The sequence below is a fragment of the Pedobacter sp. BS3 genome (genome assembly GCF_008274585.1).
Classification (GTDB): domain Bacteria; phylum Bacteroidota; class Bacteroidia; order Sphingobacteriales; family Sphingobacteriaceae; genus Hufsiella_A.
The window spans coordinates 115,344-173,014 of record NZ_VTRT01000005.1 but is presented as its reverse complement, the minus strand read 5'-3'; the positions used below and the strand labels follow the sequence as shown (position 1 = coordinate 173,014).

Below are 57,671 nucleotides of genomic sequence, written 5' to 3'. Positions count from 1 at the left end.
GGCCACGGGCGGTGTCTTCACCGTCTATTCACAATGACCACATCTATGAGATCTAAACAGGATCATCCTTCATTTTTTCTTCCCTGATCTTCCTGCCGGGAACAGCGCATCCTGCCGGGCCGCAGCATCCGGTGTTGAAATGTGCCGTAAACAGAAAAAATGCAGCGGCAAAGCCGAAAAGCTTATCATGAGTTTTCAATGCCTCCACCGCGAAAAAAATGCCGGCTCCCAGGCGAAGCCAGCGCATAAAATTCCAGCCGGTAAATAAAATTTGTCTGATAGTAGCCATACTTCACTCCTTTTAACCTGAAACTAAAACTGCTATAACTTATTTTGCAGCCTTGTCCAGCTTCCGCCATTATAAACGGCCTTATATCCTTTTGATTCCAGTATCCTTTTAGCTGTGCCGCTTCTCATTCCCGACGCACAGCAACAGATAATACATTTATCCTTATCGTTAAGCTTTGATAAATTAGCGCTCAATTCATCTACCGGGATGTTCATTGCATTTTTAATATGCCCGGCCGAAAATTCCGCCCTGCTGCGAACATCCAGTAAAATTGCTCCCTGTTCTATCAACTGACCGTAGTCTGTTTCAGGGCCTATTCCTAATATTCTCTTTAGTATCTGTATCATTACTCTAAAGTTTCTTTATTTTCTTTTTTAAAAGCGTTGAAAAATAAGGCGCCCAATAAGGCGCCGTATAAAGCGCTGTTTACGGGTCTGGAAGTAATGGCGCAGGTTGCAGAACTGCACCCGATAAAATAATAGTACAGGTAGCCGCCAATGGCCCCGGTAATTACGCCGGCAACCAGCAGCTTATGGGCAGCTATCATTTCCAACAGCCTCCTGACAGGTTTTCTTTTCACGAATTTAATGCTGCAACTTCTGCTTTCCTGTTATTGAAAATCTGCATCCCGTTATAGTTAACCTCCCAGGTAACAGGCAGGGCTTTTTTCAGCATGCTGCTTACGCCGCAATATTTTTCCTGCGAATCGGTGACCGCTTTTAACGCGTACTCTTTATTTTCATCTGCACCAGTAAACTCATAAACCACGTGCACGGCGATGTATTCAATGGGGACCCTGCTGCTGATTTCGCCGGCCACTTTTATATTCAGGTCATTTACTTTTTTACCGGCTTTTCTCAGTATCGCGGCAACATCCATTCCGGTGCAGCCGGCAAGAGCCGTTAATACAAGAGGTTTGGGAATTGGCCCCAGGTCTTCCCCTCCTGCCCTTTCCGGCCCGTCCATTACTACCACATGCCCGTTTACCAACGCGTTAAACTGCATGTTACCCATCCATTGAACATCAACTTCATGTACCATATTTTATCGTATTGAATTTTAAAAATTACAGCTGTTAAACATTAGCAATCACATTCTCAAGCTTTTTCCTGACCTCGTTGGCCACTTCGCCTAACTTTTCATTCTGCACGGCCATCATAGAGGCTACGGGGTCTATGGCAGAAACTTCTACCTGGCCATTTTCATGCTGCTGAACAATGACATTGCAGGGAAGCATGGTGCCGATGAACGGTTCTTCTGATAGCGCCTGATGCGCAAAATGCGGGTTGCAGGCGCCAAGTATTTTATACTTCCTGAACTCAACATCCAATTTCTTCTTTAGGGTTTCCTGAACATCAATCGTTGTCAGTATCCCGAAGCCTTCTTTCTTCAGCTCCTCTGTTACTTTCGCGATGGCGGCATCGAAATCACCGGTAACCATCTTTGAAAAATAATAGCTCATGTCTTTCTGTTTTAAGTGGATAATATCATTACTGCCCAAAGCTCCCTTTATAAAAGCATAGTTTTGGATACAAATGTTACATAAGGAAAAATAACCTGCCGACTATTTTAAAATAGCTCTTTTGCAAGTTCACGCCCCAGGCTGATTTTTGGGATAACCGGGGTCAGGCTTTTAGCTAATACCCGTCAGGATAACGAACCTGCCGGCGAACAGCCCCCGGCAAAAAATTTCAAGTAACATCCGGATGCTATCTGACCTGGATAACCTTTACGGGACACGCTTCTGCCACTTTTATACTATTTTGAAACTGCTCATCGCGGACAGGCAATACAAATAGATCTTTTCTCGCAACAGACTGCAGCAGGGTTGCCTTGCCGTCTTTCTTTGACATGCGCCACAATTCCGGCTGTAATTCTACACAAATACCACAGCCAATACACTTTTTCCGGTAATGGATGATTTTAGGCATCGTTGGTTTGTATGATCTTATACAGCTTATCGCCGGGAGAAATCTTTATCCCTACAGGAAAGGTAATTCTATCGCCCTTTGCCGCTACTTCGCTTTTCAAACCGTTCACTATCAACGCTTCTATCTTTTCTTTAGCCACACCGATCTTAGGACCTGTTATCATTAATGTATCGCCGGGTTTAATGCTTCCCGATTCCAGCAGGAATTCCCCTACCTTAATTTTAGGATAATACCTGCTTCCCCTACCTATATACACTTTTTTTTCCGAAGCAATGGAGCCGGGCGTCCGTGTCCATTCGCCCAGCTTATGACCCAGGTAATATCCTTCCCAGAACCCACGGTTATAAACGGTAGAAAGCCTTTTCATCCAGTCTTCCACTTTTTCGGGGGTATAGGTATTTTCGGCAATGGCATCTATTGCCTCGCGATAGCATTGCGTTACGGTAAACACATAATCAGGCCCTTTACTTCTGCCTTCTATCTTGAAAACATCAGCCCCGCTCTCAACCAACTGATCCAGCACACCAATGGTACACAGGTCTTTTGGCGACATAATGTATTCATTATCAACAATTAACTCCTGGTTGGTCTCCAGGCTGGTAACTTTATAGGGATGACGGCATTCCTGCGCACAGGCGCCCCGGTTGGCCGAAGAATTTTGCGAATGCAGGCTCAGGTAACATTTACCCGAAACAGCCATACACAAAGCGCCATGCACAAACACCTCAATTTTCATCAGCTCGCCAGATACCCCTTTTATTTTCCTTCTTTTAATTTCTTTGCAGATACCGGCTATCTGCCTTAGCGTGAGCTCCCGGGCCAGGACAATCAAATCGGAAGAACCGGAAAAGAACTGAACCGATTCTATATTGCTGACATTGGCCTGCGTAGAAATGTGTAAGGGAATGTTCAGCCGGTTGCAATAGTTGATTACCGCAAAGTCTGCCGCAATAACCGCATCGATCTGCTGTTTCTTCACCTCCTTCAGGATAAGCTGCATAAGCTGCATATCGTGGTCGTACATCACGGTATTTAACGTGATATATGATTTAATTCCGCTGGCTTTGCAGCTGGAGCTGATCTCTTTTATATCCTGTACGGAAAAGGAATTGACCGATTTTGCACGCATATTCAACTGTTCCACACCAAAATAAATGGCATCGGCGCCGGCGTTTATTGCCGCCTGCAAACATTCAAAGGAACCAGCGGGAGATAGCAGCTCTACCTTTCTATTCTTCATGAGTATGGAATCGATATCTTTGCTCAAATAAAAGACAAAAATATCTTTTATTTAAATACCTCGTTGCTCCTATCCGAAAAATCATGAGGTTTACTGCCGGACGGTTTTAACTGCATCTCTAAAAACGCCTAATAGCATTTTCCTTCGCCGGATTCAACCCCGAACTTTTTAAGCCCCCACTCCAAAGGGCAAAACCTGGTTATTGACGATTGCAACAGGTTAAATCCTACAAATGCCGTAAGCCACAGCCAGTTGCTGCTATGAAGCTGCGACATGAGCACACTCAGCAGCACCATGGAACCGGCAACGGTTCGTACAATTCTTTCTCTCATGATAAATTATTTTTTAATGATTAAAATTATGGATTGCGTTTTTTTAATAACCAGATCGTTCTACGGGCAGGATGAACCCTCTCACCGGGAAACCGGTATCCGCACTTTGATTATATGCTATAATTAATTCCAGCGCTTTTTCAGCTTTTTCTTTCTCGGTGAAGCTGAAAAGCATAATGGAATCATACGAATCGCCGCTGCTTCCGAACCAGTTGTGGGTAAGGCTGACAGGCGAGCCTTCCTTAAAGCCGGCTATCTCTGAAACGCTGAACACCTGTATATCTGTTTCTTTGAAAATATCTGCCACCTTATCCCGGCATTCTTTGATGCTGGTAACGATTAATAATTTCATGTCCATAATTTTTACGTGTTAATTAGTTGATTGTATTACGTTTCATCCTGAAATACAGCAGCGGCACCACCAACAGGGTGAGGAAAGTGGAAGTCACCGTTCCTCCTATCAGCGAAATGGCCAGTCCCTGGAAAATCGGGTCGAACAATATGATCACAGCCCCCAAAGCTACTGCACCGGCCGTAAGTAAGATCGGCGTGGTACGCACCGCCCCTGCTTCGATGATAGCCTGTTTCAGCGGGATTTTTTCGTTTAGCCGGATATTTATAAAATCAACCAGCAGTACAGAATTTCGTACCATAACCCCTGCTAAAGCAATAAAACCAATCATCGAAGTAGCACTGAAATAAGCTCCCATTATCCAATGGCCCAGGATAATTCCAATAAGGGATAAGGGAATGGCCGCCAGCATAATAACGGGCGCTTTAAAATCCTGGAACCAGCCTACGATCAGCATATAAATAACCAGGATAACCACCAGGAACGCAATCCCTAAATCCCGGAATACCTCGTAAGTGATCTGCCATTCACCATCCCATTTTAATGAGAAATTATCTTCCAGCTCCGGCTGCCGCACATACTCTTCGTGGAGTGTATAGCCTGCCGGAAGCTGAAGACTGCTTAACCTTTCGGAAATATCGCTCATGGCATACGAAGGGCTTTCCAGCTTTCCTGCCATATCCGCAAGGATATATACCACTCTCTTTTGGTTTTTGCGGTAAATGCTTTTCTCTTTTACCTTTTTAGAGATAGTAACCATATCGCTAACCGGAATTGTTTTTCCCTGCTGGTTCACGATCTTTAAATTTCCCAGGTCAGCTACGCCCGATCTATCTGCATCGCTTAGCTGCAGGTTGATATTTACCGGGCTAAAGCTTGCGGGCTGATATAAGGTTCCGGCATTCATCCCCGAGAGCGCTGCATACAGCGTAGCTGTAATTTGTGCAGGTGCAACGCCGTTACGCATGGCTTTTTCCTTATCAATCTCAAAATGATATTCCGGCTGGTCGTCTTCCACCATCCAGTCTACATCCACCACGTCGGGAGTAGCGGTTATCAGGCTTTTCACCTGCCGTGCCACCGCTATCTGCCGGTCATAATCCGGGCCATATATTTCTGCAACCAGGGTGGAGAGTACCGGAGGCCCGGGCGGAATTTCTACCAGCTTCACATTGGCCTGGTATTTTTTACCAATCTGGTGTATGGCGGCACGCATCTGCTTAACGATATCGTGACTTTGCAGCTTTCTGTCTTTCTTATCCAAAAGATTGACCTGGATATCTGCCGAATTCTCACCACGCCTTAAATCGTAATGCCTCACCAGGCCGTTAAAGCTGATGGGTCCGGCGGTTCCTGCGTATCCCTGGTAGTTTCGCACTACTTCCTGGCGGGAGAGATATTGCCCGATTTCGCTGGTTAATGCCGCCGTACGTTCCAACGTAGTTCCTTCGGGCATATCAATCACTACCTGGAATTCATTCTTATTATCAAACGGAAGCATTTTTACGGCTACCGTTTTGGTGTAGAACAGGGCGACAGAGCCCAGCAGCACTACGGCTAATGAAAGCATGAATGCCCAGCGCTTTTTCCTGGAATTAAGCAAAGGATTAATGAACCGATAGTACAGCTTATAAACACGCATTTGTTCTAACTGCAGCGGTTCCTGCTGTGCCTCATTTCGTTTAGCTTTCTCCCGCAGGAAAATATATCCCAGATAAGGTGTAAGCGTTAAAGCCACAACCAACGAAAGCATCATGGCAATAGAAGCGCCGATGGGCATGGGACTCATATAAGGGCCCATTAAACCGGATACAAACGCCATCGGTAAAACGGCGGCGATAACGGTAAACGTGGCCAGAATGGTGGGATTACCCACTTCGTTAATGGCATAAATAGCAGCCTGCTTAAAGGGCAGCCGCCGCATTTTAAAATGCCGGTGCATGTTTTCTGCGATAATAATGGAATCGTCTACCACAATGCCCGTTATAAATACCAGCGCAAACAACGTAATCCGGTTGAGCGTGTAATCCATTAAATAATAGCTGAGCAGTGTCAGCGCAAAAGTGACCGGCACAGAAAGGAACACGACCAAACCACCACGCCAGCCCATGGCCATCATTACAAACAGCGTAACCACTACTATGGCTACAAATAAATGGAACAGCAATTCCGAAACTTTCTCTGAAGCGGTTTCGCCATAATTCCGTGTGGTGGTAATATGAACATCGGCAGGAATAATTTTATTTTTAAGATGCTCTACCTTATGCACTATCTGCATGGAAAGTTTCATCGCATCAGCGCCCGGCTTTTTAGCAACAGATAAGGTAACTGCCGGGTATTGTGACCGGAATTTTCTGGCATTTTCTGGCTCGCCCAGGGCATAGCCAAAGGTTACGTATTGCTTTGCATCTGCTGGCCCGTCGGTTATCCGGGCAACCTGGCGAAGGTAAACCGGCTGCTGTCCGTTGGTACCGATAACTAAACCGGCTATTTCTTCGGCAGAGGATAAAAAGCTTCCCGTTTCTACGGAAAACGTGGTATCATTTTTAAAAAAATTACCCGAGGTCATCTGCGTGCTGCTTCCGCGGATACTGTTCTGAATGGTTAAAAAGTCAACCTGATTGGCCGCCATTTTTTCTTTATTCAAAACCACTTTTACCTCACGGCTTCTCCCGCCCAATACATTTACTTCAGCAACATCCGGAATTTTTTTAATCTCATCCTTTAACTCCTCGCCTAATTGTTTTAAAGTGTAATCATCGTAATGTTCACTCCAAAGGGTTAATCCCAGCACAGGCACATCATCAATAGACCGGGATTTAATGAGCGGCATGGTAACGCCCTGGGGCATTTTATCCATGTTTTTCATTATCTCATTATACAATTTCACCAGGCTCCGTTCTACATCTTCGCCCACATAAAACTGTACAATAAGCATGGCCTGCCCCTTCATAGTGGTAGAATACACATATTCTACACCTTTAATATTAGAAACAATTTTTTCTAAAGGAGCGGTAACTTTTGATTCTACCTCTTTAGGGCCGGCGCCTGGAAAACCTAAAAAGATATCGGCCATGGGCACTTCTATCTGCGGCTCCTCTTCCCGCGGGATAAGCATGGTGGCATATCCGCCGATGAGCAGTAATACCACCATCAATAAAATGGTCAGTTTGGATTGGATAAAACCCTTTGCGATTTTTCCGGCTATTCCTTCTTTCATGTGTTGATTTTTTATTTTAACCTGCCGGGCAGGAGCAATGAAACTCTTTTAGGTCTGCGGCAGCTTTTCAGATGTTATCAAAGTGATGCAGCCTTTACCGGCACGCCATTGTATAATTTTCCTCCGGCTTTTATTATAAAACCCTCATTACTGTTCAGTCCCGAAAGCACTTCAACTTTATCTCCATAGATTTTTCCGAGCCGTACATAACGGAGCAGGGCGGTTCCCTGACTGCTGACGGTGTACAGGGCATCGAGCTGACCGATACGATTGATAGCGCTTAATGGAACCAGAACGGTTTCCTGATCCATAGAAGAAGGTGCGCCATTCGTATTAATCCTGACACGGGCATACATCCCGGCATATAACGAGGCCTGTGCTTCCTGCGGCAGACTGATTTTTACTAAGAACTGCCCGCCCGAGCCGATAGAAGAAGGATTGATCTCAACGACCTCACCGGTAAAGCTTTTATTTAACGATTCAACCCAAGCGGCAGCAGGGGATTTGAGCTTGATTCTGCTGATCTCCGTTTCTGGTACCGACGCATTTACCTGCAGATTTCCCTCTTGCTCTATAATTAAAATCGGCATTCCCGGATTAGCCATGCTTCCGGCATCAGCCAGTTTTTTTGCCACTATACCCGCAAAAGGTGCAGTAATATTTGTATAGGCAAGCATGGCCCTGGCTTCAGCTTTCATTTGCTCTGCAGCCCTGACACCGGCTTTTGCTGCCTGATACTGGAGCGTAACATTATCTAATTCCTTTGCTGATGCACTTTTCTGGTTGTACAGGTTGGTAAACCGCTGATAATCTTTTTCTGCACTTTGATAGGCAGCACTGGCGCTGGAAAGCATGGCATCTGCCTGGGCAAGCTTTGCCAGAATATCTTCATTGCTAATGGTAACCAGCACCTGGCCCTTACTTACGTGGTCGCCTGCATTCACTTTTATGGCGGTAATAAATCCCATTACACGGGTGCTGATGTGGGCGGTATGTACGGGTTCCACCTGACCGGTAACGGTAATGGAATTGTCGCTGCTTAAAGACGGTGTTTCTACCCGAACCTGTACAGGTTGGGCTTTAGGCTGTGGCGCATCCTGGTTAGGAGATGAGGAACAGGAGCTTGCTGAAATGATAACGGCTGCAAGCCATAGTAAGCTGTTGTTGTTTATGATTTTCATTTCTTCGTTTTTATTGTTGATGGTATGCTGTTGTTAAGAACCGGATGTATGCCTGCGTAACCTGATTGCTGAAAATTGCCTGGAGCAGCATCAGCTTTTGCTGTGACAGCTGCGTTTGCGCATGCAGCACATCGGTGGTATTGACCAAGCCTTCTTTATACCGGTTTTGTAAAATGCGTAAGGCTTCCTCTGCCTGAGCAACGGCCGCATGCTGCTGCCTGATCTTAAACCGGGAGCTGGCCAGGTCACGATGATATTTATCCAGTTGCATCTGGTTTTCCTGCTGCATGGAGCGAAGCTGCACCTGAAGTTTCTGCTGCTCCAGCTTCAGGCCGGCTGCCTGCCGTTTATTGTTGTTTCCGTCAAAAATATTCCAGCTAAGCTGTATGCCGGCGAAATAAGATTCAGCACCAAATCCTGAAAATCTTTTATCATTCAGCTGGTAAGAGCCAAAAGCATTGAGCCGGGGTAAAAACTTCATTTTAAACGATTTTTCCATCATGCCTGCCGCGGTTATCGCTTCTTCCATGGCAAGAAAATCACTCCTGTTTTCAGGCAGCACGGGTGAAATATCTTCCTGCGGGTATGCCTGACACATCTCTTCTGTTTGGTACAATACACCTGCCGGTTGGTTCATTAGCACGCTGAGATAATCAGAAGCATTGAGCAGGTTCGCTTTTGCTTCATTCAGGCTGCTTTCAACCCCCAGCACCTGTACTTCTGCATTTAACAGGTCTGATCTCTGGATCAGCCCCTGGAATACACGGTTATTTGTAAATTCATATACTGATTTAGCGGTTGATAATGCTTCTTCTAATACCCAAACTGCCTGATGTGCCATCTGCAATTGATAATAAGCTTTCTGCGTTTCGAGCGTTACATATTCCCGCGTTCTTTGGGTTTTAAGCTGGTAGCTTTCTACCTGGGCCCTGGCGCTTTTTTTCATGTAAATGGCATCCAGATTAAGCAGCGGCTGCTGAGCTTCTAATTTTGTGGTAAAATCAGCAGTTTGGGAAGGATGATTTAACAAGGCCGGATTAAAGTCGGCCGCTGTAACCTCTCTTTGCTGCAGCTTAAAACCAAATGCGTTTAAAGGATTATTGGTAGTCCATGCAGCGTACGAGAAATTAAGCTGCGGCAGAAAACCTGCATCGGCCTGTTTGAATTTTTCCCGGGCTGCAGCCTCATCAAGCTTCCCCGATTGTACGGCGAAATTACCGGATACCGCTGCTTCAATGGCTTCTTTTAAGGAAAGGAAGCGGACTTTTTCCTGCGCCATGGAAGATATAGAAACCAGCCCCAGAAAAAAGGCAGCAATTGCTGTTTTTCCCCGTGCAGTTTTCCCTGTTTTAAAAAAACCGGATCTTATACATGAGTTCTTTTCCCGGGTTGCCTGATCACCGGTCTGTGTCAGTAGCCCTAAGCTTTTTTTCTTTAATTCCCTGGTTACTTTTGGAATGGCCGTACCAGGATCATCCGTAATTGTTTTTGAAAAATAATAGCGCATGTACTTCTGTTCTGAATTGATAACATAATTACTACTCAAAGCTCCCTTTATAAAAGCATAGTTTTGGGTACAAATGTTACATAAGGAAAAATCAGGCCTCGGCTATTCAGAAATAATTCTTTTCTATGACGATATCTGGCGAAAAGATGCCGGCCGTAAAGTGCAGGTTAATAAGAATATCCCACCTCATCGTCCCTGGCTATTAACAGCTGTTTTTGAATATGGAGGCGACAGGAAAGCTGCTATGGCAACAGAGCGTTTTATTAAGAAGCAAAAGAGCCACCGCTTAATATAGGAAGCTGATAAAAGAGGATGAATTGCAGTGGATACCGGCCTGTGGCTAATGCCGTGCGAAAGGGATAAGCAAACCGGGTGTGCAGTATGAACAGAAAGCAGGGTTACCGGTTCCAAAGCACTACCAGCCCTGCTTTTCTGATAACAATGTCGCTACTAATGTTTAACCTTATAAAACCGCGAAGCGAAGAGAAAGATAACGAGGTAGCAAACGATGGGAAGGTAATAGGATTTTGCTACGTCGTGATTGGCTATCTGGCCCATAATGAGCGGAAAAAATGCGCCACCGACGACACCCATGGATATAAACGACGACGCCTGCTGCGTTTGTTTTCCAAGATTTTTTAGTCCCAGGCTGAAAATAGTGGGGAACATGATGCTGAAAAAGAAATTAATGAATAGCAGGGCGATATACGACACCCATCCAAAACTTTGCGCTACAATGAGGCACATGATGATGTTGGCAAAGGCGAATGTCGCAAGCAGGTTGTGAGGAGCAATAAATCGCATAAGGTAGGTTCCGATGAAGCGGCCCAACAGCATCATGATCATAAAAATGGTCATATAACCGGCAGCCACGGCATCGCTAAAGCCCATTTTATCATGTCCGTAATTTATGAAGAAGGCCCAGGTTCCGCTTTGAGCGGCAACGTTGAATAGCTGTGCGATTACAGCCCAAACAAAGTGCCGGTGCTGAAACAGCTTCTTTGAAGGCTCAAGATCGATATTAACGGCTTCGGCGTTTTCCGCGGTTAGTGGCACGTGCGGATCGGTGGTTTGAGGCACTTTGACCATTGCGAAGGAAACGGCGACCAGCAAAACGACTGCCCCGATAATAATATACAGTGTTTTTATTTTATCAAGTCCCATTTCTGTCTCCGCACCGCCAAAGATGAACAGCGAGCCGATGGCCGGCCCAACAATAGTTCCCAGGGCATTGAACGATTGGGCAAAATTAATACGCTGGTCGCTGGTGCGCTGATCGCCCAAAGAGGCTACAAAGGGATGCGATACGGTTTCGAGTGTGGACAAACCACAGCCTAATATGAACAACGCGATACGGAAAAAGTTAAAGGACTCGGCGTTGGCTGCCGGAACAAACAGAAAGGCACCCAGGGCGAAAAGTGATAAGCCCAGGAGCACACCGTTTTTATAGCCGAACCGTTTCATAAACAAACCGGCCGGTATACCCATGATAAAATAGGCTCCGAAAATAGAGAACTGAACCAGTCCGGACTGGGCTTTTGAAACGTGAAGCACTTGCTGAAAATGCCGGTTAAGCACATCGCCAAGTGATATGGCAACGCCCCAGAACATAAACAGCGAGGTTACGAATATGAGTGTTACCAGGTATTTTTTGTCGGTAAAAGCAACATTAGATTTCATTGCGGTGTTTATAAGGTTTAGTTAACTTTATTAATTATTGATGGCATTACTTTATGACTTCGGCCTCAGCAAGTCTCGCATAGACTTCTATCATAGCAGCCTGGTCAATCAGGCGCTTTGCTTTTTTAGTTCCAACCAGGTTATCAGCGGTACGTTCTTTTTCCCATACCTGTTCGGCATCTTCACGGAAAAAGTCTAACCAGGCTTTGTTTTTATCTACTTTATACAACTCTATGTATCCACGTAACATTACAGCATTAAACCAGTATTCGTGCGGCAAACGACCGTTTTTGAAAAAATGTTCTTTTCCTGCACCGGCTACCCGCTGCGCTTCTTTCAGATAATCTTTGTTTTTGGTGATGTTATAAAGCAGCACAGCCGATTGCAGCATGGTACCGGTGTTATAGGTAAACTTAGCTTTATCTACCTGCATGGATGGTATTTTGATATTGTCCCAGTATAAGCCTTCCGGCGATTGCAGATATTTCCTGGTCCAATTGTAAACGGATAACGCAGTTTGCAAATATTCTTTTTTACCGGTTACCTGATATAACTGCAAGGCGACCAGCGCACCGGGACCGTTTGAGCAGGTATTTTTAGTGGTCATATCTTTCTCCCGCCAATAAATACCTCCGCCGGCAGCACTATCAAGACCATTCATCATAAACCTGTAAATCATTTCGGATACTTCGAGGTATTTCTTTTTGTGATTGCGTTTATAAGCATCCAGGTAAGCGATAGCTACCCACTGATTATCGTCATAATATTTGGTTGTGGTTTTCTCCCGTTTTACATAATCCTGGTAGGCCGGCAAAGGCGGGGTATTGCTGTAATACTGGTCAATAGCCTGCTCAACCGGAAGCATATATTGTTTGGCTGGCTCCAATACTTCCATTTCGTTGGCGGCTTGTATGTAGGCACAAAGCGGCCATAGCCAGGAATGCGGATTTTCGTTTTTGGCACTATCGGTAGTTTCGATATACAGACCCGTAGCTGATTCTTTAAAATGTCTATTTAAGGCATAGTTTAACAATTGTACACGTTTTTTATAAACTTCGGCCTTATTGGAGGATGATACCAGCTGCCTGTTCTGCGCACATGCCGGGATTACAAGCAGGAAGCACACACAGGTAACAAAATCTTTCTTTAAATGCATATTGTGACGATTTACGATAACAGTTGTGGTTTTGATTTATAGGTTTTCCATAAAAATTCTCCGAATATAGTATTTGCCCAGGCAAACCAGCTCCGGGTAAATTTCTTTGGGTTATCTTTATGGAAAGATTCGTGCATGAAACCTGTGCCGGCATGTGTTTTCTGCAAGGTTTGAATACAATGCCTAATCTCCCGGTCATCTGTGCTGGTCAGTCCTCTTGCAATAAGACTTAGCGGCCACACCATATCTTTGCCAATATGAGGGCCGCCAATTCCCTCTGCCGCTGTACCTTTATAATAGAATGGATTATATCCTGATAAAACAAATCTGCGTGTATTCTGATACACCGGATCGGTTACCGGAACTGATTCAAGATAAGGCATTGCCAATAAACTGGGGATATTGGCATCGTCCATCAGGTTATAGCTTCCGAAGCCATTGATTTCATAAGCGTATATTTTCCCGAACTGCGGATGGGTAACGATGGCATGTTTCTTTAAAGCCTGCTCCACCTCACCGGCAAGCGCATGCAGCTCTTTCGCGGTGGATGCATCGTTCATAACAGCCTGCATCATCTCCGCGGCCTGCCTCAAACTTACCACAGCAAAGAAATTCGACGGAATTAAAAATGAAAATATCGTGGCATCATCGCTTGGCCGGAAGGTTGAGCAAATAAGTCCGACCGGATTAACCGGGTAACCGTAACCGGCCATTGGCACACCATCGGTTGCCCATGCGGTTTTCCGCTGAAAGTGATACGGGCCATCTCCCGTTTTCCGCTGCTGCTCTTTAAATGTTTTGAGGATGGTTTTCACGGCATCATGCCAATTTGCATCAAAAACCTGTGTATTGCCGGTTTCCTTCCAGTAATGATACGCTAACCGTATGGGATAACATAATGAATCTATCTCCCATTTGCGCTCATGTAAGCCGGGTTTCATGTCTGTCAAATCGTTTTTCCATTCGCCGGTTTTGGTATCATCATCATAAAAAGCATTGGCGTAGGGGTCTTTCAGGATACATTTTACCTGCCTGTTGACTACGCCCTCAATTAATTGCCTCAGTTGCTGATCATGCTTCATGAACGGTAAATAAGGCCATACCTGCGCTGTGCTGTCGCGAAGCCACATGGCATCAATATCTCCGGTTATAACGTACGTATCAGGCTTTCCGTTGTGTACGGAATAGGCAACTGTGGTATCTAATGTATTCGGAAAACAATTGTTGAACAACCAGGCAAGCTCCTTATTCTTTACATTGGCTGTAAACTCGGCAATGGCATTCTCTACGGCTTTACTGGCAAATTTTCGCTTTTCTACTGCTGTCCTGACTACAGGATAATCTAATGCAGCAGCAAAGGCAAGCTGATGACCCAGCAACATCCCTCCTCCCGAAAGTGCTGCGCTTTTTATAAAGGTACGTCGTTTCAATGCAATAAATTTTAGGGTTATACGTATGGGTTAGCTGTGCTATACAACGCCAGAGTAATTTTTCTACTTAACCTGGTTGTCTCAAACATAGATAAACTAAATTGATTTAGCAAATGGGTAAAATTTTTATATTTATATTCAGCATACTTTACTGCCGGAATTAGCTGTTTTGGCTAATTCCTCTGCTTCGTGATAACTGCATGCGGCTCCGATTAAAGCTGCGTTTTCCCATAAAATACTTTGTCTCACCTGAACATCCGGACTGCTAATGTGCCCTAACATTTCTTCTTTGAAATAATCCAGGCACCGGGCAATGTTACCGCCTATAATAATTATATCTGCATTTTCATCAGATACAAAGCTATCAAGAAATAAGCCGAGGTTTTTTCCAAATTCGGCAAAGAGCTGACTTTTAATCAGCTCATCTTCAGACAACAAGGCTTCCACATCAATCAGAAAACGTCCGGTTAATTCTTTAAATCTTTTCTGGAACCAACGGGTTGAAATGTATTCTTCTGCAATGCTCTCATACATCGGCGTGATTGCCCGGAATACATCCCGGGTTATGCTGTTCATACTGACAGCGGAACCTAAACCGGTTCCCAGGGTCACGCCGATTACTTTTACGTTTGACGGTATTTTGCCAAATATAACTTCGCCGTGAAGGAATGCTTCTGCATCATTTCTGAACAGGATGTTTGAAGGCTCTAAACCTGTTGCCGAAGATAAAGCCTCACGAATATCGAGGCTATATAGGGCATCGTATTTATTCAGTCCTTTTATCAGTGAAATACCCTTCTGATAATCAAAAGGGCCGGGCATAGCGATTCCTACTTTCAGCAGATGCTTATTATCATCGGCCCGGATAAAGCTATTCAACACCTCTGCCCATGTCTTTAATATAGATACAGCATCTCCTTTGGCATCAACACGCCGGCGCACTTTACTGCCCGCATCAATGGTACACTGCTCTGGCGAAATAAGGGCCGCGGTGATATGTGAGCCACCAATGTCTACACCGATGAATTTATAATTAAACAGATTTTCGCTCATTTAAGTGTAATAGATATTTATAATTGAATTGGGCAAATATATAAAACGATTTAGCAAAGACAAGAAATAAATTATTTATTTGATTGCTACCGCTAAATCTATCTTATTGAAGAATTTCGAACAATAAATGAGGTAGATAATACGATACGTTCGACTTTTTTAGGAGCGGTATTCTTTTTTAAACGGGTTAGCAGCAGGTTGATCGCATGCTCCGCGATTTGTTCGGCGGGCTGGGCAACGGTGGTAATGGCGGGTGAATACATTTCAAACAGCTCATAATCATCAAAAGACACCACTCCTATTTCCTGGGGAATTTTGGCGCCCATGCCGCTTATAGCTTTCAACCCACTGACGCACAAATAGTTTGTAGCAAAGAAAACAGCATCAATGTTCTTTTTCCGATGCAAAAATGCGGTAATTTGCGGCACCGACTGAGCGCTGTTATACGCAATCTCTTTTACATATTGCGGTAATCTGGCTTCGTTCATGGCTTTTTCATAACCGGATAGACGCTCCTGCATTTGAAGTTGCAGCGAGTCAATGGTTACAAATGCAATGTTTTTATAACCATTATCAATTAAATGCCTGGTAGCATGGTAAGCGCTTTCCAGGTTATCGATTACAATAGTATCTGTTTCAATACCCGGCAAATACCTGTCAAGTAAAACAACCGGCTTTCCGCTTGCTGTAAGTGTTTTTATATCCTCTTCTATCCCCTCCGGCGGTACAATGATATAGCCGTCAACATGCCGTTCACTGTACATTTTAATCAGCTCACGGGTTTTTGCCGTATCGTTTTCGGTGCTGCAATAAATTATTTTATATCCATTCTGATAAGATTTCTCTTCAATTAAACGGGCAATGGTCGAAAAGAACGGGTCGGATATATCTTCAACCATTAAACCTATAATATTGGTTTTCCCGGTACGGAGACTGCGGGCGAGCGAATTAGGCTTGTAATCTACCTCATTGATAAAATCCTGAACCTTTTTAACCAGGTTCTCACTTATCCGTTTTTCCTGGGCTCTCCCGTTAAGGATGAAGGAAACCGTAGTGATGGAAATCCCTAACTCCCTGGCAATATCGTTAATAGAAATTTTTTTTTTCACTTGCAGCTTTGAGCAAAGCTAAAATAAATAATTAAGAAAACCGGCACAAAAGCTTTTTTCAGATGTATTTCCATTAGATTTTCCACCTTGTTCTGCGACGTAGTATTTTTTTTACAAAAAATTTGCTAAATCAATTTAGTTCGTATATTTGTCCATGTTATACGCTTACAACAACAAGCTATATTAAGGCCATTATAACCAATACTGAATAATACAAAATAATGCCGGGCTATTGTAAATTTAACTGATTGCTATTTTATGCAGGTATATGAATTGCTCATAAAGCCACACTGAAATCGTACAGGCTTAACAGGTTTTTCATTGTATCTTAAAATTAACTTAAATTTATACACCATGTCTTTAAATAAATTGAATGATGAAATGCTGCTTCTCTGATAAAAGAGGATGAAAGGGCGGCATTTTCTGAGATTTATCGTAGATATTGGTCTGAACTTTACAATACAGCTTATAAACGTACCCGCGATAAGGCCCAATGCCAGGACATTATACAAAATATTTTTGCTGACCTATGGCTCAGGCGCCGTCAGCTGGCAATCAATAATTTATCCGCGTATCTTCACACGGCCGTCAGATTCCAGCTATATAAACAAATAGCAAGAGCGCCGCAGCATGCCGCTTACCTCGATGAATTTGAAGAAATCATCTGCTCTCCTGTTTATGCCGATGATAAAGTGCGTGAAAAAGAAATATCGGATTTAATTAATTTATGGCTGGCCGCTTTGCCGGAAAAACGGCGTAAGATATTCCTGATGCACTATATGGAAGAGCTTTCCACCCGCGAAATCGCAAGTGAACTGGGGATATCCCAAAATACCGTTCAGGCTCAACTGTATACCGCCAGTCAAAGCCTGCGTACCCGCCTGGCCCATTTTATGACCATTACTCTCGCGTTAGGCTTTCTGCTGAACAAGTAAGGTTTCCCATTACTGTTAAGGACTTTTATTGGAGTTAATATGCCAGTTTGTTATTATTTAATTCAACATTGAAGTTCACCTTAGCACCTAAAGCCTCGAAGACTTTCAGAATAGTTTCAAATCTTGCATTTTTCACACTATTCTCAATCTTCGAAATCTGCGCCTTCTGAACTCCTACCAATTTTCCAAGTTGCTCCTGTGTCAGGTTACGTTCTTGTCTGGCCTGTTTAATAGCTTGCCCTAACAAGTCTATTCTCAACTCGTTTTCAAAAGCGTCCCGTCTTGCTGTTCCCCGTTTACCAATATGCTTATCAATCATGGTATCCAACGAAACAGTTTTGAATTTACTTTCCATTATCATTTACAAACTGGGATTTTTTAATATTATAATAAATCTTCTCCCGTGTTTTATCGTCAAGATTCTAAGAAATCAATGGCTTCAGGTAATAACTCAATGTCAAAATTGGGTTTCATTATATTTTGATCAAAAATAAAAATTTCCCAATCAGGAAACAACTCTTTACAAATTCGGGGCCCCATTATTAAGAGACTTGGTCACTTTCAAAAAATATTAAAGCGCCCCTTAGTACATTTCACTACAACAGGCACATACATGTAATACAGCTATAAACCATAGTTACGTAAACAAAAGCTTATTACTTATACAAACACAAACCGGTTTAATAATCCATTTCAAATGAAGAAATACCAATTATCCGTACTTATTGCTATCGGAGTACTCGGCTTTACCGGCCTTATCGCCTGGAAAAACAAACCCGAAACAGAAACTAAAACAGCGGCCAAACCCAAACGGCCCAACATTATTGTGATACTGGCAGACGATATGGGATTTTCGGATATCGGCTGCTATGGCGGCGAGATCCATACGCCCAACATCGATTACCTGGCCATGAACGGCATCCGTTATACGCAATTTTATAATACATCACGTTGCTGCCCTACCCGGGCCTCGCTGCTTACCGGTTTGTATAATCAGCAGGCTGGTATAGGCAAAATGACAGACGCAGAGAATGAGCCCGGCTACCTGGGACATATTACTGATAATGCCGTAACACTAGCCGAGGTATTAAAAGAGGCTGGTTATCATACCGCAATGTCGGGCAAGTGGCATGTATCTAATACCAAACGGCTACCTACCAAACAAGATCAGCTTGACTGGTTAAATCACCGTAAGGATTTTGGAGATTTTTCGCCCATAAGCCAGTACCCGACCAGCCGGGGTTTTGAAAAATTCTTTGGCACCATCTGGGGAGTGGTAGATTATCACGACCCGTTCAGCTTAGTAAGCGGCACAACGCCCATAAAAAACGTCCCAAAAAATTATTACCATACCGACGCAATTAACGATACTGCCGTAGCATATATTAAAGATTTTGCCAAATCCGATAAACCGTTCTTCCTGTATGTGGCTCAAAATGCTCCTCACTGGCCATTAATGGCTAAGCCGGAAGACATTGCCAAATACAAAGATACCTATAAAGCCGGCTGGGATGCCATCAGGGAAGCCCGCTATAACAGGATGGTAAAAATGGGATTGATAGATCCTGCAAAAACAAAGCTATCCAAACGTTGGCACGATAAGTTAACCTGGGAAAATAATCCCGATAAGGAATGGGATGCCAAAGCCATGTCTGTACACGCGGCCATGATCGACTGCATGGATCAGGGTATCGGGCGTATTATCAACGCCTTAAAACAAACCAATCAGTTGGATAATACATTAATCGTTTTTCTTTCTGACAATGGCGCCAGTGCCGAAAATTGCGCCGCTTATGGTCCCGGTTTTGACCGTCCCAGCGAAACCCGCGACGGTCAGAAAATCAGCTATTCCCAGAAAAAGGACAATGAGCCGGGAGTAGAAACTACGTACTCATCCATCGGGCAACGATGGGCAAACGTAGCCAATACGCCATACCAGTTCTGGAAAGCGGAATCGTACGAAGGCGGAATCCATACTCCCATGATTGCATTCTGGCCGAAAGGCATAACCGCAAAAAAAGGCGGCTTTAACAATCATGTAGGTCATGTAATGGATTTCATGAACACCTTTATTGAAATAGCGGGAGCAAAATATCCCCAAACCTATAAAGGCCGTACCATCCAGGCAAGCAGCGGCATCAGCCTGGTTCCAACCTTCAGCGGCAAGCAGGGCAATGGCCATCAGGCGCTTTTCAATGAGCACTTTGGCGCCCGTTATGCCCGTCTTGATAACTGGAAGCTGGTTTCAAAAAGCGGCAGAGATACTACCTGGCATTTGTTTAACCTGGCAGAAGATCAATCAGAAACTACCGATGTGAGAGACAAATATCCCGAAAAGGTTAAGCTGTTAGACAGCCTGTGGCATAGCTGGGCCAATACCCACAACGTGTTTCCTAAACCTAACCAAAAACATTAATTATTACCAACTAATCATTGAGCCAATTGCAGGTTTTGACCCGAATTACCCGGAAGGATTTTCCCGTACGTATAGGACTCAACTTTTAACTTTCGACTTTTAACTTCAATGCTATGCAGTTTTTAAAAAAAATATATCTTTTCATACCCGGATGCCTGACGGTCGTTTTTGCATCGGCTCAGAGCAAAATGCCTGCTTATCCGCTAATTACCCATAATCCTTATTTCAGTATATGGTCGGTAACGGATAAGCTAAACGAATCCATAACCCAGCACTGGACAGGCAAAGATCAATCGCTGGTTGGCTTGCTTAAAGTAGACGGAGAATATTACCGTTTTATGGGCAAAGGTTCGCCAAAATATAAAACCTGGTTACCTACTGCCGATAAGCAGTCTTACAGATGTCAATATGTTATGGAAACCATGCCCAGAACGGGATGGCAGCAACCCGGCTTCGACGACAGTAGCTGGCAAACGGGGAAAGCTCCTTTCGGCGATGACCGTGCAACCGACGGTACTTCATGGGAAGGAAAAGACATTTGGATACGCCGCAAATTTAACCTCAGCAGCCTGCCCAAAGGACAATTATTCTTAAAGCTGTATCATGATGACGGCGCCGAAGTGTTCCTGAACGGGGAACGCATCATCAGGCAACGTGGCGCTAATGGCGATTATGAAATGTTTCCCCTGAATGACGAGAGCAAGTCAAAGCTAAAAACAGGTGAAAACTTACTGGCTATACATTGCCATAACACAGGCGGAGGCGCTTTCATCGACGCCGGGTTATTCGAGGAAATTGAAAATCATGTGTATGATAACATCAAACCGGCCAGTCAAACTTCGGTGAAGGTGACAGCAACACAGACCATATATACGTTTACCTGCGGAACGGTAGATTTAACAGTAACCTTTGCCTCTCCACTGGTATTAAATAATTTAGATTTACTATCATCGCCCGTATCGTACATCACGTATGAATTAAAGGCCAACGACAGCAAAAAGCATACGGTTGATTTGTTTCAGGGCGCATCAACCAACGTGGCGGTAAACCTGCCCTACCAGGAAGTAACAACCGCTGCCTATAGCAAAAACGGCCTGAATATCTTAAAAGCCGGTACAGTTGAGCAGCCCATCCTCCGGAAAAAAGGCGATAACCTGCGGATAGACTGGGGCTATATGTACGTGGCCGCTCCGGCAGCACCCGGAGTCAGACAATATGTTACCGACGAGGCTAATGCAATCACTTCATTTACCGGGAACACGAATGCTAACGTTCCGGCAAATGGCAAACAGCTGATGCTGAACACAGTAATCTCTTTAGGATTGATAAACGAAAAACCGGTAAGCAAATACCTGATGCTGGCCTATGACGAGCTGTACAGCATACAATATTTCGGCACTAACCTGAAACCCTGGTGGCGCAACACTCCCGGTGCGGATATGGATAGCCAATTAGCCAAAAGCACTAAAGAATATACATCTATATTGCATCAATGCGCTGCTACTGATGCCACTATATATAACGATGCACTAAAAGCCGGTGGCGAGACTTATGCCAAACTCTGCAACATGGCTTACCGCCAAAGCGTTGCTGCACATACCTTGGTAAAAAGCCCGCAAGGCGATATCCTTTGGCTGTCTAAAGAAAATGCCAGTAACGGTTCCATCAATACGGTAGATGTCACCTATCCCTCGTCTCCGTTGTACCTGGTCTATAATCCCGAACTAATGAAAGGCATGCTCAATGGCGTGTTTTATTACAGCGAAAGCGGAAAATGGACAAAACCGTTTCCGGCACACGATATAGGGACTTATCCCCTGGCTAATGGACAGACGTATAAAGAAGATATGCCCGTTGAGGAATGTGGCAACATGATTATCCTGACCAGCGCCATTATTAAAAGGCAGAATAACCCGGATTACGCTAAACGGCATTGGAAAACACTAACCGCCTGGGTAAACTATTTAGCCGAAGCTGGTTTTGACCCTGAAAATCAGTTATGTACCGACGATTTCGCCGGGCATCTGGCGCACAACACCAATCTTTCCATCAAAGCCATTGTTGCCATAGGCGCCTATGCACAAATGGCGCAAATGCTTGGCGAAAAAGACATCGCCCTGAAATACAGCAGCATGGCAAAAGATTATGCCAAAAAATGGATAGCTAAAGCCGATGCCGGAAATCATTATGCACTGGTATTTGATCACAAAGATACCTGGAGCCAGAAATACAACCTGGTATGGGATAAAATTTTACAGCTTAACCTATTCCCGCAAAGCGTGTATAATACAGAAATGGCTTATTACCTGCTGCATCAAAACGAATACGGCTTACCGCTGGACAGCCGGAAAACCTATACCAAATCAGACTGGATAATGTGGACGGCAGCAATGGCCGGCAAAAAATCCGATTTTGATGCACTGCTCAACCCGGTATATAAATTCGCTACAGAAACACCGTCGAGGGTCCCGCTTAGTGACTGGCACGAAACCACTACTGGTAAACCGGTCGCTTTCAAGGCCCGCAGTGTTGTCGGCGGCTATTGGATGAAAGTTTTGAAGGCCACCATAAAGTGAAAAGTTGAGGAACGTTCAATCCCGACCATTCGGGATTAAACGTTGAAAGGTATTAGCCTTAATTAAAATTGTACAATAACTTTTGTAATAATGAATAAATACAAAACAGCGGTTTTCTTTACCGCGATATTATCCGCCGGCCTGCTGGTATCATGGCGTTACGGTTCAGTTAAAGCCAAAATTCAAACGCCATCTTACAAACAGCCGAATGTAATTCTCATCCTTTCGGATGATATGGGTTATTCGGATATTGGCTGCTATGGCGGCGAAGCGGCAACCCATAATCTTGACCAGTTGGCAAGCGAAGGCTTACGTTACACACAGTTTTATAATACGTCGAGGTGCTGCCCGTCCAGGGCTTCCCTGCTCACCGGATTATATCCGCACCAGGCAGGCATGGGCTGGATGACAACACGCGACTTTCACCTGCCGGGCTACCGGGGAGATTTAAGTCACAATGCCGTAACCATTGCCGAAGCGCTTAAAAATGTCGGCTATGCAACTTACATGACGGGAAAATGGCACGTTAATTTTCATCCGACACCTACCAGCTCTAAAGAAAACTGGCCGCTGCAAAGAGGATTTGATCATTATTACGGCACCATATTGGGGGCAGCCAATTATTATGATCCCGGTTACCTGTGCCGTGATAACCAGCTCATTACGCCCTATACAGATTCGCTATATAAACCCCGGGAGTATTATTTTACGGATGCCATATCTGACAACAGTGTCAACTACATCCGGGAACGGGATAAGAACAAGCCCTTTTTCATGTACGTTGCTTACACCGCAGCACATTGGCCCATGCAGGCGCCCGAAAATGTCATTAAGAAATATAAAGGACGCTTTGATAGAGGCTATGAAACCCTGCGTGCCGAGCGGCTGGAAAGAATGAAAAAGCTGGGAGTAATCGATCAACCTGTCGAGCTTTCCCCATTTGATGGCAAGCCCTGGAATGACGAAGAAAACAAGCCAGCCATGTTAAGACGTATGGAAACCTATGCCGCCATGATCGACGTCATGGATCAGGGAATTGGGCGGATCATCAAGCAGCTCAAAACCGACGGTATTTATGAGAACACTCTCATTATTTTTCTACAGGATAACGGCGCCTGTGCCGAAATTCTTGGCGGTGGTAAAACAGTCCCGGTTGCAAAAAATCCGGCCAATGTGCGCAAGCTGTCACCGGAGACACTCATCTATTCAAACAATCCCCCGGTTACCAGGGACGGCAAATTAGTGATGCAGGGCAAAAATGTAATGGCCGGGCCACCTGATACCTATGTATCGTACATGAAAGAATGGGCCAATGTATCTAACACCCCATTGCGCAAGTTCAAGCATTATGTACACGAAGGCGGCATAGCAACACCCTTGATTATACACTGGCCGCAGGTTATCAAACAGGCCGGCGCCATACGCACACAGGTTGGGCATGAAATGGATATTATGCCCACTATACTGGATGCGGCACAGGTTTCTTATCCCAAAATGTATAATAACAACACTATAACACCTTGCGAAGGTATTAGCCTGGTGCCAACATTTACCGGTAAGCCGTTAAACAGAACAGCGCTGTTTTGGGAGCACGAAATGAACCGGGCGGTGCGTATGGGCAAATGGAAGCTGGTAAGCGAAGCCGACCTGAAAAAACAGTTTTTTAAATCTCATCCCTGGGAGCTATATGACCTCTCCGTAGATCGTAGTGAAATGCATAACCTGGCATCCTCGCACCCTGAGCTGGTGAAGCAAATGAGCGCCATGTGGGAAGATTATGCCAAACGCTGCCAGGTATACCCGATGCCCTGGAAGGCAGAAGATGGGAAGTTTTAAGTTTTACGTTTACGAGGCTTATAGTTCATGGCGGATAGCTGATAGTCAGTAAAGTCAGAAAGACCGGAAGTAATTTTTAATAATTGACAATGGAGAGATGACAGTTGACAATGGAGAGATGACAGTTATACCTGTATGATTCATAATCCGAAAGTCGGGAAAGTCCGAAAGCAAAAAAGAAGCAAGAACATAGATGCAAGAAACAAACCGGGTAGCATAGCCTTACTCCCTGCGTAGTCTGGCGCAAGGTTAAGCGGTTGCCGGTGTGCGGCCTACCTTGTGCCTTTGCAGGATAGCAGTTCATGGTTCATGGTTCATAGTTCATGGTTCATAGTTCATAGTTCGGAAAGTCGGAAGTCGGGAAAGACCGGAAGATTGCTCTCCGTCTCCCCTTTCCTTGCGCCACCGCTAAAGCAGCATGCGGTTGGAGAGGGGTTGGGGGGAGGCCGCCTCTTATTTATCTGATTTTCAAATATCTATGAAATTAACAAATAATTTCTCATGCCATGTGATACCTCATCATCAAAGCGTAAACCCCAAAGCCCATCGCCTGTAAATCTTTTTGTGGGAGCTTCCCCAATATTACAAATCTCTTTTCCTCCCCCTACCCCCTCGAAATGAGGGGGTAGTGATTAACAAAGTCAATGCCCAGGCAGTGTGTAGTGCAGATAAAGGCTGTAAGGATTGGTTAATCAACTTATTGTTAAAAAGTGGGTACACCGTAGCTCCAAGGGAGAGGGATTGGGAGTGAGGCTTCAATACCATTTTGAAGCCCCTTAAAAAAAATTTTGCTATCACCTTAGTATATTTCATAACTCAGGGCACATAGTATTAAAACGAGGATCATAATGCCTGACAACCGCATAGAACTGCTGAAAATGATACAAAGGTACCTGGCTGATAAAGCCACACCTGCTGAGAAAAGCTTCCTGAAAGCATACTATTCTTATTTTGATAAGGAACAGGATATCATCAGTCAGTTAAAGATCGAGGAGAAAAAACTGCTGGAAGAGCAACTGGAAACCGGGATATGGAATATTGTTGAAGCAAAAGAGCGGAAACCTGTCCGGTTTTTATGGACCCGAATTGCCGCGGCAGCCATGCTGCTGTTCTCCCTCTCTACCGGGATTTACATGCTGGTAAAACATCCCGGTAAAGCGGAACAAACTGCCCGGAAAGCAAAACCAGGAGATATACTTCCCGGCACAAACAAAGCCGTTCTAACCCTTGCAAATGGCAAAAAAATAGCGCTTGACAATGCCCGTAACGGCGTAATCGCACAACAGGAAGATACCTATATACAGAAAACAGCCGACGGGAAGATCATTTACAGCCTTCAGGCAGATGGGACAACGAATGTATCATCATCGGCCCTTGCATATAATACCATTGAAGTGCCAAAGGCCGGACAGTTTCAGCTCGTTTTGCCGGATGGAACCAGGGTTTGGTTAAACTCGCAATCCACCTTGCGATATCCCACAAAATTTGATAAAAACGAGCGCAATGTTGAATTGTCAGGAGAAGCCTATTTTGAGGTTACTCATAATTCATCCAAGCCTTTTAAAGTGCATACCCGCAACCAGGATCTGACCGTACTGGGCACGCACTTCAATGTTAAAGCATATACCGATGAAACCAGCACCAGCACTACATTACTGCAGGGCAAAGTCAGCATAAACAACCTCAGCTCAGGCAGATCAGCCATACTTCAGCCGGGCAACCAGTCTGTTGCTAAACCAGACGGAAGCATAGCCGTTTCTAACGTAAATGCAGAACAGGCAATAGCCTGGAAAAGCGGCTTCTTTGCCTTTGACAACCAGGACATTGAAACCATAATGACCATAATAAGCCGGTGGTATAATGTGGATGTGGTATATAAAAACATCGACAAAAATCTTCGTTTAGGTGGTACGTTTTCCAAAACATCCAATTTAAGCGAGCTGCTGAAGAACCTGGAATTGATCGGAAATATTCATTTTACAATTGAAGAAAGGAGGGTAATTGTAATGAAATAGCTCTCCCTACCAAATTATAAATTAAACTGATTAAACCAATTATTAAAACTATCGAATTGAAATAAAGAATAGAATTATTGAGGCTTAAGGGCCTTGTGCAGCAATACCTTCTGTGATTAAATAACCAAGAGCAGTGCCGTGCCCTTGGTCATAATCAGCAAAATGCTGAATTGGGTAATCGCAGCTTGCAGTTAACAACAGTTTCAATTAAACCCAACAATCAAATGTATAAAAAATTTACTGAACTGGTCTTCAGAAACAGGTTCTGTGTAAACTCTAATTTGCTCTTAAAGATGAAGCTGAGTTTTGTCTTATCCATCCTGATCGTGTTTCAGCTCAAGGCTGAAAGCTATGCCCAGAAAATTAATCTGACGGTAAAAGACGCACCGTTATCAGAGGTTATCTACCAGCTTAGAAAACAGAGCGGCTATGATTTCCTGTATAACAACTCCTCGCTTAAAGATATAAAGCCCATCACGTTAAACGCTGTTAACGCGGATTTATTAGAAGTGTTGAACAAATGCATTGCAGGTCAGCCGCTTCAATATGCGGTTAACAATAAAACCATTTTTATTACCCGGAAGCCGGTATCTGCTCAGGCAGAGCAAGTTACCACCATTTCGGGTAAAGTAACCGATGATAAAGGTGAACCGCTGGTTGGGGTTTCCGTTAGCGTAAAAAATGGGGGCTCTACTACCGTTACAGATGCCGGTGGAAATTTTAAAGTAAATGTAGCAGATACCAAAAGAATACTGGTGTTCAGCTATGTAGGATTTGAAACCGCAGCTGTACCGCTCAACGGGCGTACTACGGTTAATGTGGTATTAAAGCCCGAAACCCAGGGACTTGACGAAGTAGTGGTTGTGGCCTACGGAACCCAGAAAAAAAGCGATATCACAGGTGCAGTCTCATCCATTAAGGCCGGCGCTATTGAAGATATGCCCGTAGTATCTATTGAACAGCTTTTAAAGGGACAAGCCGCCGGTGTTCAGGCTTCCGTATCCAGCGGTACACCCGGTTCAGCCTCTAACATCAATATCCGGGGCGTCAGCTCTATCGGCGCAAGCACGCAGCCCTTGTATGTTGTAGACGGATTGCCCATAGCCGGACAATCGATAGAAACCGATTTCTCTGAAGCCAGAACTGGTATGGATTTTATTAATCCCGATGATATTGAATCGATTGAGATCTTAAAAGACGCATCGGCCACAGCCATATACGGTGCACGGGGAGCCAACGGCGTTATCCTCATTACCACCAAAAGCGGAAAGATAGGCAGCAGTACTACCACATTCACCGCATCATCCGGGTTTACCACCATGGCCAATAAAATAGACATGCTGACTACCCGGCAAACCCAGGAATACTGGGAGCTGGCAAAAGCCAGGGACGGTCAGGTCATTGCTCCGTTAAATCCCGCAAGGCTGGACGTTAATACCGACTGGCAGGATGTAACCAGCCAAACGGCCCTTACCCAAAAATATAACCTGGGATTTCAGGGCGGTCAGCAGAAATTGCAATATTATCTCTCATTAGATTATCTTGACCAGGATGGTCTTTTAAAATATACCAAGTATAACAGGTACAGTATACGGGGAACGTTAAGCTCGCAGGTTAGCGATAAATTACGGGTAGAAAACCGGGTTACTATTACTCAATCTAAAAACGACGGAGCCTTTACCGGGGGACAGGGCGGAACAGCCAACGCTACCGGTGCAACACAACGGATTTTGCAGGCTCCTACTTACCTGAAAGTAAACTCAAAAGATCCGGGAATAGATCCCGAAACAGGGGAAAAGTATATCGACCCATTGGTCATTCTCAGAGACCTGAGCGATGATATCAAGATTACCAATATTACCGAACAGTTAACACTAAAATATAATATTACTCCCAGCCTGACCTTTCAGTCCATGGCCGGTCTGACCTATCGCTTTTTTGACAATGACCAATACCAGGGCGCCGAGTATGCCGCCACAAAAAGCGATACCAGGATTACCGCCAAAGTGAGAAGTAATACTACAACTAACTATATTAACGAAAACACACTGACCTATAAGAAAAAAACAGGCTCCCATAATTTCACTTTTTTATTAGGTAATACCTTACAGCAGGAGGTCATGTCAGGTACAACCATTACGGCCATTGATTTTCCGAATACTACTACCGGAACCAATGCGCTGCAAAATGCCAAAGAGGCCACCGTTTCCAGCTTTAAGCAGCAATGGCAGCTCGAATCATTTTTCGGACGTGTAAATTACGACCTGAATGGCAAATACCTCCTTACTGCAACGCTGAGGAGAGACGGTTCCTCAAAACTGGCGGCGGGCAATAAATGGGGTACTTTTCCGTCGGTAGCTTTGGGATGGCGGGTTTCGGAAGAGCCTTTCCTCAAAAAAGCCGATTGGCTGTCAAACTTCAAGGTAAGGGCAAGCTGGGGTCAGATCGGTAACTCTGAAATTGGTGTTTACCAGACACTTTCTACCATCAGCTCCGGCACAAACGGGTTTGACAATGAGTTGCTCCCCTACTATACGCTTGACAGGTACGGAGACCCGAACCTGCGATGGGAAATTTCGCAGCAAACCGACCTGGGCGTAGACATGGAATTTCTGAAAGGTAAAATATCGGTAACAGCAGATATTTATGATAAACGCACCAAGGACTTGTTGTTAGCACAGCCTACATCGTTAAGCACCGGTTACGGCAGCTATTTAACCAATGTGGGTTCTATGACCAACCAGGGTTTTGAATTGACCGTTAATTACCAGGTGATGCAGAAAAAGACATTCCAGTGGACAAGCAATGTTAACTTTTCCATCCTGCGAAACCAGGTTACAGACGTGGGTGATGTAGGCATTATCGGTGTAGGCCAAGCCGTTGACGGAAAAAATCCCCGCTACCTTGCCGTTGGCAAATCTATCGGAACATTTTACCTCGTAAAAACAGCCGGTGTCTGGCAATTGGGTGAGGAAGCTGAGGCTGCCGTATATGGCGCAAAACCCGGCGACTGGAAGTTTGTAGACCAGAATAACGATAAAGTGATTGACAACGATGACCGGGTATTTGTGGGCGACGCGGTTCCAAAATACAACATTGGCTTTAGCAATACCTTTAAATACAAAAAGTTCGATTTAACCGTTCTGCTTACCGGCGATTTCGGAGCCCAGGTATTAAATGCCGTTAAGCCCAACTTATGGCTGGCACGGGAGAACGGCGCCGCCGCGTACGATTTAGAAGCATGGTCACCATCTAATCCAACCAACAAGCTGGCTGCGCCAAGCATTCACTATAACTCTGAGTTTCTTCACGACGGCTATCTTGAAAATGCCGATATCGTCAGGATACAGAATGTGCGGCTGGGGTATTCGCTGAATCTCAAAACCCGGAAAAGATCAACTATATACTTCTATTTCAGCGGTAGCAATGTATGGAGCTTTACCGGGTATGACGGATACGACCCCGAAGTGGGCAATGGCATTAACCGGGGCATTGACCGTTTTGCCTACCCACGCGGAAGGATATATAATTTCGGAGGCAAGTTGTCATTTTAATCTATAAAAAATTAAACAGATGAAATCTTTATCTAAATATTGGAGATCCATACCGTTACTGGCTTTGCTGGCATTTTCATCCTGCGACAAATACCTGGATGAAAAGCTGTACAGCCAACAGTTTCCGGGAAACTTTTACACCAACGCGGCAGAAGCCGAAGGCGCTTTGCTCGGTATTATCAGCTCATACAGCGGCAATTTCAATTACCAGCTGCTAAACCTGGAAGAATACACTACCGACAATGTGCTTGTTGATGCCGCCCGTGTGCTGAAAGCGGATAATAATTCCCAGTTTCCTAAAAAGAACGTACGGTCAACCAATCCGCTGGTTGAAAGTGTTTATGCAGGCCTTTATACCAGCATCTACAATTGCAATGCCTTTATTGATAACATGGAACGGACAAAATGGCCTGACAATAAAGATGCCCAGCGCCCACAGTTCATTGCCGAAGCCTATACCCTCAGGGCACTGGCTTATTTTAAGCTGGTACGCCTGTTTGGGCCCGTTCCCCTGGTGATAGATATTAAAGACAATACGCCACAGGGGCCGCTTGCTATCGGAAGAACACCTGTTGAGCAGGTTTATGCCCAAATTGTTAGCGACCTTAAAAAGGCAAAAACACTTTTCACCCAGGAAGGCCCAAGATCGCCGGGTTTTGCCAGTAAAATTATGGCCAGGCTGATGCTGGCCGAGGTTTATCTGACCATGAATGGCGAACCCTTAAAATTAGGACCGCAATACCTGGAAGCGGCACGGGCAGAGGCCGATACATTGATAAACGCAAAGGCTCCCGGTATTGTAGTACCCGAGCTGCAGGACTTTAATTATCTGTTCAGCGTTGCCAATGAAAACCGGGGAGAGATTATCTTTTCTGAGCAGAATTATGGCATATCTACCGGGCAGGTTTGGGCTACGGGAGAGTTCTCTTATGGTGCATTATCTTTTGACCTGATCAGGGAGTTTGATACCAGCGGCCCTATAGACATGAATAACCCGGCAAGGCAGATCCGTGGTGTAAACCCGAATACAACCGCGTATGATATCAACCAGTATACTGATCCCACTAAATTTGTTGATGGCAGGTTTTACCCCACATTCTGGCCCTTTAAAGGCCAGTGGAACGCCACGACAAAAAAGCTGCCTAACTTTTACGATGTGTTCACCTATGCAACAACACCTTCGCTATACACTTCCCAAACCCCGAATAAAACGGTATTCCCCGGCAAATTCCGGTCAGATTACCAGTATAAGGGTGGCGACAATGCAGCTTATCCGCATTATGATAAAAAAGCAAACGTGATCATATACCGCTGGGCCGAGGCTTACCTGATCTACGCGGAAGCCGACAATGAGCTTAACGGCCCCCAGTCAGGCGCTATTGCTGCTGTAAACAAGATCAGGCACCGGGCTGCGCTGGCTAACCTGCCTGCGGAGCAGACAGATAGCAAAGATCATTTCCGCGATGCCATACGGAAAGAGCGGCGCCTGGAGTTTGTTGATGAAGGTAAACGTTTTTACGATCTCAAACGCTGGGGCATATTGATTGATAAGGTAAATGCCTTTGCTAACGAATATAATGCCTATAACCCAACAGACCCTATGTCACTTATGGAAAAAGGCAAACATGAAGTATTCCCCATTCCTTTCTCTGAGATTGACCGGACTCACTTTGACCAGAATTACGGATACTAAAAACCGGTAAGTTTTAATCTATATATCAAATACACCATGAATATAAAATCATTCAGTAAAGTAATAATAGGCGCACTCAGTGTTGCACTGCTTTACACAGGTTGTAATAAAGACGATGTCCCGTCCAAAAAGTCGGACCGGTTAGCGTCGCTGATAAGCGAAGCAACTGAATTGGCAGCTAATGCTACAGAAGGCCCGGATCCCGGTGTTTATCCCGTTGGCTCGATAGGCCAGTTGCAGGCTATGATAGACTCAGCCAAAACCCTGGAGCAAAAATCGCAAACCCAATACGGGATTGACCTTGCGGAGATTTTACTGCAAAAGGCTATCACCCAGTTTAAAGGTAGCATACAGGTAGAAAAACAGCTTTATTTTGATGGTACAGGTTACCTGGATGGCGGCATTGTCACGCCCTATATCGTACCTAATTTTACGCTGCAAGCCTGGGTATATCCTACCGAATGGAAAAATGCCATGTATGTAATTTCTACCGAAGGTAGCGGCAATGGCTATAAATTACAGGTTCCCAACGGAAAATTAACGTTCCAGATTAACGGAACAGCAAACCAGCTCGCAGCGCCCGACGCCAATAAAATCAGCCTGAACGAATGGGCACACATTGCAGCTTCTTATGATGGCGCCGTAATGAAAATATACGTTAACGGCGTCATGGTCGCACAGAAAAACTATGCCGTCGCACTGGTTGGCAATACGCAGAATTTCAGGATAGGCGAAGGATCTGCCTTTGCAGGCCGAACTTTCAAAGGCAGAATAAAAGGCGTAGGCGTATGGAGCAAAGCATTATCCGATACCGAGGTAGCGGCACAAATGCAAAACGCTCCTACCGGAACAGAAAGCGGGTTAATAGCTTACTGGCCATTCAATCTCAGCTCGGGCACCACCATTTGGGACCGGACAGGAAGCCACGCCCTGAATATAATCAATGTACAATATGTTGACCCTTTGTAAACGGTAATATGATGCTATGGTCATCCTGAGCCTGTCGAAGGATTGGCTCATCATAGCTTCGACGAGCTCAGCGTGACTATAAATGGACGAGGCTGCCAGCTTTCAGACAGCCTCCAAATAAATAAACATCATTCCTTAACAGAACAAAATCAAAATGAGAAAAAAGTATTGCGTATTAGCTATCCTGGGTATCATAAGCTGTACCGTCAACAATACGGCATGTTATGGACAAGTGGAAAAAAAGTCGCCCAATATTGTATTTATACTGGCTGATGATTTAGGGATTGGCGATGTGAAATGTTTTAATCCGGAAGGCAAAATATCCACTCCTAATATTGACAAACTAGCTTCGGAAGGGATGAAATTTACCGATGCCCACGCAAGCTCATCAGTATGCACGCCTTCACGTTACAGCATCCTGACCGGAAGATACCCCTGGCGCTCCCGTTTACAGGATGGCGTGCTGGGCGGTTTTTCAAAACCTTTAATTGACAGCGGACGCCTAACGGTTGCATCTATGCTGAAAGAGCATGGATACCATACGGCAATCATCGGCAAATGGCACCTGGGTATGGACTGGCCGCTTAAAGAAGGCGAAACCGGCATTAAAACAGGGCGGGAAGTTGATTATTCAAAATCTATCGGCAATGGCCCAACGCAACGTGGGTTTGATTATTACTTTGGTATCAGCGCTTCGCTGGATATGGAGCCTTTTGTTTTCATCGAAAATGACCGCACCTTAGGCGTGCCATCTGTTGAGAAAACATTCATGCGTAAAGGATTGGCTGCACCGGATTTTGAGGCCGAAGATGTAGTACCCACACTTACCCGGAAAGCGCAGGAAACGATCAAAAATGCGGCTTCGGCATCCAAACCATTTTTTGTATACGTCACACTGCCCTCTCCACACACACCCGTTGTCCCCAATAAACAATTTCAGGGCAAAAGCGGCGTAACGGCATACGGTGATTATGTGATGGAAACTGATTGGGCAGTTGGGCAGGTAATACAAACGCTGGATTCCCTGGGATTAAGAGATAATACCATTGTATTTTTCTCAAGCGATAACGGCTTTGCCCCTTATGTTTTGAATGAATATAATGTAGAGAAGCTTGGCCATTATCCCAGCTATATTTACCGTGGCTATAAATCTGATATCTGGGACGGAGGGCACCGGATACCGCTGATTGCCCGCTGGCCAAAACAGATACAGGCGAATACAACCTGTACTGACCTGGTATCGCTTACTGATTTTATGGCAACCTGCGCCGATCTGATACAAAAAAAGCTGCCGGACAGCGTTGCGGAAGACAGCTACAGTCTTTTGCCGGATTTAACCGGCAAAGCTAAACAACCGGTCAGACCGGCCATTATGTATCAATCTATTGATGGAAATTTCGCCATTCAGCAGGGTAAATGGAAGCTGGAGCTTTGTCCCGGTTCGGGTGGGTGGGCGGCCCCCAGGAACAAGCAGGCTTATAAAGAAGGCTTACCGGTAATACAGCTTTACGATATGCAGACCGATCCGTCAGAGAAAACAAATGTACAGGCACAGCACCCCGATATCGTTAAAAATTTAACTGAGTTGCTGGAACAATACGTAAGACAAGGACGAAGCACTCCCGGCAGACCTTTAAAAAATACAATGAGGGTAAATATCTTAAAGAAAAATAAGTATATGAACAATTTATAATGAGGATTTAAAGAGAATAAGGAGGATTTATTCTCCGATTATTACAACAAGCTGACTCCATACAATTTACGGAATTTTTGAAATACCGGCAGGTCTTTATTGTGCTCTAAAAATTAAACTAACAGGCCTTTTTGACAAGACCAAAACAGTAATAACCACCGGGTTACAATATAAAAAATAAGCGAATGAGAACAATGAACATCAATTATCCCAAAATACTCCTGTTGTTAAGTATAGGGTTGTTTGGCTGCAAAAAACATAATAGCGACGACTATGTTACTCCCGGGGTCAAAGAATCACCAAACATAGTTTTCATATTAGCCGATGATTTAGGATACGGCGATCTTCAGAGCTTTAATTCCGGCGCCCAGATAAGTACGCCCAATTTGAGCAAATTAGCCAGCCAGGGAACAATATTCATCAACGCTCACTCCGGTTCGTCAATCTGCACGCCGTCCCGGTATGGAATTTTAACCGGCAGGTACGCGTTTCGAAGCTCACTGAAAAGCGGCGTGCTGGACGGATGGTCGCCCGCTCTTATTGAAACAAACCGCTATACCATTGCCAAATTAGCGGGCGAGGCAGGTTATCAGACCGCCATTGTCGGGAAATGGCATCTTGGCATGAACTGGAAACCCATAAATCCCGCATACCCGGCAGTGCAGAACAATGGCGAAAATATAAGCAACGTTGATTTTACGCAGCCGGTGCTTAACGGGCCCAATAAGTTAGGATTTGACTACAGTTATATCTTACCCGCATCTCTGGATATGTCGCCTTATACGTACCTGGAAAATGGAATATCTACCGACGTTCCGCTGGTTCCATTCCAGGGAGGCGACTTTGGTCGCGGCATAACCTGGCGGGAAGGCGTTGCTTCGGGCAGCTTTAAGATCGAAAATACCCTTGACCATTTTACGGATAAGGCCGTTAATTATCTTATCCAAACACATAAGCAAAGTTCCAAACCGTTTTTCCTGTATTTTACACTTACTGCCCCGCATACCCCCTGGCTCCCTGCCGAGCAATTCAAGGGTAAAAACCCTAACGCAGGCGTGTATGGCGACTTTGTAAATCATACCGATTATGCGGTAGGTCGCATTTTAAAATGCCTGGATAGTTTAAATCTTGCGCAAAACACACTGGTAATTTTTGCATCAGACAATGGCGCCGACTGGAGTGCAGATGATAAAGCTCAATTTCCTGGACATAAGGCAAACTATATTTTCCGCGGAAGGAAATCTGATATATGGGATGCAGGCCATCATATTCCCGTGATCATGCGATGGCCGGGAACTATCGCAGCTAAGCGAACGTTTTCACAATCATTCTCGCTCAATGATATGATGGCAACATTTGCCGGTATGTTCGGCAGGCAATTACCTTCCGGGGCCGGACCTGACAGCTACAACCAATGGCCGCTGATCAAAAACGGCAAAGGCGATGAACGGCCAAGCATCATTTATCATTCCAACGAAGGCATGTTTGCCATCCAGCAAGGTAAATGGAAGTTTATTGACGGCGTTGGCAGCGGAGGCTGGTCCCCCAACGGCCAGGACAATGCCCCCGGCCAGTTGTACGATATGGAAAAAGATCCGGGCGAAACAACTAATCTCTACACCAAATATCCTGAAGTAGTGCAGGAGCTTAAACAATTGTTAAACCAGCAAAAAAGCCAGGGCTTTAGCGTAGGTAATCCGTAGTTACAAGCCCATAAACCTAATAAACCATCAAAAACAATAAACAAGATGAAAGCAGTAAAATATAAGCACCTGGTTGTGCTGTTGTGTGCAGGTTTTGCTTTTTACAGCTGTAAAAAACAAAATAGCGCCGAAACTTTGAATCTGAAAAACACCGCGTTTGTAGATTCCATCCGGGTTTTATCCGGAAAGGGAAGAGTAAAGCTTACCGGTTCCCTAAAAGAGTACGCTGAATTAGGCAAGATCAAAATCTCATGGGGCAACGGTAACGAGATCGTTTTCCCGGCTGGCAAAACCACCATTGATACGATCATCCAGGTGGGGGAAGGAATAACTCTGTTTACAGTCACTTCTTATAATAAGCAGGATGAAGCTCTTGATGAATCAGTGATGATCGGCACTTCATACGGAGATAAGTATCGCAGCAAACTGCGCAACAGGGCTATTCTTATGGCAGATTACTCGCCGGTATCGCATACCACCACGATAACATGGGATGAAAATAAATTATTCTACAATCCAGTATCTATTGAAGCAATTTACAACGATACCAAATCAATATCCAGTCCGGCAACTGAACAATCAACTACCCTGCCTGATTATGATGTAGCCAAACCTATTTTCAAGTATCGCACCATCTTTAAGCCTGATAGTACCTGCATTGACACTTTCGCAACCGCATATACTTCATCAGAAATAATGAACTGGAGCAAAGCTGCCGATTCTGTACAGTTAAGTTTGAATGACTTTTACATCCCGTCAAGTAAATCGTACACCCAAACCTATAAATCAACCAATTGGGGAGGATACTGGCCTACCGCCCATGTACTGGATGTATTGATTGATGGCTATGTGCGTACAGGCTCCGCCGCCTATAAAACACTCATGGATGATTTGTTAGTGGGCATGAAGCAGAAAAATGGCAATAAATGGCTTAACAATTACTACGATGACATGGAATGGATGGCCCTGGCAAGCCTGAGGGCATACAAAGTTACAAACGATGCTAAATTCAAAAGCGTTTCGGATGAATTGTGGCTGTATATAAAAGCAGGAATCAGTACCGATATGGGCGGAGGTATATGGGAGAACATGGATAAGAAAACCAAGAATGCCCCATCTAACGGCCCCGCAGCAATTTTTGCAGCCCGCAACTACAGTCTTTTTCAGGTCACAGACGACTTAAACAAGGCTAAAAGCATTTATAGCTGGGAAAAGGCAACGCTGTTTAGTCCAACCGAAGGCTGGGTAAACGATCATATTGATCTGAATAAGGTAATTACAACCTGGAGATTTACCTATAACCAGGGCACTTTCCTGGGCGCCGGATTGGAACTATACAAGCTTACCAATGAATCAAACTACCTTAACGATGCCATCAAGGCAGCAGATTATACCATCAGCTCGTTAACAAACAACGGCATCTTAAAAGTTGAAGGCAGCGGCGGAAGTGACGCAGGCCTGTTCAAGGGTATTTTTATCAGGTATTTAACCCGCTTAATCATAGAAGGTAATCTGCCTGCGGATAAAAAAAGCGACTATCTCAATTTCATAAAAACCAATGCTGAAACATTATGGCTGAAAGGTCGCAACAAAACGTTGGGCACATTCCAAAATGACTGGACACTAAACACAGAAACCCAAACTTTTTTAACCTGCCAGCTGAGTGGCATCATGCTTATCGAGGCTATGGCAGAGCTTAGAAGCAAAGACTTAATCTAACATATCATGAAATTGATCTACCGTATCATTGTCAGCCTGACCGTAGCCTGCGTATCGCTTGCAGCCTACCCTGCCGTAGCACAAACGCATCAAAAGCCCAATATCATCATCATTCTTGCCGATGATCTGGGTTGGGGCGATGTAGGGTATCATGGCAGCGAAATTAAAACGCCTAACATAGACCGGCTGGCCAAAGAAGGCATTGAGCTAAACCGGTTCTACACAGCTGCTGTTTGCTCGCCAAGCCGGGCTGGACTGCTTACAGGGCGTTATCCCGATCGTGTTGGACTAAGAACGGTTATACCGCCCTGGTCTGAATTTGGCATAGACACTGACGAGGTTTTTCTGCCCCAGGCCCTGGCAGAAGCCGGTTATAAAAACAGGGCCATTATCGGAAAATGGCACCTGGGTCACGCTTCTTTAAAGTATCATCCTTTGAACCGGGGCTTTACCCATTTTTATGGCCTTTTAAATGGTAACATCGATTATTTCACCCATGAACGTGAAGGTGAATTAGACTGGCACAATGATTTTAAACCGTGCTATGATAAGGGATATTCCACAGACCTTCTGGCAGACGAGGCAATAAAGGATATCAAAAAGTACTACAAGGAATCGCCGTTCCTGATATACCTGGCGTTCAACGCTCCGCATAGTCCGTTGCAGGCAAAAAAAGAAGATTTGCTGAAATATGGTTATGATGAATCCCAGCCCTCTTTTACAATAAACGGAAAAGAAGGTGTACAGGGCCGCGGGAATACCCGGCGTCAGACTTACTCAGCTATGGTATCCAATATGGATGAGAATATCGGCCGGGTTTTAAAAGCGCTGAAGGAGCTCCATATCGAAGAAAATACACTGGTGCTTTTCCAAAGTGATAACGGCCCGGCATTGAATGAAGGAGGATCAAGCGGCGAGTTAAGAGGTCACAAAGGCTCCGAATGGGAAGGCGGCGTAAGAGCACCGGCAATTATCAAATGGCCTGCGGGGTTTGCAGGCGGCAGAATGAGCAACCAGGTAATGGGGTATATTGATGTTATGCCCACCCTGCTTGATATAGCCGGGGTAACATCAAAACCTAAAAATGCCTTTGACGGCATCAGTATGCTGCCGGTCTTAGCCGGAAAAACGGAATATATCGACAGGGTCATGTACCTTGGTTTTGGAGCCATTGTTAATAATTACTGGAAGCTAATAGATGCATCCAGGGCCGAATCAAACATGAAAATAACGGACGACCAGCTTTTTAATATCGCCGCAGATCCCACAGAAAAAACTAACGTTCGGAGTGCCAACAGTAAGGAATACCACGATTTGAAAGAAGAGCTTCAAAGGTATAACGCCATTAAGTCACCGGTCAAAGCCCCGCCTTTTGGCCAGGGACGGAAAGGCTTTGTGGCTCCCAAAGAATGGACCATTAAGCAATAACACCAGATTTAACAACATCCTATTTTTTAACCTAAATAAATTAACCATGAAAAAAAAGTTACTATTAAGCAACGCTGCCATATTGCTCATTTCGGCAGGCTTACAGGCACAAACTGTACTATTCTCACAGGATTTTAATTCATCGACAACAGTAGATGATTATAAAGGTAGCGGAGATAACCAATTTAATGGCTTTGGCGTTGGAACCGGTAGTGGTACAACAGTTGACATTGTTAATGTCAACCCCAGCCCGGTTGACAACCAGGTGGTTTTTACAAGAACCAACAGCACTCAGCAGGCAGGTTTTAGCCGTTCAACAGCGCTTCCAACAGCAACCCAAACATTTGTGCAGTTCTCTATAGACATGGGTGTAACAAGCGGAGTAAATACCAGCGCTCAAAGCCAGGCAGCTATATTATGCATGGGTGCGGGCCTCAATAATGGGCTTACACTTCCTAATCTTAGCGGTTCTGTTGTAAACCAGTATTTTTACATTAATACCACGGCTAACGGAAACTTTACAATAACGGCCAATGAAAATACCCCGGTAACAAGCAGTGAGTTTTCGGGCATGCAAACCATAAAATGGTTTATAAACAAAAAAGGACAGGCTGTCAACTATCCGGCGCCCGACGGAACACATCCGGTGCTGGCAGATAACCAGGCGGATATTTGGGTTGGAACAAGCAGAATTGCTTCCGGTATTCCAGCCCACGCATCAGGGGCAAACAGCGGCTTAAAGACGTTTCGGTTGGCATTTGATACAAATAATCCATCTACCACCACGTTAAATATAGATAATGTAATTGTCACCGATTTAACAGATATTGTTACCCTACCGGTGTCGTTAACCTCTTTCACAGGTAAAGCCACAAACAACGGCGTACAACTTAGCTGGCAAACCGCTTCAGAACAGAACAATTCTCATTTTAATATTCTGCATTCCACTAATGGAAAAGATTTTATCAAAATCGGGCAAATTGAAGGCGGTAACAACTCGTCAGAAATAAAGAATTATACATTCAATGATGCAAATGCCACACCGGGTTTAAATTACTACCAGCTGCAACAGGTAGATTACAACGGTAACTCTAAAACATACGATGCCATAGCTGTTAACGTTACATTAGCCGAGAATCAATCCGGCTTACGGGTTTACACCTCCGAGACTTCCGTAAAGCTGGACATCTATTCGCTTTCAGCGCAACCTGCCCAGGTTAGAATACTTGACCTGCATGGACGCACCATCATAAAAAAGAGCGTGCAACTGATAACCGGCTCTAATCAGATCAGCTTACCGGTTAGTCTTGCATCCGGCTTGTACGTAGCCAATCTAAGCGTCAATAACCTGAATATTGCCAAGAAATTCGCAAAGTAATTAGGCTCAGATTCCCTTGGTAATAAAAAGCCCCGCTATATCTGGCGGGGCTTCGCTCCTCAGGCTGGGCTCGAACCAGCGACCCTCTGATTAACAGTCAGATGCTCTAACCGGCTGAGCTACTGAGGATTCTATCCGGTTGTTTATTTTATTCCTAAGGTTATGGTCTCTACCAACACCTCCTCTGATTAATCCCGCACCTGCGTCCCGAAACTTCGGGAAACCGGCTGAGCTACTGAGGAATTCTATCCGGTTATTCTTGTCAGAAATTGAACCGTATTATCCCGTTTACGAGTATCTGAGAGCCATTTTAATAGCATCAGATACAATTTTCCGACCACGGTGCAAAGATATACAGATTCTGTTTATTACAAAATCTTTTTAAGCTTAAAAAGCATTTACCACATACAAGCATGCGTATTTATACTACCCCACAGTATAAACCACAATTCTGACAAAACATTAAACTTTTTTAATTATCTGCCAGTTCTTTTTAAGCACAAGAAACAATGCCGGAGCAGATACAAGATTTGCTGACCGGCCTGACTGAAACCATTAATTTTTATACCTATGTCAAAAAGCAAAAACGCAAAGTTTGCTGCCCCAAAGGGGAAGCCTTCCGGTAACGGAAAAGAAGGAGCAGGTTTAAACGATGCTTTTGGCGTAAACAGTCCCGAAAGCTATAACGGGATACGTGAGAAATACACTTCCGGCAACGATGAACCCGCTTCTAATGTGCATACCCGGCACGTAAACAGACCTGATAGTAAACATGAAGATTAATCCAACAGTTAAAACATGATGGACACGATGGAAGAAATATCAGTAGAAACCCTGAAAGAACTGGCCGGTCATGAAACCGGTACGTGTATTTCAATTTTTATCCCGACGCACCGCTCCGGGGTAGAGGTCAATGAGATGCACGATGCTATTTTGCTCAAAAGTAACTTGCAGCAGGCAGCAAAAACACTTACTGCCAGGGGAAAAAGCCAGGCAGAAGTAAATGCCCTGCTGGAAAAAGGATTCGATCTGGTCAATGAACGCAGCTTTTGGAATACCCAGTCAGATGGCCTGGCTGCTTTCGTTTCCGAAAATTTCTTCAGGTATATTCAACTGCCGGTAAGCCCGAAAGAAGAATTATATATCAATAACTCCTTTTATATCATGCCGCTACTGAATATAAAATCCCCGGTAACTTTTTATTTGCTGGTTCTGAGCCGTCACGATGCCACACTTTACAAAGGTGATAACTTCACCATACAAAAAATTGAAGTGGACGAATTGCCCAATGGTATGGATGATGTTATACATTACGAGGAAAAAGGCGGTAAGCAATTAATGCGACGGGCCGGCGCAGGTACCGGAAGAAACGCCGTTTCCGGAACAAGCTTTCATGGGCACGGAGCCGGTGTAGCCGACGACACGATGTACCTGCTTCAGTACCTTAAAGAAGTTGACCAAACACTGTGGACTGAAGTGCTGTCCACCTCGAATATCCCACTTATGCTTGCCGGCGTTGATTATATTATAGCGCATTACAGACAAATATCCCATTACAAGTACATCACCGGCGAAAGCCTGCCGGGAAACTATGAATATGAGCCGGTGGCAACACTTTATAACCTCGCAAAAGAAAAACTGGCTGCCTATTTTTACGAGCCCACCCGCAAGGCATTAAAAAATTTTTACGATCAAACCGCATCCGGGTTATCATCGTATTTACCACAGGATGTTATTCCCGCGGCTTATTATGGCAAAGTTTCAGACCTGTTCGTTCAAAAAGACGAGCACATCTGGGGTCACTTTAACGAGGTAAGCAATACACTCACCATTCACGATCAGAAAGAAGCTAACGATAGCTGCCTGATCAATAAAGCAGCCGTAAAAACCATCATGAATGGCGGCGAAGTACACATTCTCGAAAAAGAAAAAATGCCTTCCGATACCCGGATCGCCGCATTTATGCGCTATTAAACCATTACTACGCTACCCTACATCTACCCTTTTGCCTATGTATACCCTTGGAATTAATGCCGCCTTTCATGATTCTGCTGCCTGTATCTTCAAAGATGGATTATTGCTGGCGGCTGCCGAAGATGAGCGGTTTACACACATCAAGCATGGGAAACGTCCTGTCCCTTTCTCTACGTGGGAGCTACCTTTTCACGCCATCAACTATTGCCTGGAAGTTGCCGGTATCCACTTAAATGATGTAGATCATGTGGCCTATTCGTTTGATCCCTATTTGTTACTGGGCGAAAAATACATGCATCAATCCAGCATTGAAATTCCGCTGGTACAAGGCGCAGAACCCACACCGGGGCAATGGCTCAATCCCTGGGATCCATTGTTTCTGTCATCCATAGTCAATGCACCACGGCAACTGGTCGATGGCTATCCGCATCATTTACAAAAACGGTTTATCGGCGCCGGGCCGCTACGGGCAACCTGGCATTATGTCGAGCATCATCTCTGCCATGCGGCAAGCGCCTTTCACCCATCGCCATTCACGGACGCGGCAGTGCTTACCCTCGACGGACGCGGGGAAAAAGCCACCACCACGTATAATGTGGGTAAAAACACCGACCTGTTTCGCCTTGGCCAGGTAGACATGCCCCATTCGCTCGGTTTACTGTATGAGCGAATCACATCCTATCTCGGCTTTCTGCATTCTTCCGACGAATATAAGGTAATGGCTTTGGCTTCTTATGGCGAGCCGGAATTCGTAAAAGATTTCAGGGAAATGATACATCTCGGCGCAAACGGACAATACACCATTGAAGATGAACGATTCGAAGAACGTTTCGGCCCGGCCCGGCTCCGGCACCAGGAATTTACCAAACATCATTTTAACATAGCCCGTTCGCTGCAGTTTGTACTCGAAGAAACTGTATTGGAGCTGATCGATTGGCTGTACCGCGAAACCAAAGAAGAAAATCTCTGCCTGGCCGGAGGTGTGGCGCTCAACTGTGTATTAAATGCCCGTATCCGCGACAAAGGGCCGTTCAAAAATGTGTGGGTTCAGCCTGCCGCTGGTGATGCCGGAACAGCGCTCGGTGCAGCTATCTGGATAGACGCCAAAGAACACAAAAGCATCACCAAAGATTTTGAAATGCAGCACGCCTACTGGGGCCCGGATTACAGCGACCAGGAAATTGAAAAATTTATCCGCTGGGCAAAAGTTCCTTACAGGAAATTAACCAACGTAGCCGAAGAAACCGCAGAAATACTGGCACAGGATAAAATCATTGGCTGGTTCCAGGGCCGTATGGAATTTGGCCCCCGGGCACTCGGCAGCCGCTCTATACTGGCATCGCCTATCAATCCCGGCATGCAGGCCAGGCTGAACGAAGTAAAAGACCGCGAAGATTTCAGGCCGGTTGCACCTGTTGTGTTAGAAGAAGATGCAACCGAATGGTTTGTGAATGCAAAATATTCGCCCTATATGCTCTTTATTTACGACGTACAGCCCGATAAAGCAGATAAAATCCCAGCCGTACGGCATGTTGACGGAACCGCCCGTATTCAAACGGTAAACCGCAATCAGCACCCGCAGTATTATGATTTGTTGCAGGCATTTAAAAAGCGTACAGGCGTTCCGGTACTGGTAAACACGTCATTCAACACCTTGGGAAAACCCGTAGTATGCTCGCCCCGCGATGCTATTGAATGTTTCTGGACATCACCATTTGACGCACTCATCATTGGTTCTTACTTAATTGAAAAACAATGGAAGTAAAAATATCAGTTGTTATTCCAACCTATCGCAGACCAGGTCTGCTGGTTAATTGTATGGAAGCATTACGTCGCCAGACTTTTCATAAAAACGCGTACGAAGTCATCGTAGTCAGCGATGGGCCGGACGAAACTACCGCCGAGATACTGGCAGAATATCCGGAAGTCAAACTTTTGCCAACCGCCGTAAAAAAAGGGCCCGCAGCCGCCCGGAACCGCGGCTGGCTGGAAGCTAAGGGCCGGCTTATTGCTTTTACAGACGACGATTGCATTCCAGACAGCAACTGGCTGCAAACCCTCTGGCAATACTACCAGGATGAAGACGAAATAGCCTATACCGGGCCGGTTGTAGTACCTTTATCGTCACCCCCAACCGACTATGAACAAAATATAGCCAACCTGGAAACCGCCGAGTTTGTAACCGCAAACTGTGCCTGTACCAAAAAAGCCCTATTAAAGGTAGGCGGATTTGATGAGCGGTTCAGGATGGCCTGGCGTGAAGACAGCGACCTGCATTTTAAATTTCTTGAACATAACATACCCATTCATTCCACACCCGCAACAGTAGTGCACCCCGCCCGTAAAGCGCAATGGGGCGTAAGCATCCGGGAACAGAAAAAAGGCATTTTCAACGCACTGCTGTACAAAAAATATCCGGGCTTATATAAACAACGCATCCGGCCGCGGCCTCTATGGAATTATTATGCTATGGTATTGCTATTCGCAGGCATTATTCCGGCACTCATGTTCAGGCAAACCTGGCTGGCACTGGCATTCGCCGGCGGCTGGCTGGCGCTGGCGCTTATATTCAGTAAAAAACGCCTGAGCGCTACCTCTCATGCAACAAACCATGTAGCCGAAATGATGCTTACATCGCTGGTAATTCCGTTTTTATCGCTTTACTGGCAATTTTACGGCGCCTGCAAATACCGGGTTTTAATCCTCTGATTTTACTGATTATGATCATCAAAAGCGCATTTAAGTCCAACCAAGAGATCCCCTTAGCCTATACCTGCCTGGGGGCAAATGTTAATCCGCCGCTGTATTTCGAAGATATTCCCGAGCAGGCAGAAAGCCTTGTGCTGTTCCTGGAAGATATCGACGCCTCGCCGGCGCCGTGGATACACTGGCATGTATTCAACATTCCGCCCTCAACGCTATATGTTGCCGAGCGGAGCATTCCCCCGGGAGGCACCGAAGGGCTCTGCAATAACCATACATTCGGTTACGAGGGGCCCTGTCCCCGGTATTTTAAAGGCGCTCATCATTATTGGTTCCGCTTGTATGCGCTGGATACTGTGCTGGATCTTGCCCCCGATTCAGAGCCCGGCGAAGTAAAAAAACAGATGGAAGGCCATGTCATTGCCACAGCAGAGCTGCCCGGTTTGTGCACCGCTCCTGTTTAGAAAACCAGGATGCCAGAGATATTAATGCTATAGCGCAATATATGCGCAGGCAAAAGTACACTTGTTTTTGAAAAGCAAAGCCAATGCAGCCTGGGTTCAGACGGTCCCGCTTTTCGTTCATACGCCTGCAACCCTGCCCCGATACCTCGCAGGGCATTACGCACAGGCCGGTATCCACTGCAATCGGGTTTATTTTGGTCAGGGCAGTACTCTGCACGCTGATTTTAATCTTTATGCTTTCAATAGTTTCCCACGAGCTTTACCCATCCGTTTCTCCGGACAGGCAGAAAGATGAATTTTGCCGGGATGACGCTGCCAGGTACTAACCTTAAAATACCCCGGCAACGCTCCATAAGTTCCCGGCTTAATCAAACTTCCACCTAACAAAAGCTTCTATGGCCTCGTACTCGGCAAAACCAAGCTGGTTATATGCCCTGGCGGTTTCGCTGGTACGGTCTTCGGCTCTAACCCAGAATTCGCGGGCATCATCGCCCGGAAATACCGGCCTGTCTTTTTGCGACTGGTGCTTGAAGATAGCCAGTCGTTTGCGTTCCACTTCCTGCGGAGATAGCGGAACTGCCATTTCTATTTCGTATATTTCAAACTCATGCCATGCTCCACGGTACAGCCACAGCCAGCAGTCGGCAACCCAATCTTCAGTTTCCCGTAAACGGGTTAGGGCCTGTAGAATAATATCGAAGCAAACTTTGTGCGTTCCATGCGGATCGGCAAAATCGCCGGCGGCAAAAACCTGGTGCGGCTTCACCTTTTTCAGCAGCTCCATGGTTTGTACAATATCATCCTCGTAATCCACCACTTTCTGTACTTTTCCTTTGTCGTAAAAAGGCAGGTCCATAAAATGAATATGTTCATCAGGTAAGCCGGCAAAACGGGCTCCTGCAATGGCCTCACCTTTACGGATCAATCCTTTTACCGTGCGAATTTCCAAGGTATCGGCCTGGTTCGGTTTTTTATCTTTCAGAAACTCACGCATCGATTGGTACAGGTTTTCCATCTCCTGCACATCCTGGTTTTGCGATTTACCGAAATCAATGGCAAATTCTACAAACCGCAGGGCATCCTCATCCCAAACAGCAGTGTTTCCTGACGTTTGGTAAGCTACATGAACTTCATGACCCTGGTCTGCCAAACGGATAAACGTCCCTCCCATCGAGATCACATCATCATCAGGATGCGGAGAAAATATGATTGACCTTTTCTTAGCGGGCAAAGCACGCTCCGGCCGTTGACTGTCATCGGCATTGGGCTTACCTCCGGGCCAACCGGTTATGGTATGCTGAATTTTATTGAATACATCAATATTAATATCGTAAACCGGTCCGAACTCGGTAGCCAGTTGAGCCATGCCGTTGCTGTTATAATCCTCAAGCGTTAATTTCAGGATCGGCTTATTCAGTTTATTAGCCAGCCAGATTACAGCTTTTTTGGTCATCTGACCATCCCATACACAATCTTTAACCAGCCAGGGTGTATCAAAACGGGTAAGTTCAGACGCCGCTTCTTCGTCCAGAATAAACTCTACCTTATCGGATAATTGCAGGTAAGTGGCCGGAACATCAGATGATATTTCGCCTTCAACGGCCTTTTTAATAATAGAAGCTTTCTTTTTATTCCAGGCCATCAGGATAATATCGCGTGCCTGGAAAATAGTACCGATACCCATCGTAATGGCTTTAACCGGCACATTGTTCTTCCCACCAAAATCGCGTGAAGCATCCCGACGGGTCAAATCATTAAGCGTAACCAGCCGTGTTCCGGAATTAGGCGCCGACCCGGGCTCATTAAAACCAATGTGACCCGTACGCCCGATACCCAGGATTTGCAAATCAAGTCCACCGCTGGCAATAATCTTTTGTTCGTAGTTCAGGCAATATTCAGCGACCTTATCAAGCGGTAATGTTCCATCAGGGATATTTACATTGTTCATGTCGATATCCACATGATTAAACAGTTGTTCTTTCATGAATGTTACATAACTCTGGGCGGCAGTAGGCTCCATCGGATAATACTCATCCAGGTTAAACGTTACCACGTTCTTAAAGCTTAAACCTTCTTCCCTGTGCATACGCACCAGTTCTGCATAAACTTTTACAGGCGTTGCGCCGGTAGCCAATCCGAGTACAGCCTGTTGTCCGTTAGCTTGTTTCTCTTTAATGAGATTGGCAATGCGTTGGGCAACATGCCTGGATGCGGTGTTTTCATCAGGAAATACAGATACCGGTAGTTTTTCAAAGCGGGTTTCTTCTAAGAGATTTAATCGTGGCATTATTCTGTTCTATTTTAAAATGAGCGCCATGTGTGCGCACACACAAAACTAAAACAAATAATAATTCTGTGCAAATAAAAGATGAGGTGGAAAGCTGATGGCTAATAGCTAATGGTTCATAGCTCATAGTCCGAAAGTTGGGAAAGTCCGAAAGCATACTCGCTGATGGTTCATAGTTCATGGTCCGGAAGTTAGAAAGATCGAAAGCTTACTCCCTCCCTTTGGGAGGGCCGGGGTGGGCTTACCGGTAAGCGTTCTGCCGGTCGGCGGCATCATTAATTACCTTGTTCACCTCGTTAATTAACTGCTTGGCTGCGTCGTATAACTTTGGATTTCCATTATAATCCAGGTCGAAATAAACACGTTTTGTTTTTTCCCTGTATTTATATTCCAGGTAATAATGCGGGGTTTTAGGGTCCTTGGAGGTGCCGGAAAGATGTTCAGGGAAATCCCAGAAGCCCAGCTCGGCAGCTTTATGATGCAGGTACAGCATATCGTCCTTATTCAGCCTGACGTGAATGGTTACCAGCGAATCACGCTTGTTCAGATACCGGAACTCGCCTGTCGACGAGTTGTACTGATTAACCAGGCTATCCCCCAACCCATATTTCAGCGTTACCGACTGAAAATCTTTTGAACGGAAAGGCGCATTTTTCAATACCATACCATAATAATATACGCTGTACAGCAAAAACGGGATAGCTATACTTAATGCCAGGAATATGCGTTTACCTCTGTCGCTCATTTCAATTAATTGCTTTACTTACTATGATTATGTTAACTGATGTATAAATTATTCAGGGTTTCGCTACGCTCATCTTTTGAATTTTTACTTAACCCACATCTTATAAATTGCCAAAAGTAATTATTTACATTTACGTCGCAATGCCGAAAGTATATGTATTCTGAAAAACTAAGCGATATCCGTAAAGAACTGAAGGAAAAAAATCCGGTTTACCTGATAGAATTATGCCTGCGATTGGCCAAATACAAAAAAGAGATTAAAGAGCTTACCAGTTACCTGCTGTTCTATGCAGACGACCCCATGGAATATGCCAGGATGGTAAAAGAAGCGTTGCTACCCGAATTTACCAACCTGAACAAACACGAATATTACGCCACCAAATCGCTTCGGAAAATCATCCGGCAGTTAAATAAACACACCAAATTCACAGCGTCCAAACAGGTGGAAGTCGAGCTGGCCATCTGGTTTTGCAAAAATTTCATGCAGTACACCAATACCCGGTCGACCAGCAAAGCCTTACGTTCGTTGTTTTTACGGCAGTTGGAAAAAATCCGGAAAGTGATGCCGCATATTCACGAGGATTTGCAATTTGACCTCAGCCAGGAATACAACAACCTGGTTGACGAAGCCCGGCAAAAGCTTCGTGGTTTTTCGGCCGACGGTATTAGCTTGTAACATTTACCTTTGTTATCTATCTAAGAGGAACATGGCGGCCAACGAGCAATTATTTAAAAAGATTTTCAGCGAAAATTCCCGCAAAATATGCCATCTCTGCTATGGCTACACAGGCGACGAAGATGCTGCGAACGACCTGATGCAGGAAACCTTTATGAAGGTATGGCAGAACCTGGATAAATTCCGTAACCAGGCGCTTATTTCCACGTGGATTTACCGCATTGCCGTAAACACCTGCTTATCATGGCTAAGAACCGAAAAACGCCATCCTAAAGACGAACTTACCGATAATATTATCGAAAATCAGGTAGATTTGCCTTCAGAAAAAAACGAGCAGGTAGCGCTCCTGTACAAATGTATTGCCCAGCTCGAAGAGAACGAACGTATCATCATCACCATGGTGCTTGATGAAGTGCCTTACGCCGAAATTGCCGAAATATCAGGCATCAGCGAAGGCAACCTCCGGGTAAGAATACACCGTATTAAACAAAAACTGACTGAAATATATAATCGTTATGAAAGATTTTGATGCACTGAAAGATATATGGCACGGTCAGGCAACGCTTTCAAAAGTCAACAGCGATGACATTTTAAAACGTATCCGTAACACCCGTCAAACATTTGCCAACAAGCTGCTGCTGCAGGCCGCCGCGGCCCTTATAGCCGTAGCCCTACTGACAATCACACTGTTTATCAGCAATTTCCGCCTGGGCACAACTTACCTGGCGTTAATGATATTTATTGTATGCTGCCTGTTCTTTGTATTCATCCAGGTACGGCATTACCGCAACCTGAACAACAGCGAAACCCTGTTGCATACACCCGCACAATACATTACCTGGCTAAAAAATTACCGGCAAAAACGATACATGCTCAACACCCGCACATACCGTTTGTACCTGCTGTTCATCTCTATCGGTCTGGCGTTGTACCTCATCGAAATCTTCTTTTACGTTTCCATACTTCAAACCGTTCTCGCCATCGTGTTCACCGTTGCCTGGTTCATACTCTGTTACTACGTATTTATGCGCCGCTACATCCGTAAGGAAGAAACCCGTTTAAACACCATGATAACCAATCTTGAGCGCCTGCAAGGACAATTTAACGAGAATGAAGATTAAATCTTTAGAAAAGCAAGTACAGCAATGCATCGGCAACTATAGTCCCGTGTTCCGCTCATACTACACAGGGCCTTAGCCACATTGGCCGGTATCCGCTTCACCCGGGTTTATTTTTGTCAGGGCAGTGCTTAAAAACCTCATAGGTTTCAGAAACCTATGAGGTTTGTGCCCAACGCTGTCTGCGTTATATTAAAAAATCTTCTTAACATTGGATTTATCAACTGATATAAGCGAACAAACTAACGATTAAAAACCTTTATAATTCACCAAACAACCATGCTTGACCAGTTCAGAGATAAGTTTCCCCTTTCAAAAGATAAATGGGATGAGTACATGCGTTATTATACACGCATAGAAGTTCCTGCACATACCATTTTACTGAATGAAGGTGACGTTTCAAAAAACGCTTTTATCATTGAAAAAGGTTGCCTGCGGCTTTGGTTCAATAATAACGGTAAGGATATTACCTTCCAGTTTTTCTTCGAGAACGAGGCCGTATCTTCCGCGGAGAGTTTTAACAAAAGTATTCCAAGTCTTTTCACTATTGAAACCATCGAGCCTTGCATACTTTACCGGATACATAAAAACGACATGGAAAAAATCCTGAAGGAGCTTAATGAACATCCCGACACAAAAGAATACCTGTTGAGTATCGCTTTTGAAAGACAGTTCCATTACATGAAACACTTCCTCTCATTTATAAGAGATACCCCAACGCAACGGTATATAAACCTCATTAAAGAAAAACCACAAATTATTCAGCGCATACCGCAGCACTATATCGCATCCTATCTGGGCATCACGCCTGTTTCACTAAGTCGCATACGCAGCAAGTTGAAGTGAATTTATTATCTTTTGTTATCGTCTCTTAAAAAACGTCCGGGCAATTTTGTAGTAAAAATTGCACAGCATTATGGACGAGCAACTTTGGCAGGCATTTGAAACCATAAACAGCAGAAGAAGAGCTACTAAATACTTTACCGGTGAGCCCATTCCCGATGAGGATATGAAAGCCATTCTGGCGGCCGCCCAGTTAGCGCCATCCAGTTTTAACATACAGCCCTACGAGTTACACTGGATAAAAGATAAATCCATTTGCGAACAAATGCGGGCGGGCTGCAAAAATCAGCGGTCTGCTGTTTCCGCTTCGGCATTTGTGGTAGTAGTTGCAAAACGGAGAGGTCTTGCCAACCATTACCGGTTGTTTATAGATTATGTAGAAAACAGCGGTTTATACAATGAAAAAGCGAAAGCATACTACCGCAACAAGAAAAAGGAAATAGTCTGGTTTACCCGGCTCACTCCCCTGTGGATTTTCAGTGTATTGAAATCTATCCTCACAATATTTACCAGGCATTTTATTCTAATGCCCTTAGGCGCATCGGGATTATACCATTGGGCAACCAAAAGCAGTATTTTTGCGGCGCAAACACTGATGCTTGCAGCACAGGCAAGAGGAATAGACACCTGCCCGATGGAAGGTTTCAATCCGTTTAAAGTAGCAAAAATCCTGAATCTTAAGCAAGGCATAATTCCTGTAGTTATTGCTTTAGGAAAACGCAATACGGATAAGCCCTTAACGCCGCACTGGCGGTTGCCTTTGGATAAAGTTGTAACTGTACATTAGCCCGATTTGTTGTTAGTTGGTTGGGGCCTCGCCGCAAGGTATTGTGTTTTTAGATTGTTAAATTGCTTTATTGTTGAATTGTTATATGGCCTCATCCTTAACCCTTCTTCTAGTCTGTGCTACTTGTCTTGTTTCTTGTCTCTATGTTCTTGTCTCTCATTATCCGCCTTAAACTTTTTACCTTACGCCTTTAACCTCAACCTAATCCTTAACCTCAATCTTATATTTCGCATCTTTGCAGGAAAAGTAAGCCCATGCACTTCGTTACTACATCCGATGGTTCCAAAACGCTTTACAACCCCACCGTTGGCGAGCATTACCATTCCAGGCATGGAGCCGTGCAGGAAAGCCGCCATGTGTTTTTACAATCCGGATTGCAGCACTACCTGAACCTTCATCCGGTTACTGAAATAAACGTGCTTGAGGTCGGCTTTGGAACCGGTTTAAACTTTTTGCTCAGCGCCGATTATTGCGCACAAAACAACATCCGGTTAAATTACACCGGTATTGAGGCCTATCCCCTAACGGTTGATATACTCCGCGAAACGGGATACAATAACTATATAAATGCTGATTTATGGCAAAATTTCATCAGTAGTTATCCCCATAGTTTCAATCACGAAGTAACCAGCAGCGAAAGCTGCAAGCTGGAGGTTGCCCATTGCCGGCTCATGGATTTCACATCAGAAAAACAATTCCACATTATTTATTTTGACGCGTTTGCGGCATTGCATCAGCCCGAAATGTGGACTACCGAAGCGCTGCACCAGGTTTGCCGCTACCTTATTCCCGGCGGTATATTTGTTACTTACGCCATAACCGGAAACTTAAAACGGAGCATGAAAACATTAGGTTTTAGCATAGAGAAGGCTCCCGGGGCTCCCGGCAAACGCGAAATGTTACGGGCAACCAAACTGTAACAAAATAATTATGTATTTTTTGTGTAAAAAATTATCAAAAACTCTACATTGGTCGTACCAACAACAGAGCATCATGAAAAAAAATTACCTAATGGCAATAACTGCTGTTTTCGCATTTATTGTTTTAGCAGCAGCCAATACGCCACCCGATGAGCATAAAGCAAAAAATCTCAAAGTACTTCCGAAAGACATCAGCCATGAAGAATTAGACAAGGTGATGGATTCATTTAAAGCGGCATTAGGCGTAAAATGCAATTTCTGTCACGCCCAGAAAAAAGATGATCCGAAGCATCTTGATTTTGCCAGCGATGAAAATCATCACAAAGAAATTGCCCGCGACATGATGCGCATGACCATGCGTATCAATAAAAAATACTTTAAAGATCATAAATCTAAAGAAGGCGAAGCGGTGATGGCGGTATCATGCATTACCTGCCACAACGGAAATAAACATCCGGTTGCAGTTGCCAACTGATAAATAGCAACGGTATTTATGCCATCCGTAACGCATCCGTAGAGGTTGTCTCAAGTCAGTAAAACCATCTATTTACAGTCACGCTGACCCCGAAGCCTCGGGGGAAGCGCCTGTAGCCATAATGAACCAATCCTTCGACAGGCTCAGGATGACCATAGGGGACTTTTGAGACAACCTCTATATTAAGTAGTGTAACAAGCCGGAGGCTTAAAAGTAACTGAACGAAGCCGGAGCTTCGCTCAATCAGGACTTTTAATGATGTAAACGATAGCAAATTTGGTTTTTATACCGATGGTAAGAAAGACTTCGATTTTAAAATACGCATCATCTCTAACGAAGATGTTAATGCCGGTAAAATTACGCTCTATGAAAGCGAAAATCCCGTAAACCCCAAATATTGGTCGTTAAAAAGTGTAGAGAAACGAAATTTCAAATACATGGGTATGCTGGTTACCGATGTGGCGTTTAGATACACGCCATCCAATAAAAAAAGTTACCTAAAGCTTTCCTATGCCGGGACGGAGACGCAAACACAAACCCTGATCAAGTAAAATGAAAAAACTGCCAGTTTTTTTAATAGCTGTATGCACATTTCTAAGCGTTGAAGGCCTTAGCCAAACAAGCAGGATCCCGTTATCTGAAAAATCATTGGTAAAGGATTCCGCAGGCCTTGTTTATCCTTATGAAAAGTGGTTATCAATGATAAAGACCGGTGATTATAAATTAGAAAAAAGCAAAACCGGGAGCGATGAATATATGATAATCAGACGGGAAAGAGTGAGTAATAACGAGAATAAACAAATCTACGGCAGTAACCCGGGGAATTTTATCGGTAAAAAAATAAAATTCCCTTACATGACTGACATGACGGGCAAAGACTACTGGAATGATATCCTGAAAGATAAAATTGTTGTACTGAATTTCTGGTTTGTGAAATGCCCACCTTGTAAAGCTGAAATTCCTCTTTTGAACCAACTATATGAGCAGTATAGGGAATATAAAAATGTGGAATTTATTGCTGTTTGCTTAGATAGTGGAGCAACCATAAGCGAGTTTATGAAAACCAATCCCTTTATTTATAATCAGGTTCCTTCCGGTTTTCAAATAGCAAAAGAGTTTAACATTTCCGCATATCCTACCAATTTAATTATTGATAAGGGAGTTGTAAAATACGGAACCACGGGGTATGCCGAAAACAACATTAAGAAGGCTGAAGTGATTTTAAAGCAGTGCTTATCGATTGCGGAGTAATAGTAAAAACCTCATCGGTTTTTGAAACCTATGAACTTGAGTTCGATTATTATTTAGCTTAACTAACGTGAGTTCGGGTTAAGGCGCAGGCTCGTCCCGATTTGCAATCGGGATGCCATAAAACGGCGTTTGCAACGCCGCAATGTTGCTTAAAGCAAGCAAAGGCCGCTATTACCGGCGTTACAAACGACAGAGATTTATGCACTCGTTTTGCAAACGAGCAGGTTGTGCGTTTCCTATCCCGGACTCACGTTAACTGACTCTCTTTAAATGAGTTCAAAAACTCATCATCATTCTACCAATCCGGAGTGACGCTGCGCTGAACACTCCGGATAGTCGGGGGCCATCCATAACGCAGACAGCGTTTTGAACGCTGTCTGCGTTATATTAAGTAGTGTAACAAGCCGGAGGCTTAAAAGTAACTGAACGAAGCCAGGGTTTCGCTCAATCAGGAATCTCAATACGCAATACCCAATACTCCCTTCAATCCTTTATCTCAAAGCTATCGCTTAAACGGATATCCTCTGAAGAAGAACCTATCATTACCTTAAACTCTCCGGGCTCAACCACATGCTGCATCTGGCGGTTATACAGCGCCAGGTCATCAGGAACCAGGGTAAAATTAACCACCCGGCTTTCGCCCGGTTTCAGGGAGACACGCTCAAAGCCTTTTAACAATTTCTCGTACGTAGTTACACTGCTCAGCACATCCCTGATATATAGCTGAACCACTTCATCGCCGGCAACTTTACCGCTGTTGGTAACGGTTACCGAAACCTGTACATTGCCGTTTGCCTGCTGCGTTTTGGGACTGATAGTCAGATTACTGTAGCTGAATGTAGTGTAGCTCAAACCAAAACCGAACGGATAAAGCAGGCCTTTAATTTTGGCATGCTCGCCTTCATCAGTTTGTGCATTGGGCTTGGTTGGAAAGTTTAGCGGTATCTGTCCAACCGATTTGGGGAATGTCAGCGTAAGCTTTCCACCGGGATTATAATCACCGAACAATACATCAGCCACAGCAATGCCGCCCTTAACTCCGGGATAACCGGCATAGATGATACCATCAATATTTTTATCAATCCAGTTAATGGTCATAGGCTGCGAACCGATGAGCACTACCACAACCGGTTTGCCGGTTTTCTTAACCGCTTTCACCAAATCGAGCTGATAACCGGTAAGGTCAAGGCTGGTACGGCTTTTATTTTCGCCGGCTGTTTGTGTATTTCCACCCATCACCAGCACGGCAATATCACTCTTTTTAGCAGCGGCAACCGCTTCATCTATCATCTGCAAATCTTCTTTGCCCGGTTCCTGCGGCAATATTTCGCTTTCGGGCCAGGTTTTGTCTACCAGGTTACAACCTTTAGCGTAGAATACATTAGCGGCGCCAATCTTATCCTTTATTCCCTGCAACACCGAAACGCTTGGTGATGCCAGCGGGCCGTAATGTGTATGCGCATAGCCCATATCCTCGGCATTGGGGCCGATAACGGCTACTTTTTTGTTTTTGGATAAAGGCAACAGGTGATTATTGTTTTTCAGCAGCACAATACTCTCCCGCGACGCTTTTAGCGCTACCGCCTGATGTTCAGCATTGTTTACCAGCTTAGCGCTTTCGTCCGCATTGCTTACATACGGATGGTCAAACAAACCCAGCTTAAATTTCACCCGCAATACATCCTTTACCCGGCTGTTAATGGTATCCATTGGAATACGGCCTTCCTTAACCAGCTGACGGGCATAAATAATGATGCTATCTGGTGCAACAAAGGTAGTGCGCACATTTAATCCGGCCATAAACGCCTGGAAAACAGCTTCCTTTAAATTGGCTGCTACATGATGCTTGGAATACAAATACTCCAGGGCATCGCTGTCGCTTACCACGTATCCGCCAAAACCGAATTCCTTACGTAAACGCTGGATAAGCCAGTAGTCGCTGCCGGTAATAGGTATACCGTCATAATCGTTGTATGAGCTCATCACACCCAGCGGATGCGCTTCCCGGAATACCTTTTTAAACGGGTAAAGCAGGATATTTTCCACCTCACGCGGCGCTACCTGCGGGTCTGTACGAGCGAGGCCTTCGCGGGCTCCTTTATTGGCACTGTACACCGCAAAATGCTTAACCGTTGAAGCTATCTGGTTATTTTGCTGCATCCCTCGTGTCATTTCTACACCCAAACGGGCAACTAAGTACGGGTCTTCGCCGTAAACTTCTTCCAAACGTCCCCAGCGCTGGTCGCGGGCAACATCCAGGATAGGCGCATACACATTGGTATAGCCCAATGCCCGGGCTTCCATCCCGGTAATTTGTCCCATTTGATACACCAGGTCTTTATTCCAGGTCATGCCCATGTTCAGCTGCGTTGGAAAACCGGTAGCCTGGTAAGCCTCTACCCCACGTATACCTTCGTCTGTAAAGTCTACCGGAATACCTAAACGGGTTTGCTCAATGAAAAACCGCTGTGTTTCATTCATTGCCCAAACGTGTTTCCTGATGTCGCGGGCATAAACCGACGTATCGGTTTTGCTCCAGTTCAGGAAACCGTTCAGATGCTCGTCAATATTGGCAATGCCATCCTTCCAAATGGCTGTTTTCCACTTTTCTGTAGGTAACGAATCCTGTAAAACCCGCTTATAACCGTACAAAGTAGCCATCTGGCAGGTTTTCTCATCCAGATTCATCTGGGATATTAAATCGTTCAACCGGTTTTCCAACGGCTGTTCCGGATCTTCGTAAATATCTTTTTTACCGTTTTTATTCAGGTCTATCCAGCCTTTATGGTAGATTTTCTTAGGCGGTGTAGACGCTGTCATAATCAGCACCGCTAAGGCGCCTGCTGCTAACTGATGAATACGCATTTTAAAGTCAAAAGTTAAAAATCAAAAGTCAAAAGAAACCAAAGTTCAAAGTGAGAAGGTCATATGCTAATCCGCTTACTTATCCAGCATCTGGAACATCTTCTGTTCCCTGGCTGCCGGGTCAATAATTTCGGGTGTAAGCTTTGCATCAAGCGCATTGAAATAACTA

At 44.8% G+C, this 57,671-nt stretch carries 49 protein-coding genes and 1 tRNA gene (1 of these 50 only partly in view); 27 read left to right on the top strand and 23 right to left on the bottom strand.

Annotation, left to right across the window (positions count from 1 at the left end; genetic code table 11):
• Positions 1–52: 52 nt before the first annotated feature.
• From FW774_RS14160 to FW774_RS14105, 12 genes are all read right to left on the bottom strand, one after another.
• Positions 53–289 carry a hypothetical protein gene (locus tag FW774_RS14160; protein WP_197739866.1) on the bottom strand — a complete coding sequence of 79 codons (237 nt, stop codon included), beginning with the start codon at positions 287–289 and terminating at the stop codon, positions 53–55.
• Positions 290–321: 32 nt separating this feature from the next.
• On the bottom strand, positions 322–636 hold the full coding sequence (locus tag FW774_RS14155) for a rhodanese-like domain-containing protein (RefSeq protein ID WP_149348859.1): 315 nt from the start codon (positions 634–636) through the stop codon (positions 322–324).
• A complete protein-coding gene (locus tag FW774_RS14150; protein WP_242457839.1) occupies positions 636–869 on the bottom strand; it encodes a DUF6132 family protein in 234 nt (77 codons plus the stop codon). Before FW774_RS14150 ends, FW774_RS14155 begins: the two co-directional genes overlap by 1 nt.
• A complete protein-coding gene (locus FW774_RS14145) occupies positions 866–1,330 on the bottom strand; it encodes an OsmC family protein (protein WP_149348858.1) in 465 nt (154 codons plus the stop codon). Before FW774_RS14145 ends, FW774_RS14150 begins: the two co-directional genes overlap by 4 nt.
• Before the next feature lie 34 nt (positions 1,331–1,364).
• Positions 1,365–1,751 (bottom strand): DUF302 domain-containing protein, encoded by a 387-nt coding sequence (locus FW774_RS14140; RefSeq protein WP_149348857.1) that lies wholly within the window; start codon positions 1,749–1,751, stop codon positions 1,365–1,367.
• Between the two features lie 247 nt (positions 1,752–1,998).
• Positions 1,999–2,220 carry a ferredoxin gene (locus FW774_RS14135; RefSeq protein ID WP_149348856.1) on the bottom strand — a complete coding sequence of 74 codons (222 nt, stop codon included), beginning with the start codon at positions 2,218–2,220 and terminating at the stop codon, positions 1,999–2,001.
• On the bottom strand, positions 2,213–3,460 hold the full coding sequence (locus FW774_RS14130; RefSeq protein WP_149348855.1) for a peptidase U32 family protein: 1,248 nt from the start codon (positions 3,458–3,460) through the stop codon (positions 2,213–2,215). Before FW774_RS14130 ends, FW774_RS14135 begins: the two co-directional genes overlap by 8 nt.
• A gap of 128 nt (positions 3,461–3,588) precedes the next feature.
• The gene (locus tag FW774_RS14125; protein WP_149348854.1) at positions 3,589–3,792 is read right to left on the bottom strand and encodes a DUF2892 domain-containing protein; all 204 of its coding nucleotides are present in this window, start codon (positions 3,790–3,792) and stop codon (positions 3,589–3,591) included.
• A 43-nt stretch (positions 3,793–3,835) separates the two neighbouring features.
• Positions 3,836–4,144, bottom strand: a complete 309-nt coding sequence (locus FW774_RS14120; RefSeq protein ID WP_149348853.1) for a hypothetical protein — start codon at positions 4,142–4,144, stop codon at positions 3,836–3,838.
• A 22-nt stretch (positions 4,145–4,166) separates the two neighbouring features.
• A complete protein-coding gene (locus tag FW774_RS14115; protein ID WP_149348852.1) occupies positions 4,167–7,364 on the bottom strand; it encodes an efflux RND transporter permease subunit in 3,198 nt (1,065 codons plus the stop codon).
• Between the two features lie 77 nt (positions 7,365–7,441).
• Positions 7,442–8,545, bottom strand: a complete 1,104-nt coding sequence (locus FW774_RS14110) for an efflux RND transporter periplasmic adaptor subunit (protein ID WP_149348851.1) — start codon at positions 8,543–8,545, stop codon at positions 7,442–7,444.
• Between the two features lie 10 nt (positions 8,546–8,555).
• The gene (locus tag FW774_RS14105; RefSeq protein WP_242457838.1) at positions 8,556–10,052 is read right to left on the bottom strand and encodes a TolC family protein; all 1,497 of its coding nucleotides are present in this window, start codon (positions 10,050–10,052) and stop codon (positions 8,556–8,558) included.
• A gap of 73 nt (positions 10,053–10,125) precedes the next feature.
• Between FW774_RS14105 and FW774_RS14100 the strand changes: the two genes are divergently transcribed.
• Positions 10,126–10,347, top strand: a complete 222-nt coding sequence (locus FW774_RS14100) for a hypothetical protein (RefSeq protein WP_149348850.1) — start codon at positions 10,126–10,128, stop codon at positions 10,345–10,347.
• Between the two features lie 155 nt (positions 10,348–10,502).
• Here FW774_RS14100 and FW774_RS14095 read toward each other — a convergent pair whose 3' ends face one another.
• From FW774_RS14095 to FW774_RS14075, 5 genes are all read right to left on the bottom strand, one after another.
• Complete coding sequence (locus tag FW774_RS14095; protein ID WP_149348849.1) at positions 10,503–11,732, bottom strand: sugar MFS transporter; 1,230 nt, start codon at positions 11,730–11,732, stop codon at positions 10,503–10,505.
• Between the two features lie 46 nt (positions 11,733–11,778).
• On the bottom strand, positions 11,779–12,888 hold the full coding sequence (locus FW774_RS14090; RefSeq protein ID WP_149348848.1) for a glycoside hydrolase family 76 protein: 1,110 nt from the start codon (positions 12,886–12,888) through the stop codon (positions 11,779–11,781).
• Between the two features lie 11 nt (positions 12,889–12,899).
• Positions 12,900–14,318, bottom strand: coding sequence for a glycoside hydrolase family 125 protein (locus FW774_RS14085; protein WP_149348847.1), 1,419 nt, complete (start codon positions 14,316–14,318; stop codon positions 12,900–12,902).
• Positions 14,319–14,456: 138 nt separating this feature from the next.
• Positions 14,457–15,371, bottom strand: a complete 915-nt coding sequence (locus tag FW774_RS14080; RefSeq protein WP_149348846.1) for an ROK family protein — start codon at positions 15,369–15,371, stop codon at positions 14,457–14,459.
• Between the two features lie 98 nt (positions 15,372–15,469).
• Entirely contained in the window at positions 15,470–16,480 is a 1,011-nt protein-coding gene (locus FW774_RS14075; protein ID WP_187774905.1) for a LacI family DNA-binding transcriptional regulator, read from the bottom strand.
• A gap of 392 nt (positions 16,481–16,872) precedes the next feature.
• Here FW774_RS14075 and FW774_RS14070 point away from each other — a divergent pair, with 392 nt between their 5' ends.
• On the top strand, positions 16,873–17,415 hold the full coding sequence (locus FW774_RS14070) for an RNA polymerase sigma factor (protein ID WP_149348844.1): 543 nt from the start codon (positions 16,873–16,875) through the stop codon (positions 17,413–17,415).
• 34 nt (positions 17,416–17,449) lie between these two features.
• On the opposite strand, the gene FW774_RS14065 is transcribed toward FW774_RS14070, so the two are convergent.
• Positions 17,450–17,770: a helix-turn-helix domain-containing protein gene (locus FW774_RS14065; protein ID WP_149348843.1), complete on the bottom strand. Its 321-nt coding sequence runs from the start codon at positions 17,768–17,770 to the stop codon at positions 17,450–17,452.
• 342 nt (positions 17,771–18,112) lie between these two features.
• Between FW774_RS14065 and FW774_RS14055 the strand changes: the two genes are divergently transcribed.
• The 12 genes from FW774_RS14055 (at position 18,113) to FW774_RS14000 (ending at position 40,395) form a co-directional block, all read left to right on the top strand.
• Positions 18,113–19,831: an arylsulfatase gene (locus FW774_RS14055; protein WP_149348842.1), complete on the top strand. Its 1,719-nt coding sequence runs from the start codon at positions 18,113–18,115 to the stop codon at positions 19,829–19,831.
• A 113-nt stretch (positions 19,832–19,944) separates the two neighbouring features.
• The gene (locus FW774_RS14050) at positions 19,945–22,407 is read left to right on the top strand and encodes a glutaminase family protein (protein ID WP_149348841.1); all 2,463 of its coding nucleotides are present in this window, start codon (positions 19,945–19,947) and stop codon (positions 22,405–22,407) included.
• 90 nt (positions 22,408–22,497) lie between these two features.
• On the top strand, positions 22,498–24,243 hold the full coding sequence (locus tag FW774_RS14045) for an arylsulfatase (RefSeq protein WP_149348840.1): 1,746 nt from the start codon (positions 22,498–22,500) through the stop codon (positions 24,241–24,243).
• A gap of 848 nt (positions 24,244–25,091) precedes the next feature.
• A complete protein-coding gene (locus tag FW774_RS14040; protein ID WP_149348839.1) occupies positions 25,092–26,258 on the top strand; it encodes a FecR family protein in 1,167 nt (388 codons plus the stop codon).
• A 293-nt stretch (positions 26,259–26,551) separates the two neighbouring features.
• Entirely contained in the window at positions 26,552–29,812 is a 3,261-nt protein-coding gene (locus FW774_RS14035) for a TonB-dependent receptor (protein ID WP_187774904.1), read from the top strand.
• 19 nt (positions 29,813–29,831) lie between these two features.
• On the top strand, positions 29,832–31,505 hold the full coding sequence (locus FW774_RS14030) for a RagB/SusD family nutrient uptake outer membrane protein (protein WP_149348837.1): 1,674 nt from the start codon (positions 29,832–29,834) through the stop codon (positions 31,503–31,505).
• A 36-nt stretch (positions 31,506–31,541) separates the two neighbouring features.
• The gene (locus FW774_RS14025) at positions 31,542–32,474 is read left to right on the top strand and encodes a LamG domain-containing protein (protein WP_149348836.1); all 933 of its coding nucleotides are present in this window, start codon (positions 31,542–31,544) and stop codon (positions 32,472–32,474) included.
• A gap of 154 nt (positions 32,475–32,628) precedes the next feature.
• Complete coding sequence (locus FW774_RS14020; RefSeq protein ID WP_149348835.1) at positions 32,629–34,167, top strand: sulfatase family protein; 1,539 nt, start codon at positions 32,629–32,631, stop codon at positions 34,165–34,167.
• Positions 34,168–34,352: 185 nt separating this feature from the next.
• On the top strand, positions 34,353–35,870 hold the full coding sequence (locus FW774_RS14015) for a sulfatase family protein (protein ID WP_149348834.1): 1,518 nt from the start codon (positions 34,353–34,355) through the stop codon (positions 35,868–35,870).
• Positions 35,871–35,915: 45 nt separating this feature from the next.
• The gene (locus FW774_RS14010) at positions 35,916–37,589 is read left to right on the top strand and encodes a glycoside hydrolase family 76 protein (RefSeq protein ID WP_149348833.1); all 1,674 of its coding nucleotides are present in this window, start codon (positions 35,916–35,918) and stop codon (positions 37,587–37,589) included.
• A gap of 6 nt (positions 37,590–37,595) precedes the next feature.
• Positions 37,596–39,017, top strand: a complete 1,422-nt coding sequence (locus FW774_RS14005; protein WP_149348832.1) for a sulfatase-like hydrolase/transferase — start codon at positions 37,596–37,598, stop codon at positions 39,015–39,017.
• 46 nt (positions 39,018–39,063) lie between these two features.
• Positions 39,064–40,395, top strand: coding sequence for a T9SS type A sorting domain-containing protein (locus tag FW774_RS14000; protein WP_149348831.1), 1,332 nt, complete (start codon positions 39,064–39,066; stop codon positions 40,393–40,395).
• Positions 40,396–40,450: 55 nt separating this feature from the next.
• Here the strand turns inward: FW774_RS14000 and FW774_RS13995 are convergent.
• Positions 40,451–40,524: transfer RNA gene (locus tag FW774_RS13995), tRNA-Asn, on the bottom strand.
• A 441-nt stretch (positions 40,525–40,965) separates the two neighbouring features.
• Between FW774_RS13995 and FW774_RS13990 the strand changes: the two genes are divergently transcribed.
• From FW774_RS13990 to FW774_RS13970, 5 genes are read left to right on the top strand one after another with little or no spacing between them, the layout of a single operon-like run.
• On the top strand, positions 40,966–41,178 hold the full coding sequence (locus FW774_RS13990) for a hypothetical protein (protein ID WP_149348830.1): 213 nt from the start codon (positions 40,966–40,968) through the stop codon (positions 41,176–41,178).
• A 27-nt stretch (positions 41,179–41,205) separates the two neighbouring features.
• Positions 41,206–42,369, top strand: a complete 1,164-nt coding sequence (locus tag FW774_RS13985; protein ID WP_149348829.1) for a hypothetical protein — start codon at positions 41,206–41,208, stop codon at positions 42,367–42,369.
• Between the two features lie 37 nt (positions 42,370–42,406).
• A complete protein-coding gene (locus FW774_RS13980) occupies positions 42,407–44,134 on the top strand; it encodes a carbamoyltransferase (protein WP_149348828.1) in 1,728 nt (575 codons plus the stop codon).
• Positions 44,125–45,078, top strand: coding sequence for a glycosyltransferase family 2 protein (locus FW774_RS13975; RefSeq protein ID WP_149348827.1), 954 nt, complete (start codon positions 44,125–44,127; stop codon positions 45,076–45,078). The genes FW774_RS13980 and FW774_RS13975 overlap by 10 nt, the downstream gene beginning before the upstream one ends.
• 11 nt (positions 45,079–45,089) lie before the next feature.
• Positions 45,090–45,536 (top strand): YbhB/YbcL family Raf kinase inhibitor-like protein, encoded by a 447-nt coding sequence (locus FW774_RS13970; protein WP_149348826.1) that lies wholly within the window; start codon positions 45,090–45,092, stop codon positions 45,534–45,536.
• A 364-nt stretch (positions 45,537–45,900) separates the two neighbouring features.
• Here the strand turns inward: FW774_RS13970 and nagB are convergent, their stop codons facing one another.
• Both nagB and FW774_RS13960 read right to left on the bottom strand, forming a co-directional pair.
• Complete coding sequence (gene nagB, locus FW774_RS13965) at positions 45,901–47,823, bottom strand: glucosamine-6-phosphate deaminase (RefSeq protein WP_149348825.1); 1,923 nt, start codon at positions 47,821–47,823, stop codon at positions 45,901–45,903.
• Between the two features lie 241 nt (positions 47,824–48,064).
• Positions 48,065–48,568 (bottom strand): hypothetical protein, encoded by a 504-nt coding sequence (locus FW774_RS13960; protein WP_149348824.1) that lies wholly within the window; start codon positions 48,566–48,568, stop codon positions 48,065–48,067.
• A gap of 153 nt (positions 48,569–48,721) precedes the next feature.
• Between FW774_RS13960 and FW774_RS13955 the strand changes: the two genes are divergently transcribed.
• The 8 genes from FW774_RS13955 (at position 48,722) to FW774_RS13920 (ending at position 54,637) form a co-directional block, all read left to right on the top strand.
• The gene (locus FW774_RS13955; protein WP_149348823.1) at positions 48,722–49,243 is read left to right on the top strand and encodes a hypothetical protein; all 522 of its coding nucleotides are present in this window, start codon (positions 48,722–48,724) and stop codon (positions 49,241–49,243) included.
• Between the two features lie 31 nt (positions 49,244–49,274).
• Positions 49,275–49,772, top strand: coding sequence for an RNA polymerase sigma factor (locus FW774_RS13950; protein ID WP_149348822.1), 498 nt, complete (start codon positions 49,275–49,277; stop codon positions 49,770–49,772).
• Positions 49,759–50,364 carry a hypothetical protein gene (locus FW774_RS13945; RefSeq protein WP_149348821.1) on the top strand — a complete coding sequence of 202 codons (606 nt, stop codon included), beginning with the start codon at positions 49,759–49,761 and terminating at the stop codon, positions 50,362–50,364. Before FW774_RS13950 ends, FW774_RS13945 begins: the two co-directional genes overlap by 14 nt.
• A 276-nt stretch (positions 50,365–50,640) precedes the next feature.
• Positions 50,641–51,207 carry a Crp/Fnr family transcriptional regulator gene (locus tag FW774_RS13940; RefSeq protein WP_149348820.1) on the top strand — a complete coding sequence of 189 codons (567 nt, stop codon included), beginning with the start codon at positions 50,641–50,643 and terminating at the stop codon, positions 51,205–51,207.
• A gap of 70 nt (positions 51,208–51,277) precedes the next feature.
• Positions 51,278–51,991, top strand: a complete 714-nt coding sequence (locus tag FW774_RS13935; RefSeq protein WP_149348819.1) for a nitroreductase family protein — start codon at positions 51,278–51,280, stop codon at positions 51,989–51,991.
• 254 nt (positions 51,992–52,245) lie between these two features.
• The gene (gene mnmD / locus FW774_RS13930; protein ID WP_149348818.1) at positions 52,246–52,911 is read left to right on the top strand and encodes a tRNA (5-methylaminomethyl-2-thiouridine)(34)-methyltransferase MnmD; all 666 of its coding nucleotides are present in this window, start codon (positions 52,246–52,248) and stop codon (positions 52,909–52,911) included.
• Positions 52,912–52,984: 73 nt separating this feature from the next.
• Entirely contained in the window at positions 52,985–53,386 is a 402-nt protein-coding gene (locus tag FW774_RS13925) for a c-type cytochrome (RefSeq protein ID WP_149348817.1), read from the top strand.
• A gap of 552 nt (positions 53,387–53,938) precedes the next feature.
• Complete coding sequence (locus tag FW774_RS13920; protein WP_149348816.1) at positions 53,939–54,637, top strand: TlpA family protein disulfide reductase; 699 nt, start codon at positions 53,939–53,941, stop codon at positions 54,635–54,637.
• Positions 54,638–55,120: 483 nt separating this feature from the next.
• Here the strand turns inward: FW774_RS13920 and FW774_RS13915 are convergent, their stop codons facing one another.
• Both FW774_RS13915 and FW774_RS13910 read right to left on the bottom strand, forming a co-directional pair.
• Entirely contained in the window at positions 55,121–57,502 is a 2,382-nt protein-coding gene (locus FW774_RS13915; RefSeq protein ID WP_149348815.1) for a glycoside hydrolase family 3 C-terminal domain-containing protein, read from the bottom strand.
• A gap of 75 nt (positions 57,503–57,577) precedes the next feature.
• Positions 57,578–57,671, bottom strand: the 3' end of a protein-coding gene (locus tag FW774_RS13910) for a beta-N-acetylhexosaminidase (RefSeq protein WP_149348814.1). It continues 1,529 nt past the right edge of the window; 94 of the gene's 1,623 nt are visible here — the last part of the coding sequence; its start codon lies beyond the right edge, outside the window; it ends in the stop codon at positions 57,578–57,580.

Excerpts from the sequence above, each read along its gene's own strand:
- FW774_RS14160 (WP_197739866.1), bottom strand. The coding sequence starts at position 289 with ATGGCTACTATCAGACAAATTTTATTTACCGGCTGGAATTTTATGCGC.
- FW774_RS14155 (WP_149348859.1), bottom strand. The coding sequence starts at position 636 with ATGATACAGATACTAAAGAGAATATTAGGAATAGGCCCTGAAACAGAC.
- FW774_RS14145 (WP_149348858.1), bottom strand. The coding sequence starts at position 1,330 with ATGGTACATGAAGTTGATGTTCAATGGATGGGTAACATGCAGTTTAAC.
- FW774_RS14140 (WP_149348857.1), bottom strand. The coding sequence starts at position 1,751 with ATGAGCTATTATTTTTCAAAGATGGTTACCGGTGATTTCGATGCCGCC.
- FW774_RS14135 (WP_149348856.1), bottom strand. The coding sequence starts at position 2,220 with ATGCCTAAAATCATCCATTACCGGAAAAAGTGTATTGGCTGTGGTATT.
- FW774_RS14130 (WP_149348855.1), bottom strand. The coding sequence starts at position 3,460 with ATGAAGAATAGAAAGGTAGAGCTGCTATCTCCCGCTGGTTCCTTTGAA.
- FW774_RS14125 (WP_149348854.1), bottom strand. The coding sequence starts at position 3,792 with ATGAGAGAAAGAATTGTACGAACCGTTGCCGGTTCCATGGTGCTGCTG.
- FW774_RS14120 (WP_149348853.1), bottom strand. The coding sequence starts at position 4,144 with ATGAAATTATTAATCGTTACCAGCATCAAAGAATGCCGGGATAAGGTG.
- FW774_RS14115 (WP_149348852.1), bottom strand. The coding sequence starts at position 7,364 with ATGAAAGAAGGAATAGCCGGAAAAATCGCAAAGGGTTTTATCCAATCC.
- FW774_RS14110 (WP_149348851.1), bottom strand. The coding sequence starts at position 8,545 with ATGAAAATCATAAACAACAACAGCTTACTATGGCTTGCAGCCGTTATC.
- FW774_RS14105 (WP_242457838.1), bottom strand. The coding sequence starts at position 10,052 with ATGCGCTATTATTTTTCAAAAACAATTACGGATGATCCTGGTACGGCC.
- FW774_RS14100 (WP_149348850.1), top strand. The coding sequence starts at position 10,126 with ATGTTACATAAGGAAAAATCAGGCCTCGGCTATTCAGAAATAATTCTT.
- FW774_RS14095 (WP_149348849.1), bottom strand. The coding sequence starts at position 11,732 with ATGAAATCTAATGTTGCTTTTACCGACAAAAAATACCTGGTAACACTC.
- FW774_RS14090 (WP_149348848.1), bottom strand. The coding sequence starts at position 12,888 with ATGCATTTAAAGAAAGATTTTGTTACCTGTGTGTGCTTCCTGCTTGTA.
- FW774_RS14080 (WP_149348846.1), bottom strand. The coding sequence starts at position 15,371 with ATGAGCGAAAATCTGTTTAATTATAAATTCATCGGTGTAGACATTGGT.
- FW774_RS14065 (WP_149348843.1), bottom strand. The coding sequence starts at position 17,770 with ATGGAAAGTAAATTCAAAACTGTTTCGTTGGATACCATGATTGATAAG.
- FW774_RS14055 (WP_149348842.1), top strand. The coding sequence starts at position 18,113 with ATGAAGAAATACCAATTATCCGTACTTATTGCTATCGGAGTACTCGGC.
- FW774_RS14050 (WP_149348841.1), top strand. The coding sequence starts at position 19,945 with ATGCAGTTTTTAAAAAAAATATATCTTTTCATACCCGGATGCCTGACG.
- FW774_RS14045 (WP_149348840.1), top strand. The coding sequence starts at position 22,498 with ATGAATAAATACAAAACAGCGGTTTTCTTTACCGCGATATTATCCGCC.
- FW774_RS14040 (WP_149348839.1), top strand. The coding sequence starts at position 25,092 with ATGCCTGACAACCGCATAGAACTGCTGAAAATGATACAAAGGTACCTG.
- FW774_RS14035 (WP_187774904.1), top strand. The coding sequence starts at position 26,552 with ATGAAGCTGAGTTTTGTCTTATCCATCCTGATCGTGTTTCAGCTCAAG.
- FW774_RS14030 (WP_149348837.1), top strand. The coding sequence starts at position 29,832 with ATGAAATCTTTATCTAAATATTGGAGATCCATACCGTTACTGGCTTTG.
- FW774_RS14025 (WP_149348836.1), top strand. The coding sequence starts at position 31,542 with ATGAATATAAAATCATTCAGTAAAGTAATAATAGGCGCACTCAGTGTT.
- FW774_RS14020 (WP_149348835.1), top strand. The coding sequence starts at position 32,629 with ATGAGAAAAAAGTATTGCGTATTAGCTATCCTGGGTATCATAAGCTGT.
- FW774_RS14015 (WP_149348834.1), top strand. The coding sequence starts at position 34,353 with ATGAGAACAATGAACATCAATTATCCCAAAATACTCCTGTTGTTAAGT.
- FW774_RS14010 (WP_149348833.1), top strand. The coding sequence starts at position 35,916 with ATGAAAGCAGTAAAATATAAGCACCTGGTTGTGCTGTTGTGTGCAGGT.
- FW774_RS14005 (WP_149348832.1), top strand. The coding sequence starts at position 37,596 with ATGAAATTGATCTACCGTATCATTGTCAGCCTGACCGTAGCCTGCGTA.
- FW774_RS14000 (WP_149348831.1), top strand. The coding sequence starts at position 39,064 with ATGAAAAAAAAGTTACTATTAAGCAACGCTGCCATATTGCTCATTTCG.
- FW774_RS13990 (WP_149348830.1), top strand. The coding sequence starts at position 40,966 with ATGTCAAAAAGCAAAAACGCAAAGTTTGCTGCCCCAAAGGGGAAGCCT.
- FW774_RS13985 (WP_149348829.1), top strand. The coding sequence starts at position 41,206 with ATGGAAGAAATATCAGTAGAAACCCTGAAAGAACTGGCCGGTCATGAA.
- FW774_RS13980 (WP_149348828.1), top strand. The coding sequence starts at position 42,407 with ATGTATACCCTTGGAATTAATGCCGCCTTTCATGATTCTGCTGCCTGT.
- FW774_RS13975 (WP_149348827.1), top strand. The coding sequence starts at position 44,125 with ATGGAAGTAAAAATATCAGTTGTTATTCCAACCTATCGCAGACCAGGT.
- FW774_RS13970 (WP_149348826.1), top strand. The coding sequence starts at position 45,090 with ATGATCATCAAAAGCGCATTTAAGTCCAACCAAGAGATCCCCTTAGCC.
- nagB (WP_149348825.1), bottom strand. The coding sequence starts at position 47,823 with ATGCCACGATTAAATCTCTTAGAAGAAACCCGCTTTGAAAAACTACCG.
- FW774_RS13960 (WP_149348824.1), bottom strand. The coding sequence starts at position 48,568 with ATGAGCGACAGAGGTAAACGCATATTCCTGGCATTAAGTATAGCTATC.
- FW774_RS13955 (WP_149348823.1), top strand. The coding sequence starts at position 48,722 with ATGTATTCTGAAAAACTAAGCGATATCCGTAAAGAACTGAAGGAAAAA.
- FW774_RS13950 (WP_149348822.1), top strand. The coding sequence starts at position 49,275 with ATGGCGGCCAACGAGCAATTATTTAAAAAGATTTTCAGCGAAAATTCC.
- FW774_RS13945 (WP_149348821.1), top strand. The coding sequence starts at position 49,759 with ATGAAAGATTTTGATGCACTGAAAGATATATGGCACGGTCAGGCAACG.
- FW774_RS13940 (WP_149348820.1), top strand. The coding sequence starts at position 50,641 with ATGCTTGACCAGTTCAGAGATAAGTTTCCCCTTTCAAAAGATAAATGG.
- FW774_RS13935 (WP_149348819.1), top strand. The coding sequence starts at position 51,278 with ATGGACGAGCAACTTTGGCAGGCATTTGAAACCATAAACAGCAGAAGA.
- mnmD (WP_149348818.1), top strand. The coding sequence starts at position 52,246 with ATGCACTTCGTTACTACATCCGATGGTTCCAAAACGCTTTACAACCCC.
- FW774_RS13925 (WP_149348817.1), top strand. The coding sequence starts at position 52,985 with ATGAAAAAAAATTACCTAATGGCAATAACTGCTGTTTTCGCATTTATT.
- FW774_RS13920 (WP_149348816.1), top strand. The coding sequence starts at position 53,939 with ATGAAAAAACTGCCAGTTTTTTTAATAGCTGTATGCACATTTCTAAGC.
- FW774_RS13915 (WP_149348815.1), bottom strand. The coding sequence starts at position 57,502 with ATGCGTATTCATCAGTTAGCAGCAGGCGCCTTAGCGGTGCTGATTATG.